The sequence below is a fragment of the Streptomyces sp. NPDC029044 genome, from assembly GCF_040637495.1.
GTDB lineage: Bacteria > Actinomycetota > Actinomycetes > Streptomycetales > Streptomycetaceae > Streptomyces.
Window position 1 is genome coordinate 1 of the sequence record NZ_JBEZWN010000037.1, and the last position, 56417, is coordinate 56417.

Sequence of the window (56417 nt, forward strand, 5' to 3'; positions counted from 1 at the left end):
AAGTAAAGAAGTGCAGCCTGGACTTCCGCTTGCTCCGGGGCAGGAGTACAAAGGACTCAACGGCCCGCGAGACCAAGGACATCCGAGAGGATCACTGAGGTCGGAGGTGCGCAGCTGCTGGAACTCGTACTCGTGCATGGTGTGTCCTTCGAGGAGACGCCGGTCACGGAGTGTTTCTCCGTGATGACCTCACTCTCGTCCCCCAGGCGGGGGCACCACATCGGGAGAGTTCCGCATCTTCGGCGACCTGAGGGGCCTTAGACACGGCTGAGGGGCCTCAGGGGCTCCGTAAGGTGCTTACGGAACCGCCTGAGACCCCTCAGGACACGCGGGCTCTCAGCTCGCGGACGGCAGTCCGAGCAGGACGCCGGTGTACTTGAGGACGGCCAGGAACAGGCCGATGACGCCGAGGGCGACTCCCGCCCAGGCGACGGACTTGATCCAGGGGGCCTGGATCCGGCCCGGCGTGCCGAACGCGGGCCGGGCGAGCGTCACGACGCCGGTGACCAGCGCGATCAGCGCGAACAGGCCGCCCCACAGGGCGGTGGTCTGCCAGGCGTCGCCGTAGACCGCCTGGATCTGCTGGGCCACGCCCGCGTTCTGCGCGGTCTCCAGCTGGCCGACGAGGTTCTGGCGCGCGGAGGCGACGGTGCCGATCCAGCTGCCGGTGAGCGAGACGACGCCCAGAGCGGCGGAGACCACGGCGGCGGCGCCCTGTCCGACGCCGGAGGGGGTGCCCTCCTTGGTCTGCGCGTCGTCGGCCGCGGCCGGGGCCTCGGTCTCGGGCACCTCGTCGGACTTGGTGGTGTCCACCGCCTTCTCGTCGGTCGTGGCCTGGGTGGCCTCGGTCTCGTCCACTGCGTTCGTAGCCATGTCTCGCACCGTAGGGTCGCTGTCTGAGAAGTCTCTTAATGATCGTTGTGAGCGGCACGCGCGCGTGCGGCGCGCCACTCGGGTGCCAGCACCGACCAGACTTCGAGATCGTGCCGTAGGCCACCATAGGGGTGGGCCTCGCGCCGCACACCGTCCCGGGTCATGCCGAGTCGCCGCGCCACGTTCAGGCTCGGCCGGTTGCCGGAGGCGGCCACCCATTCGACGCGGTGGATGCCGCGCTGCTCGACGGCCCAGTCGATGAGGACCCGCATCGCGCGCGTGACCAGGCCGCGGCCCGTCGCGGCCGGCTCCAGCCAGCAGCCGACCTCGCAGTTGCCGGTCGCCGCGTCGAAGTTCAGGAACAGCACCCCGCCCACCAGCGTCCCCTCCAGCCACAGGCCGTGCAGGGAGCCGGTGTCGGCGGCGCGCAGGTCGGCGTAGCGCTGGAGCCTGGCCCGGGCCGAGGGCAGGTCCGTCTCGGTCGTGCCGAACGGGATGTACTGCCCGATGAACTCCCGCCCCCGTTCCAGGTGCGCCAGGAACTCCCCGGCGTGCCAGGGTTCCAGGGGCCTCAGCTCGGCGTCGTCACCCAGGGATATCGCGTACATCCCGCTGTCGCTCCTCCTCCGCCAGGACGTCCGCCACCTCGGCGTCCGTCGCGGCGGCCAGCCTCTCATGGGCGGCTCGGCTCTCGGGCGGCTCGATGCTGATGCGCGGCATGCGCTTGTCCAGCCAGCGGGGCAGCCACCAGTTGGCGCCGCCGAGCAGGTGCATCAGGGCCGGGACGAGGAGGGTGCGCAGGACGAAGGCGTCCAGGGCGACGGCGGCGGCCAGGGCGATGCCGAACATGGCGATCACCCGGTCACCGCTGAGGACGAAGGCCAGGAAGACGGAGATCATGATGACCGCCGCCGAGTTGATCACCCGGCTGGTCTCGGCGAGGCCGACGCGCACGGCCCGCCGGTTGTCGCCGGTCTCCAGCCACTCCTCGTACATCCGGCTGACCAGGAAGACCTGGTAGTCCATGGAGAGGCCGAAGAGCACCGACACCATGATCACGGGCAGGAAGGGCTCGATGGGCCCGGCGCTGCCGAGGCCGAGCAGTTCGCTGCCCCAGCCCCACTGGAAGATCGCGACCACCACTCCGAAGGCCGAGGCCACGGCGGCGACGTTCATCGCGGCGGCCTTCAGCGGGATGCCGACGGAGCGGAAGGCGAGCAGGAGCAGCAGACAGCCCAGGCCTATGACGACCCCCACGAACACCGGCAGTTTGGAGACGATGACGTCGGCGAAGTCGTCGTAGCCGGCCGTCATGCCGCCCACCTGCACGTCGAGGGAGGTGCCCGCCTCGGCGCGCGGCAGTACCTCGCCGCGCAGCCGGTCGACGAGGTCGCTGGTGTCCTTGGACTGCGGGGAGGACTCCGGGACGACGGTGAGGTAGGCGGTGTGGCCGCCGGAGTCGAAGGTCACCGGGGTGACCGAGGCGACGCCGTCGGTGCTGCGGAGGGTGCCGTCGAGGTTGTCCAGGGCGAGCTTGTCGTCGGCTCCGTCGACCTTGGTGACGAGGGTGAGCGGGCCGTTCACGCCGGGGCCGAAGCCGTCGGCCAAGAGGTCGTAGGCCTGGCGGGTGGTGGCCGTCTTCGGGCCGTTGCCCTGGTCGGAGGTGCCCAGGTGCAGGGAGAAGGTGGGCAGCGCGAGGACGGCCATGACGACCAGGGCGACCGCGCCGAGCACCTTGGGGTGGCGTTCCACGAAGGCCGACCAGCGGGCGGCGAAGCCGGTCGGCACCTCGGGCTCCGGCCCGTGCTCGGCGAGGCGGCGGCGCTCGCGGCGGCTGAGCGCGCGCATGCCGATGAAGGACAGCAGGGCGGGCAGCAGGGTCACGGAGGCGGCGACGGTGAGGATCACGGTGAGGCTGGCCGCGACGGCGACGCCGTTGAGGAAGCTCAGCCGGAGGATCAGCATGCCGAGCAGCGCGATGCAAACGGTCGCGCCCGCGAAGACGACCGCCCGTCCCGTGGTCGCGACGGCGTTGGTGGCGGCCTCGGTGACGGACAGGCCGCGTTTCAGCCCCCGCCGGTGCCGGGTGACGATGAACAGCGCGTAGTCGATGCCGACGCCGAGTCCGACGAGCATGCCCAGCATCGGTGCGAAGTCCGCGACGGTCATGGCGTGGCCGAGCAGCACGATCCCGGCGTAGGCGGTGCCGACGCCGACCAGGGCGGTGGCGATGGGCAGCAGGGAGGCGGCGAGCGAGCCGAAGGCGAGGAACAGCACCACCGCGGCGACCAGCACGCCGACGATCTCGGCGAGGTGCCCGCCGGAGGACTCGGTGAGCGCGACGGCGCTGCCGCCCAGCTCCACCTGGAGTCCGTCGGTCTCGGCGCTCTTGGCGGTGTCGACGACGGCCCGGGCCTCGCTCTCGGCGATGTCCTCGGCCTGGTCGTCGAAGGTGACCGAGGCGTACGCCGTGCGGCCGTCCGCGCTGATGCGGCCCGTGCCCGGCCCGTCGTAGGGACTGGTGACGGAGGCCACCCCGGGGAGGTCCTCGATCCGGTCCAGGGTGCGGGTCATCGTCTGCTCGACGTCGGCGGCGCGGACGCTGCCGGAGGCGGTGTGCCAGACGACGGTGTCGCTGTCCCCGCCGAGCTGCGGGAAGCCCTCGTGCAGCAGCTCGGTGGCCCGGCCCGACTCGGTGCCGGGAACCTGGTAGTCGTTCGAGTACGTGGTGCCGGCGACGGCGGCACCGGCGGCGACCCCCGCGAACGCGAGGAGCCACAGCAGGACACTGAGCAGGCGGCGCTGGACACACCAGCGTGCGAGGGCTGCCACGAAACGTGCTCCCGGAGTTGCCTTGTGTGGATCTTTGGCCGGGAACAGTCGTACATGAACTGAACAGCCAGCAAAGAACGCATGAGCAATGCGCTGCCACTCTTACAAACGAACGAGATCATTTGTCGGTTTCGTGGGCTTATTCACAGCGGCCGCGCTCAGTCGAACTGGTCCCCCAGCGCCATCACCATCACACCCGCGATCAGCAGCCACAGCGCCCGCCGGGTACGGCCGCGCGAGCCCAGCACCGCGGCGGCAGCGCACACGGCGGCCCCGCCGGCGTAGGCGGCCGGGACGAGGGCCGGAGCTGAGCGGGTGAGGCGCAGCAGCGCAGCGGCGAGGCCCGCCAGGGTCAGTGCGGCGCCGGTGCCGGCCGCGGTCCAGCGGGCCCGCCGCGCGTCGTGCCCGCCCTCCGCCGGGTCGTCGGCCTGGTCCTGATCGTCGGCCGCCTCCGCATCCGCTGTCTCCGGACCGGTGTCGGAATCAGGACGTCCACTCATGGTCGAGACGGTAGCGCGCCGGGTGGCGAAAACCGGGTGCGGGGCCGGAGGGCCGGCTGCTAGCGTCCGCTGGTCCGAGGAATGCCCGCGGCCTCCCGCCGCCCGGCCGAAGCAGGTGCGTTGTTTGACGGTCCGACCGAGCTCCTCCGCATCCCCTTTCTTCCTCAAGGACTCAAGGAGCCCGTCCACCGATGTCGGACATCACTTCCCGGACCTCGAACGACCCCCTCACTGACCGTGTGAGCCACCCCGGCTACCCGCGCAGCAACGGCTACGACGCCCGCTGGACCATCGACAACCAGATGGGCCCGCACGCGCTGTGGCTGCTGGAGTGGCTGGCCCCCGCCCTGGGGCTCGACACCCTGCGCCCCGGTTCCCGCGTGCTCGACCTGGGCTGCGGCCGTGCCATGACGTCGATCTTCCTCGCCAAGGAGTACGACGTGTCGGTCACCGCTGCCGACCTGTGGATCAAGCCCGACGAGAACGCCGGGCGCATCGCCGAGGCGGGCGTCGCCGACCGCGTCCTGCCCGTGCTCGCCGAGGCGCACGACCTGCCGTTCGGCGAGAACGGCTTCGACACGATCGTCTCGGTCGACGCCTACCAGTACTTCGGCACCGACGACCTGTACCTGCCTCATCTGACGCGGCTGCTGAAGCCCGGCGGGCGGATCGGCGTCGTCGTACCGGCGCTGCGCGAGGAGATCGACGGCGTCGAGCCGCCGGAGCACCTCAAGCCGTACTGGGAGCCCGACTTCTGGTGCTTCCACACCGCGGCGTGGTGGCGACGCCACTGGACGCGCAGCGGGGCCGTGGAGGTCGAGACCGCGGACTGGCTGGAGGACGGCTGGCGCGACTGGCTGCGCTGGTGCGAGGTCGTGGCCGAGGAGCACACGGACGAGTGGCACGTCCGGATGGCCGGCCGGTGCGCCGAGATGCTGCGCCTCGACCGGGGCCGGACGCTGGGCTTCGTCCGGGTCGTCGGCCGCCGCCCGTGAGTGCATGCGGCCTCTGAGCGCATGACGCCTCTGAGCGCATGACGAGGGGGGACGCACCGGGTCCGGTGCGTCCCCCCTCGTCGGGGTCCCCGGGCGGTCAGCCCTCGCTGACGCCCAGCTTCTGAAGGATCAGCTCCTTCACGCGGGCCGCGTCGGCCTGACCCCGGGTCGCCTTCATGACCGCGCCGACCAGCGCGCCGGCCGCGGCCACCTTGCCGCCACGGATCTTGTCCGCGACGCCCGGGTTGCCGGCGATGGCCTCCTCGACGGCGGTGGTGAGGGCGCCCTCGTCGGAGACGACCTTCAGACCGCGCTTGTCGACGACCTCGTCAGGGGTGCCCTCGCCCGCGAGGACGCCCTCGATGACCTGCCGGGCCAGCTTGTCGTTCAGGTCGCCCTTCGCGACGAGCTCGGTGACCCGGGCCACCTGCGCCGGCGTGATCGCCAGCTCGTCGAGCGCCTTGCCCGACTCGTTGGCGCTGCGGGCCAGCTCACCCATCCACCACTTGCGGGCGGAGGCGGCGTCGGCCCCGGCCTCGATCGTGGCGACGATCGGCTCCAGCGCACCGGCGTTGAGGATCGCCTGCATGTCGGTGGCCGAGACGCCCCACTCCTCACGGAGCCGGTTGCGGCGGACCAGCGGCAGCTCGGGCAGCCCGGCCCGGATCTCCTCGACCCACTCGCGGGACGGGGCGACCGGGACGAGGTCGGGCTCCGGGAAGTACCGGTAGTCCTCGGCCTCCTCCTTCACACGGCCCGAGGTCGTCGACCCGGTGTCCTCGTGGAAGTGGCGGGTCTCCTGGATGATCGTGCCGCCCGAGGACAGCACGGCCGCGTGCCGCTGGATCTCGAAGCGGGCCGCGCGCTCCACGGACCTGAGCGAGTTGACGTTCTTCGTCTCGGAGCGCGTGCCGAACTTCTCGGTGCCGTTCGGGCGCAGCGACAGGTTCACGTCGCAGCGCATCTGGCCCATCTCCATCCGGGCCTCGGAGACGCCGAGCGCCTTGATGAGCTCGCGCAGCTCACGGACGTAGGCCCGCGCGACCTCGGGGGCGCGCTCGCCGGCGCCCTCGATCGGCTTGGTGACGATCTCGATGAGCGGGATGCCGGCGCGGTTGTAGTCGAGCAGGGAGTGGGACGCGCCGTGGATGCGGCCGGTGGCGCCGCCGACGTGCGTCGACTTGCCGGTGTCCTCCTCCATGTGGGCGCGCTCGATCTCCACGCGGAAGGTCTCGCCGTCCTCCAGCTGCACGTCGAGGTAGCCGTTGAAGGCGATCGGCTCGTCGTACTGGGAGGTCTGGAAGTTCTTCGGCATGTCCGGATAGAAGTAGTTCTTCCGGGCGAAGCGGCACCACTCGGCGATCTCGCAGTTCAGCGCGAGGCCGATCTTGATGGCGGACTCGACGCCGGTCGCGTTGACGACCGGGAGCGCGCCGGGCAGGCCGAGGCAGACCGGGCAGGTCTGCGTGTTGGCGTCCTGGCCGAGGGCGGTCGAGCAGCCGCAGAACATCTTGGTCTTGGTGCCGAGTTCGACATGGACCTCAAGGCCCATGACGGGGTCGTACGACGCGAGTGCGTCCTCGTACGACACCAGGTCGGTCGTGGTGGTCACGGTGAGTACTTCCCTCTCAGCCCAGCAGGACGTCGTCGTCGCCCAGCCGCTTCAGCTCGCGGTAGAGAATGGCGAGGTTGGTGACGACCGCGGCGCCGGTCACGACGGCGTCGAGCAGCCGCAGCGTGTCGTTGTCTCCGCGGGCCTTCTTGATCTGCTTGTAGACACCGACGGCGCCGAACGCCGACGTGGCCATCGACACGTACAGACCGGACTTGGACTTCTTGAAGCCCTTGGCCTTGGACAGTGCGCTCACAGCGACGGAGCCTCCTCGATCAGCGGGTGGCCCCACTTTTCCACGAAGGCGGCCTCGACGGCTGCTCCCACCTTGTACAGGCGGTCGTCCTTCATGACGGGGGCGATGATCTGCAGGCCGACCGGGAGGTTGTCCTCCGGGGCGAGACCGCACGGCAGCGACATGGCCGCGTTGCCCGCCAGGTTGGTCGGGATGGTGCACAGGTCGGCGAGGTACATCGCCATCGGGTCGTCGGCGCGCTCGCCGATCGCGAAGGCGGTGGTCGGGGTCGTCGGGGAGACGATCACGTCGACCTGCTCGAACGCCTTGTCGAAGTCCTGCTTGATGAGCGTGCGGACCTTCTGGGCGCTGCCGTAGTAGGCGTCGTAGTAGCCGCTCGACAGGGCGTACGTGCCGAGCATGATGCGGCGCTTGACCTCGGGTCCGAAGCCGGCCTCGCGGGTGAGCGAGGTGACCGCCTCGGCGGAGTTCGTGCCGTCGTCGCCGGTCCGCAGGCCGTAGCGCAGGCCGTCGAAGCGGGCGAGGTTCGAGGAGCACTCCGAGGGTGCGATCAGGTAGTACGCCGACAGCGCCAGGTCGAAGGACGGGCAGTCCAGCTCGACGATCTCGGCGCCCAGCTCCTTCAGCAGCGCGACCGACTCGTCGAACCGCTGGATGACGCCGGCCTGGTAGCCCTCGCCGCGGAACTGCTTGACGACGCCGACCCGCATGCCCGCGACGCTGCCGTTGCGGGCGGCCTCGACGACCGCCGGGACGGGCTCGTCGATGGACGTGGAGTCGAGCGGGTCGTGCCCGGCGATGACCTCGTGCAGCAGCGCCGCGTCCAGGACCGTACGGGCGCAGGGCCCGCCCTGGTCGAGGGAGCTGGAGAAGGCGACCATGCCGTAGCGGGAGACCGCGCCGTAGGTCGGCTTGACGCCGACCGTGCCGGTGACGGCGGCCGGCTGGCGGATGGAACCGCCGGTGTCGGTGCCGATGGCGAGGGGGGCCATGTGCGCGGCCAGCGCGGCGGAGGAACCGCCGCCGGAGCCGCCGGGGATCTTGGTCAGGTCCCAGGGGTTGCCGGTCGGGCCGTAGGCGCTGTTCTCGGTGGAGGACCCCATGGCGAACTCGTCCATGTTGGTCTTGCCGAGGATGACGACGTCGGCGGCCTTGAGCCGCTGGGTGACCGTCGCGTCGTACGGCGGGATCCAGCCTTCGAGGATCTTCGAACCGACGGTCGTGGGCACGCCCTCGGTGGTGAAGATGTCCTTCAGCGCCAGGGGCACGCCGGCCAGCGGGCCGAGCTTCTCGCCGCGCTCGCGCTTGGCGTCCACGGCACGGGCCTGGGCGAGGGCGCCCTCGCGGTCGACGTGCAGGAAGGCGTGCACCTTCTCGTCGACGGCCTCGATGCGGGCCAGGTGGGCCTCGGTGACCTGCACCGCGGTGAGCTCGCCGGAGGCGATCTTCGCGGCGGTCTCGGCGGCGGTGAGCTTGATGATGTCCGTCATGACTTCTTAGTCCTCCCCCAGGATCTGCGGCACCTTGAAACGCTGCTGCTCCTGGGCCGGGGCGCCGGAGAGCGCCTGCTCGGGGGTGAGCGACGGACGGACCTCGTCCGCGCGCATGACGTTCGTCAGCGGGAGCGGGTGCGAGGTCGGCGGTACGTCTTGGTCGGCGACCTCACTGACGCGGGCGACCGCGCCGATGATGTCGTCCAGCTGTCCCGCGAAGTGGTCGAGCTCTTCGGGCTTCAGCTCCAGACGCGCCAGCCGGGCGAGGTGGGCGACCTCCTCGCGCGTGATGCCAGGCATGCAGCGATCCTCAGGGGTGAGTGAATGTGGTTTGGCCTAATCCTATGGGGCGGGAGGGCGTGCCCGTGAAACGGTTTGCCGGACCTTCGCGCCCCGGCTCCGCCAGGGCGCGTCGGGTCACCGTGACTAGCCGACCCGGCCCGAGTCGTCCGCCGCGGCCGCCGGCAGGGCGGCGCGGGGGCGCTGCCAGCCCCGGGAGCCCCGGGCGCGGAGCCAGGCCGTGGTCTCGTCCGGGGGCATCGCGGCGGCGACCAGCCAGCCCTGGACCGCGTCGCAGCCGAGGTCGCGCAGGCGTTCCCAGGTCTCGTCGTCCTCGACGCCCTCGGCGACGACGAGCAGGCCGAGGGAGTGGGCCAGGTCGACCGTGCAGCGCACGATCTCGGCATCCTCGGTGTCGACTGCGAGGCGCGCCACGAACGAACGGTCGATCTTCAGCTCGCTGACCGGCAGCCGGCGCAGGTGCACGAGCGAGGAGTAGCCCGTGCCGAAGTCGTCGAGGGACATCTTCACGCCGTGCGCGGTCAGCTGGTTGAGGGTGTCCGCGGCGCGCTGCGGGTCCTCCAGGAGGACGTGTTCCGTGATCTCCAGTTGGAGCGCTCCCGCCGGGACGCCGTGCCGGGCCAGCCGGGCGGCGACGGATCCGGCGAAGCCGGGGGTGTGCACGTCGCGCGGGGAGACGTTCACGGCGACCGGGACGAACAGGCCCTGCTCCCGCCAGCGGGCGACTTGGCCGAGCGCGGTCTCCAGCACGTACTCGGTGAGGTGGGGCATCAGGCCCGAGGACTCGGCGATCGCTATGAACTCGTCCGGCGGCACCTTGCCCCGCTCGGGGTGCACCCAGCGGACCAGGGCCTCCAGACCCGCGACCTGCCCGTCGAAGCGGACCTTGGGCTGGTAGTGCAGATGCACCTCGTGCGCGTCGAGGGCGCGGCGCAGATCGCCCAGCAGGCCGAGGCGGTCGGGGGTGTTGGAGTCGCGCTTGGACTCGTAGACCTCCACGCCGGTGCGGTCCCGCTTGGCCTGGTACATCGCCACGTCCGCCCGCCGCAGCAGTCCTTCGGCGTCCAGGGCGTGGTCGGGGAAGACGGCGACCCCGGCGCTGGCCTCCAGGACGAGGGTGAGGCCGTCGAGGTCGAGGGGGGAGCTGAGGGCGGCGACGAGGGTGCGGGCGATCCGGGTCGCGGACGTGGTGGAGTCGGCGACCGGCAGTAAGACGGCGAATTCGTCCCCGCCGAGCCGGGCGGCCTCCGCCCCGCGCGGCAGCGCCACCCGCAGGCGGTCGGCGATCTGGAGCAGCAGCCGGTCACCGGCGAGATGACCGAGCGTGTCGTTGACCGACCGGAACCGGTCGAGGTCGATCAGCATGAGGGCGGCGCGGGCGTCGATCCGCTCCGCGTCGTCCAGCGCGGTCCAGATGCGCTCCAGCAGCCACTGGCGGTTGGGCAGCCCGGTCAGCGGGTCGCGCAGCTGTTCCTCCGCGCGGGCCCGGGCTATCCACAGGGTGGAGTCCAGGGCGATCAGGGGGATGGAGAACAGCGGCAGCAGGATCGGCTTGGCCACGGCGACCACGCAGACCAGCGGCGCGATGCCGAGCAGTGCGACGGCGACCAGACCCTGCCTGACCAGGGCGGTGCGGGCGACCGTGGGCAGACCGGGGCGCGGGGCGTGCAGGTACCAGAGCAGGACGCGGGTGACCATCAGGTAGGCGACGGCGACCAGGGCCACCTGGGGTGCGGTGGCGAGCGTCCAGGCGGCGGGATCCGCCGGCGACTCGACGGACGGAACGGTGCCGAAGACGGCCAGCACGAGCGCGCCGGCGCCGATGCCGAGGAGGTCGACGGCGCCGTGCAGGACGCCCTGGCGCCAGCGGTTGCGGCGGGCTATGCCCACCAGCACGACGACCGTGAGGCTGACCATGCCGGCCGGCACCCAGCCGTAGAGCAGCAGCACGGCGAGGGTGAGGGCGGCGCCCGAGCCGGTGCCGCCCCACCAGCGGGAGCGGCCCAGCATGACGAGGTGGCCGACGATGATGCCGGTCAGCACGGCCAGCGCCCAGCCGGCCGTGCCCGACGGGAAGAGCGCGTGGCCGCCGGTGAAGGCGCGGTAGAAGCCGGCGCCCAGGACGAATCCGGCCGCCGCGACGACGGCCGCGGGCAGCGCGGGCCAGGACTGGTGCCGTTCGCCGTCGGGGTCGTCCGCGCCGGCGGGGAGGGGCGTGCGTTCGGTGATCGGCTGTGCGCCGGGGCCGTCCACGGCGCGCCCCCCGTCACCCCGCCCGTCCGGGGTGTACTGTCCGACGGCGCGCACCTCCGCTCCCGGACGCCCCGCCGGCCGCACGGCCCCACGGACTGCACGCCATGCGACCGCCACACGGCGCAGCCGTGAGCCCGGCACGGCGCTCTCGGTCGGTTCCATTCCCGTCCCTCTCACAGCCGGCGGTGCCCACGCCCCGCGGCCCGGTGCCCGACATCCCTCGACGGCCCGCGCCCGAAAACCCTTCCCCGCGCTCTTGCGAGCACGAAGATGCCCCGACCGCAGCTGGGCACGGCAGGCGCACATCTCAACAGTAGGCCGCAGAAGGCTTCCACGGGCAGCGGTCGCCGACGGTTGCCCGAATGCGCCCCGGCCACCCGTATGCATCTGGTATGCGCCGAACGGGTGGCCTTCAACCGCTACTCCTCGGCCGAAAGGGCGACTTCGGCCGCGGCCTGCGGTCCCTGCTCCAGCAGGACGCCGAAACCGTCCTCGTTCAGGACCGGGACCTTCAGCTGCATCGCCTTGTCGTACTTCGATCCGGGGCTGTCCCCGACGACGACGAACGACGTCTTCTTCGAAACGGAGCCGGTCACCTTCGCCCCGCGGCTTTGCAGCGCCTCCTTGGCGCCGTCCCGGGTGAAGTGTTCGAGGGTGCCGGTGACGACGACGGTGAGACCTTCGAGCGGGCGCGGCCCCTCGTCCTCGCCGCTGCTCTCGGCCTCCATGCGGACGCCCGCGGCCTTCCACTTACGGATGATGTCGCGGTGCCAGTCCTCGGCGAACCACTGCTTGAGGGAGGCGGCGATGGTCGGTCCGACGCCCTCGGTGACCGCCAGTTCCTCCTCCGTGGCCTGGTCGATCCGCTCGATCGAGCGGAACTCGCGGGCCAGCGCCTCCGCGGCGACGGGCCCGACGTGACGGATCGACAGGCTGGTGATGACGCGCGCCAAGGGGCGCTCCTTGGCAGCGGCGATGTTCTCCAGCATGGCGACCGCGTTCTTGCGGGGCTCGCCCTGCTGGTTGGCGAAGATCGTGGCGACCTTCTCCTCGCCGGTCTTCGGGTCGCGCTTGGGCAGCCCGCTGTCCGGGTCGAGGACGTACGCCTTGATGGGCAGCAGCTGCTCGATGGTGAGGTCGAACAGGTCGCCCTCGTCGACCAGCGGCGGGTCCTCCGGCTCCAGCGGGGCGGTGAGGGCGGCGGCGGCGACATAGCCGAAGTGCTCGATGTCCAGCGCCTTGCGGCCCGCGAGGTAGAACAGGCGCTCGCGCAACTGGGCCGGGCAGGTGCGGGCGTTGGGGCAGCGCAGGTCGACGTCGCCCTCCTTCATCGGCCGCAGCGCCGTCCCGCACTCGGGGCACTCGCTCGGCATCACGAACTCGCGCTCGGTGCCGTCGCGCTTGTCGACGACCGGGCTGAGGATCTCGGGGATGACGTCACCGGCCTTGCGCAGCACCACCGTGTCCCCGATGAGGACGCCCTTGGCCTTGACCACGTCCTGGTTGTGCAGCGTGGCGAACTCGACCTCGGAGCCCGCGACCGTGACCGGCTCGACCTGGGCGTAGGGGGTGACGCGGCCGGTGCGGCCCACGCCCACGCGGATGTTGACGAGCTTGGTGTTGACCTCCTCCGGCGCGTACTTGTACGCGATCGCCCAGCGTGGGGCGCGCGAGGTGGAGCCGAGGCGGCCCTGGAGGGGGATCTGGTCGAGCTTGACGACGACGCCGTCGATCTCGTGCTCGACGGAGTGGCGGTTCTCGCCGAAGTGGGCGATGAACTCCCGGACGCCTTCCAGGCCGTCGACCACCTTGTTGTGCCGGGAGGTGGGCAGGCCCCACGTCTTGAGCAGGTCGTAGGCCTGGGAGAGACGGGTCAGGCCCGTGAAGCCCTCCAGGGCGCCGATGCCGTGGACCACCATGTGCAGGGGGCGGGTGGCGGTGACGCGCGGGTCCTTCTGGCGCAGGGAACCGGCCGCCGCGTTGCGCGGGTTGGCGAAGGGCTTGTCACCGGCCTCGACGAGGCGGGCGTTGAGCTCCTGGAACTTCTCCATCGGGAAGTAGACCTCGCCGCGGATCTCCACGAGGTCGGGGACGGAGTCACCCTTGAGGCGGTCGGGGATCTCGGCGATCGTGCGGACGTTGGGCGTGATGTCCTCGCCGGTGCGGCCGTCACCGCGGGTGGCGGCGCGGGTCAGGCGGCCGCGCTCGTAGGTGAGGTTCACCGCGAGGCCGTCGACCTTGAGCTCGCACAGGAAGTGGTACTCCTGCTCGCCCAGTTCCCTGGCGATGCGCTCCGTCCAGGCGGCCATCTCCTCGTCGTTGAACGTGTTGTCGAGGGAGAGCATGCGCCGGCGGTGCTCGACCGCCGTGAACTCCGTCTCGTAGGACCCGGAGACCTTCTGGGTCGGCGAGTCCGGTGTGCGCAGCTCGGGGTGCTCCTCCTCCAGCGCCTCCAGGGAACGCAGCAGCTGGTCGAACTCCGCGTCGCTGACGACGGGAGCGTCCTTCACGTAGTAGCGGAAGCGGTGCTCCTCGATCTGCTCCGCGAGGCGCGCGTGCTTCTCCCGTGCCTCGGCGGGCACCGTCGTCGTCTCCGCTTGCTTGTCGCCGGCCACCGTGTCGTCCTCCCGTTACTCTGGGTTGTCCGCGAGGGATCTCGCCGCCCGGGCGCAGTGCGCGAGGGCCGTGCGCGCGTACCCCGGGGAGGCCCCCGCGAGTCCGCACGCCGGGGTGACCGTGACCGCCTCCGCGAGAAGCCCCGGAGACAGCCCCAGCCTGCGCCACAGCGTCCTGACACCCATGACGCTACCGGCAGGGTCTGACAATGGGCCCTCGGTGCCCGGGACGACACCGGTGAAGAGCCGGGTGCCGCCCTCCACGGCCTCTCCGATCGCCTCGTCGTCACGCTCGGTGAGCAGGGAGAAGTCGAAGGAGACGGCGGCCGCTCCGGCCCGGCGGAGCAGGGCGAACGGCACGTCCGGGGCGCAGGAGTGGACCACGACCGGGCCGGACGTGTGCACCCCGACGAGGTCGCGCAGCGTCTGCTCGACGACCTGCCGGTCGACGGCCCGGTGGGTGCGGTAGCCGCTGGCGCTCTTCACCTGCCCGCGCAGGACGGCCGTGAGGGACGGCTCGTCGAGCTGGAGGACGAGCTGCGCGCCGGGGATCCGCCGCCGCAGTTCGGCCAGGTGCTGGCGCAGCCCTTCGGCGAGGGAGGCGGCGAGGTCGCGGCAGGCGCCGGCGTCGGAGAGGGCCGCCTCGCCGTTCCTGAGCTCCAGGTTGGCGGCGAGGGTCCAGGGGCCGACGGCCTGGACCTTCAGCGGCCCCTCGTACTCCTGCGTGAACTCCTCCAGGGCGTCGAGGTCCTCGCCGAGCCAGGAGCGGGCCCGTCTGGTGTCCCGCCCCGGCCGGTCCCCGAGCCGCCACCCGCTGGGCTCCACGCGCGCGTACAGCTCGACGAGCAGGCCGGCGGTCCGCCCGATCATGTCCGCGCCGGGGCCGCGGGCGGGCAGTTCGGGCAGGAAGGGGAAGTCCTCGAAGGTGCCGGTGACGGTCTTGGCGGCCTCACGGGCGTCGCCGCCCGGCATGGATCCCACGCCGGTGGCCGCGCCGAACCTGAACTGGCTGTTTTCGCTCACCGGAGAAGCCTACGCAGCCCCTTGACCGGGGTCAGCCGCCCGGGCGCACCGTGAGGTCGTTGACCTCCGCGTCGCGCGGCAGGTCCAGGGCCATCACGATCGTCGTGGCGACCGACTCGGGGTCGATCCACTTCGAGGCGTCGTACTCCTTGCCCTCCTGCTGGTGGACCTTGGCCTGCATGGGGCTGGCCGTGCGGCCGGGGTAGACCGAGGTGACGCGGACCCCGTGGCCGTGCTCCTCGTGGCGCAGGGAGTCGGCGAGGGCCTTCAGGCCGTGCTTGGAGGCGGCGTACGCGGACCAGTCGGCGTGGGCGTTGAGGCCCGCGCCGGAGTTGACGAAGAGCACGTGGCCGCGGGCGGCGCGCAGTTGGGGCAGGAAGTGGCGGGTCAGCTCGGCGGGAGCGATCAGGTTGACGTTGAGCTGGTGGCGCCAGGCCTTCGGGGTGAGCTCGCCGACCGGGCCGAGGTCGACCACGCCGGCGATGTGCAGCAGCGAGTCCACGCGGTCCGGGAGCGACTGGTGGGAGAAGGCCCAGGAGAGCCGGTCGGGCTCGGCGAGGTCCCCGACCAGGGTCCGCGACCCGGGGAACTCGGCGGCCAGTTCCTTCGCGCGGCCCGCGTCGCGCGCGTGCAGCACGAGCTCGTCCCCGCGCGCGTGCAGGCGGCGGGCCACGGCCGCGCCGATGCCGGAGCCGGCTCCGGTGATCACATGAGTAGCCATGCCCGCCATGCTCGCATCAGCGCCGGGGCCCGGGTCACCCGATGCCCCGGCTCTCCTCCAGGTACGCCAGTGCCCCCACCGGCTCCTCGGCGAAGAACACGAGGTCGGTGAGGGGGCGGGGCAGGAAGCCCTCGGCGTCCATGCGGCGGAACTGCTCCTTCAGGCCGTCGTAGAAGCCCGCGGTGTTGAGCAGGACCACCGGCTTGTCGGTGTGCCCGTGCTTCTTCAGCTCCAGGATCTCGGTCGCCTCGTCGAGCGTGCCCGTGCCGCCGACCATGATCACCACGGCGTCGGCCCGCTCCAGGAGCAGCTTCTTGCGCTCGGCGAGGTCCTTGGCGACGACCATCTCGTCGACGCCCGGGCGGGCTTTGGACGCGAGGAACTGCACGGAGACGCCGGCCAGCCGGCCGCCCGCCTCCTGCACCCCGTCGGCGACCACCTTCATCAGGCCGACGTCGGAGCCGCCCCACACGAGCGTGTGACCGCCCTTGCCCAGCAGCGTGGCGAACTCCCGCGCGGGGCGGGTGTAGCGCTCGTCGAGGTCGGCGGCGGACAGGAAGACGCAGATGTTCATGAACCCACCGTACGGGCCCGGTCCGGCGCGGCGGTGAGCCGCATTTTGGACTGCCGGTGCGGCAGGCGCTCCCAGTCGTCCATGAACCGGGCGTCCAGGCCGTGCTGGGCGGCGAGGTCGGTCAGGGTCCGCGTCCGGTAGTAGAAGTCTTCGTGCAGGACCTGGTGCTCCTCGCCCTCGGTGCGGTCGAAGGTGAAGTCGAAGAACCCGCCGGGCGCGAGGATCCGGCCGACGTTCGCGAAGCACTCCTCGATGACGTGCAGCGGCGAGTGCGAGAACACGCTGTGCGCGTGCACGACGTCGAAGTGCGCGTCCGGCAGGAAGGCGAAGGTGAGGTCGTCGGCGAGCGCCAGGTAGGGCAGTTTGGGCTGGAGCTTCTCGGCCACGAGGGTGTCCTGGGCGGCGAGCAGGATGTGCGGCGAGATGTCGATGCCGTAGTAGTGCCCGGTGTCGAGGTGGCCGATGAACAGCCGTCCGGCACGCAGGTTGCCGCAGCCGATCTCCAGCATCCGGTGGTGCGGCCGCAGGCCGTGGCCCACCAGGTAGTCGAACTGCATGCGGCCGATCCGCGCCCACTGCTCGCGCGAGGGGTTGTGCCCCACCGCCGCCTCCGCGCTGCGGGCCGCGTCCGAGGCCATCACGGCCCGGTAGTAGGCGATGTGGTCGGGGTGGCGCAGCCGCAGCCAGGCGTCGCGCACCGCACGCCGGGCGTGCGCGGGCACGCGCTCCGGGTGGCGCAGGGCGTACCGGACCTGGTGGAGCAGGCGGGAGCGGTTTCCGGCAGCCGGTTCCTTGGCGCGCATGGGGGCCTCCTGCGGCGAGGGAAGAACTCCGCTTCAGCCTGCGCTGTACCGGAGGAGTCGGCTACCCAAGGAGGGGCGATCGTGACGACAGGGCATCGCATCACCATCGAGCGCAGCGACCGGCACGTGCGCGTGGTGCACGGCGGGCAGGTGCTGGCGGAGAGCGACCGGTCGCTGGTGCTGCGCGAGACGGGGTGTCCCGACCGGTACTACATCCCGCCAAAGGACGTGGCGCTGGACCTGCTGACGGCGTCCGACGCGCAGACCTACTGCCCCTTCAAGGGCACCGCCTCCTACTGGTCCCGGCCGGACGCGGAGAACCTCGTCTGGGCGTATCCGGACCCCAAGCCGGACGTCGCCGAGATCAAGGACCACCTGTGCTTCTACGCGGTGGAAGTGTTCTGATCGGCTGACGCGCCGCCCGCCTCACCGATGAAGACCGCGCCGTGCGGCAGTCTGCATGAGCATGGACAAGAAGATCCTTTCGCGCGACGGCACCCGCATCGCCTACGAGAGCACCGGCCGCGGTCCCGCGGTCGTCCTGGTGAGCGGCGCGATGTCGACGGGCGGCACCCTGGCGCCGCTCGCCGTGTCGCTCTCGGAGCGTTTCCAGGCCGTGGTGTACGACCGCCGGGGCCGCGGCGCCAGCGCGGACACCGCGCCGTACGCCGTGGAGCGTGAGGTCGAGGACCTGGCCGCGGTGATCGAGGCGGTGGGGGGCGAGGCACTCCTGTACGGCATCTCCTCGGGCGGCGCTCTGGCGCTGGAGGCGGCGGCGAGCGGGCTGCCGGTGCGGCGCGTGGCCGTCTACGAGACGCCGTTCGCGATGTCCGAGGAGGGCGCCAGAGAGCGCGCGCAGTACACCGAGCGGCTGACGGAGGCACTCGGCGAGGGGCGGCGCGGGGACGCGGTCGAGCTGTTCCTGCGCCTGACCGGTCTGGCCGAGGGGATGATCCAGGGCGCCCGCCAGTCCCCCATGTGGGCCGGGATGGAGGCGATGGCCACGAGCCTCGCCTACGACGACGCCGTGATGGGTGACGGCACCGTCCCCCGTTCCCGGCTGGGCTCGGTCGGCGTCCCCGTCCTGGCGGTGGCGGGCGACGCGAGCCCGGAGTGGCTGCGCGAGGCCGCCCGGGCGATCGCGGACTCCGTCCCGGAGGGCACGTACCGCACGCTCCAGGGGCAGACGCACATGGTCGAGCCGAACGTGCTGGCGCCGGTGCTGACGGAGTTCTTCAGCCGGGACTGAGACGACGGGCGGTGCGGGGGCACGCGCGCGTGGAGTCCGCGCCCGGGTGCCGCGGCGGGATCAGGCCACGCCCGCCGGCGCCCGGGTCGTCGCAGCGATCGTCGCCGAGCCCACCACGCGCGTGCCGTCGTACAGCACGATCGCCTGGCCGGGGGCGACGCCGCGGACGGGCTCGGCGAACGTGACCTCCAGGGAGCCGTCGACGAGTTCGGCGGTCACCTCGGTCTCGCCGCCGTGGGCGCGCAGCTGGGCCGTGTAGGTGCCGGGGCCGGTGGGGGCGGCGCCGCACCAGCGCGGCTTGACGGCCGTGAGGGCGCTGACGTCCAGGGCGGAGGCCGGGCCGACGGTCACGGTGTTGTCCACGGGTGAGATGTCGAGGACGTAGCGCGGCTTGCCGTCGGGGGCGGGGGTGCCGATGCGCAGGCCCTTGCGCTGGCCGATGGTGAAACCGTACGCGCCCTCGTGCGTGCCTAGCTTGGCGCCGGACTCGTCGACGATGTCGCCCTCGGCCTTGCCCAGCCGCTTCGCCAGGAAGCCCTGGGTGTCGCCGTCGGCGATGAAGCAGATGTCGTGCGAGTCGGGCTTCTTGGCCACGGCCAGGCCCCTGCGCTCGGCCTCGGCGCGGATCTCGTCCTTGGTGGTGACGGTGTCGCCGAGCGGGAACAGGGCGTGGGCGAGCTGCCGGTCGTCGAGCACGCCGAGGACGTACGACTGGTCCTTGGCCATGTCGGAGGCGCGGTGCAGCTCGCGGGTGCCGTCCTCGCGCACGATCACCTGGGCGTAGTGGCCCGTGCAGACCGCGTCGAAGCCCAGCGCGAGCGCCTTGTCGAGCAGGGCGGCGAACTTGATCTTCTCGTTGCAGCGCAGGCAGGGGTTGGGGGTGCGGCCGGCCTCGTACTCGGCGACGAAGTCCTCGACGACGTCCTCACGGAAGCGGTCGGCGAGGTCCCACACGTAGAACGGGATGCCGATGACGTCCGCGGCGCGGCGGGCGTCGCGTGAGTCCTCGATGGTGCAGCAGCCGCGCGCGCCGGTCCGGAAGGATTGGGGGTTGGCGGAGAGGGCGAGGTGGACGCCGGTCACGTCGTGGCCCGCTTCGGCCGCGCGGGCGGCGGCGACGGCGGAGTCGACACCGCCGGACATGGCGGCCAGGACGCGGAGGGGGCGGGGGCGCTGCGGGGTCTCAGTCATAACCCTTCCAGGGTACGGGGGCGCGGGAACCAGGACCGCCGGGTATCCGTTGACGATCACATGGGACAGCGGAAGGCTTCGAGGGACGGCGACCGGAAGGTCGGCCGCCGCGCGCTGCTGATCGGTGGCACGGTGGCCGCGGCGGGCTCCGCCGTGCTGGCCCGGGACGAACTGGCGCGGCTGTGGTGGCGCACTCCGGGTGTCGAGAAGCCGCGCGAGGCGGGCGCGGTCGACTACACGGGCGCGCGCTGGGTGGCGGCGTCGGACGCGAACTGGCGGCGCGCGGACCGCCCCGACGACTTCGGCATAGACATGGTGATCGTCCATGTCACGCAGGGCAGCTTCGACAGCGCGGTGAAGGCCTTCCGGGACCCGGGGCACAAGGCGGCCACGCACTACATCGTCCGCCAGGACGGGCACGTCACGCAGATGATCCGCGAGCTGGACGTGGCCTACCACGCGGGCAACCGCGACTACAACGAACGCAGTGTCGGCATCGAGCACGAGGGCTTCGTGGACCGCCCGCAGGACCTCACGGACGAGATGTACGAGGCCTCGGCCCGTCTCACGGCCCGGATCTGCGCCCGCTACGACATACCCGTCGACCGCGAGCACATCATCGGCCACGTGGAGGTCCCGGGCACGGACCACACGGACCCCGGCCCGCACTGGGACTGGGACAAGTACATGCGCCTGGTGCGCCGGGCGCGCACGACGCCGACCTGACCGCTCGGCACGGGGAGGCGACGAGCGCGGAGGCCGGCGGGCCCTGGCCCACGGCACCGGGCCACGCCCGGTGGGGGAACGACAGGGCGAAGGCGGCTGCCGGCATCACCAGGAATCCGCAGACCAGGGCACGCGCCGACACACCGGGCGCCCCTCCCCTGCCGGGCGCTACGTCAGCCCCGCCGCCCGGGCCCGTTCCACCGCCGGGCCGATGGCCTTCGCCAGGGCCTCGACGTCGGCCTCGGTGGAGGTGTGGCCGAGGGAGAAGCGCAGGGTGCCGCGGGCCAGGTCGGGGTCGGTGCCGGTGGCGAGGAGGACATGACTGGGCTGGGCGACGCCCGCGGTACAGGCGGAGCCGGTTGAGCACTCGATGCCCTGGGCGTCGAGGAGGAGCAGCAGGGAGTCGCCCTCGCAGCCGGGGAAGGTGAAGTGCGCGTTGGCGGGGAGGCGCCCCTCCGGGTCCGGGTCGCCGCCGAGGATCGCATCCGGCACGGCGGAACGGACCGCGCTGACGAGGGAGTCGCGCAGGGCGCCGATCTCGCGGGCGAACCACTCGCGCTGCTCGGCGGCGAGCCGCCCGGCGACGGCGAAGGAGGCGATGGCCGGGACGTCGAGCGTTCCGGAGCGCACATGGCGTTCCTGACCTCCGCCGTGCAGGACCGGTACGGGGGTGTGCTCACGGCCGAGGAGCAGCGCGCCGATGCCGTAGGGGCCGCCGATCTTGTGGCCGGAGACGGTCATCGCGGCGAGGCCGGAGGCGGCGAAGTCGACGGGGATCTGACCGAAGGCCTGGACGGCGTCGGAGTGCAGCGGGACTCCGAACTCGGCTGCCACCTCGGCGAGTTCACGGACGGGCAGAATCGTCCCGATCTCGTTGTTCGCCCACATGACGGTGGCGAGGGCCACGTCGTCGGGGTTGCGGGCGATCGCCTCGCGCAGGGCGTCCGGGTGGACGCGGCCGTGGGAGTCGACGGGCAGGTACTCGACGGTGGCGCCCTCGTGTTCGCCGAGCCAGTGCACGGCGTCGAGGACCGCGTGGTGCTCGACGGGGCTGGCGAGGACGCGGGTGCGGGCCGGGTCGGCGTCACGGCGTGACCAGTAGAGGCCCTTGACGGCGAGATTGTCGGCCTCCGTGCCGCCCGAGGTGAGGACGACCTCGCTGGGGCGGGCGCCGAGGGCTTCGGCGAGGGTCTCGCGGGCCTCCTCGACGGTGCGGCGGGCCTGCCTGCCGGATGCGTGGAGGGAGGACGCGTTGCCGGTGGCACCCAGCTGCGCGGTGAGCGCCTCTGCCGCCTCCGGGAGCATCGGGGTGGTCGCGGCGTGGTCGAGGTAAGCCATGGTGAGCCCGATTCTACGGCTCCCCTTCGACGCGCCTCAGAGCAAGGCTGGCCGAACGTGGACCGCCTTACGGCGCTGCGACGGCCCGTCGTCCCCGGGCCCGGCCGCGGCGTACCGGCTCACGGTTGTCCGACGGCGGCTCAGAAGCTCCACGAGATGGTGCTGTCGAACTCCATGAAGGCGGCGAGGACCAGCAGGTCGGCGACGCCCAGGCCCAGACCCAGCAGTGCGCGGCCGCGGCGCTCGGTGCCACGCCACAGGGCGACGCTCGCCAGCACGATGGCGATCGGGCCGAGGAAGAGGTTGAGCACGAGCAGACCGAGCAGGCCGAGGATGAAGGACGCGACGGCCATGCCGTCGGTGTCACGGAAACCGGTGCGGCGCGAGGCCGGAGCGGTGAGCTGCATGGTGATCGACTCCCGAAGACGGATCGAAGGGGTGGCGGACGGTGTCGGTGTCAGTGGGCCTGCGTGTGGCGGCGGCGACCGCGCTCGCGGAGCGCGAAGATGCCGAGCCAGACGGCGATGACGGCGCCTGCGGCCAGGGAGAAGGTGAGCGGCGCGTGGGCCACGGTGCCCAGGACGACACCCAGCAGCAGGAGCGCGGCGACGATGAACAGCATGGGAAACAGCCCCCAGGGTTTCGGTGAACGGTTGTGGTTACAGTTGTTCACTGACTTCCCAGTCTAGCGCTTCTCATGACTTTCCAATTCCAGAGAACAGTTGTTAACTGCATGGTATGAGTCACACCCTCGGCATCCGGCAGGCCCAGAAGCAGAAGACCCGGCAGGCGCTCCTGGACGCGGCCCTGGCGCTGCTGGAGGAGCAGAGCCTGAGCAGCCTGGGACTGCGCGAGGTCACCCGCGCCGTCGGCGTCGCCCCAACCGCCTTCTACCGCCACTTCCGCTCCACGGCGGATCTGGGCGTGGCCCTGGTCGAGGAGGCGCTGGGCAGCCTGCACCCGATGATCCGGACGACGGTGTCCACGACGGGCGATCCCGAGGAACGCGTCGCGCGCGCCATCGACCTGATCGCCCGTCACGTCGACGGGTACCCCGCCCATGTCCGGTTCATCGCCCGTGAGCGGCATGGCGGAGTCCAGCCGGTCCGGGAGGCGATACGGGGCCAACTGGCCCGCTTCGCCCAGGAGGTCAAGGCCGAGCTGGCCAAGGACCCGGTGTCGCACGGCTGGAGCGAGGACGACCTGCTGATGCTCGCGCACCTCTACGTCGACCAGATGCTGAGCACGGCGTCGCTGTTCCTGGAGGCCCTGGAGGGGCCGGAAGAGGAGCGCGCGGACCGGACCCGGCACGTCACGCAGCTGGCGACCCGCCAGATGCGACTGATCGGCCTCGGCCGGCAGCACTGGCTGGATTGAGCCCCTCGTACAACGCACGAGGGCGGCGCGCCCGTTCGCCGGACGCGCCGCCCCCGCCCTGCGTCTACCCCTGAGCCCGACCACCCGCGGCCTGTCCGCCGCCCGGGGCGCCGCAGCCGCCTCCCTGCCCGCCACCGGGACCATCAGGGCCGCCCTGCCCGCCTCCCGGCGCACCGCCGGGCATCCCCGAAGGAGCCGCGGACGGCGTACCCGTCACCTTCGCACCCGCGGAGGGAGCACCCGACGGGCCCTCCGAGGGCACACCGGAAGGAGCACCGCTCGGAGCACCCGAGGGAGCACCCGAAGGGACACCCGAAGGAGCACCGCCCGGAGCACCCGAAGCCGCCCCCGAAGGTGCCTGGCAGACCTGCCCCCGCCCGGAGCCACCGCCGCCGTCCGAGGACGACGAGGAGCCGCCCGAGCCGCAGGCCACCAGGGCCAGGGGCGAGAGCGCCGGCAGGGTCACGGCGGGAAGGAGACGCACACGCTTCATGGGACAGCTCCAGGGAGGTCGGGGGAGTCCTGAGGCGAGCACTCGAACAGCGCCGCCTCGGCTTCCCTGGGGACCGGCCTGTGAACCGCCTGCCAGCGGGGCGAAGTTCAGCCCAGCCGGACCCGCGCCAGCTGCCGGGACTGGGCGACCAGCCGGTCCGCGCTGTCCCACACCTCGGCGTCCTCCTCCAGGAAGCCGCCGGCGAGGTTGCGTGTGGTGATCGCGACCCGCAGCGGACCCGGCGCCGGACGGCAGCGCACGTGCACGGTCAGCTCGACGGTCGGCACCCACCCCTTGAGTCCGAGCTCGAAGGCGGTCGGGGGCAGGGCGTCGACCGCCAGCAGCAGGGAGAGCGGGTCGGGGTCGCGACCGTCCTTCAGGCCGAACCAGGCCCGCATCTCGCCCTTGCCGGACGGCTGCCCGAGGGCCCAGCCGAGGGTGGCGGGGTCGAGCTTGAGCATCAGGCGCTCGGTGATCGCCGAGCTGCCGTCCACGGGGGCGGGTCCGTCCTCCGGGCCGAAGCAGTGCTCCATCGGCGGGATCGCGGGGGGCCGGGCCGTCGTGCGGACGTCGTCGGGCAGGGTGCCCAGGTCGCCGTAGGAGGCCAGCACGCGGATGCGTTCCACCTCGCGGCCCTCGTCGTCGTACTGGAAGAGGGAGGCCTGGCCGGTCGACAGGGTGCGGCCGGTGCGGACGACGTCCGTGCGGACGACCGCCGGGCCGGGCTGCGAGGCGGTCAGGTAGTGCGCCGAGATCGTGAAGGGGTCGGCGTGCGGCAGGGCGTCCGCCAGCGCGCGGCCCAGAACGGCCAGCAAGTAGCCGCCGTTGACGGCGCTGATGATCGTCCAGCCGGCGGAGAGGTCGATGTCGTAGACGCCGGGCGCGCGGCGGGTGAGCGCGGTGTCGCGGTCGAACTCGCTGTCGCCGATCGTGGCCCGGGCGGCCGGGGCGGTGGCTGCTTCTGGCATGGCTGAACAGTACAAGATGTTGCTACTAAGCGGTAGCTTTGCGAACCGGGCAGGCATGGGTCATACCTTGGTGAGACAGGGGCAACTTCTCGGTAAGTGTCCGACCGGCCCGTGAACCCCCGCACCGGCCCCGCCCTCTGTAGGGGCATGAGCCTCACCGGAACACCGTTCCTCTGCACGCTGGTCGTGCTCTCCGTCGCCGCCGTCGTCACTCCGCTGGTCCTCTGGTCGCGCATCCGCGGGCCCAGGGCCCTGCGCACCGCGGCCCGGGCGCTGATGCTGCTGTTCGCGCAGGGGACGGCCGTGGCCCTGGTCTTCACGCTGGTCAACAACGCCAACGACCTGTACGACAACTGGGCCGACCTGCTCGGCACCGGCGACCACGTGCAGCAGGCGGCGAATCTGGGCGCCGACGGCACCGGCGGCATCGCGCTCACGAAGCTGCCCGAGGTACGGCAGACCTTCAAGCCGGCCACCGGCCCCGGGATGAGCGCGGCCGGCGGGGTGCGGGTGACCCAGCTCAGGGGACGGGTGTCGGGGGTGAACGCCGAGGTCTACGTCTGGCTGCCGCCCCAGTACCGCGAACCGGCCTACCGGCACTACCGGTTCCCGGTCGTGGAACTGCTGCCCGGCTATCCCGGTTCGGCGAAGGCGTGGTTCGGGTCGCTGCACGCGCACGAGCAGCTGGAGCCGCTGATGCGCGACGGCCGGGTGGCGCCGTTCATCCTCGTCGCGCCCCGCACCAACCTGCTGGCCGGGGTGGACACCGGCTGCGCCAACATCCCGGGCACGGTCGACGCCGACACCTGGCTCAGTGTCGACGTGCCGAGGATGGTCATGGACAACTTCCGCGCCCAGTCCGCCCCGCGGGGCTGGGCCGTCGCCGGCTACTCGGCCGGGGCGCACTGCGCGGCCCGGCTCGCCATCGCCCACCCCGGCCGCTACCGGGCGGCCGTGAGCCTGTCCGGTTACAACGACCCGATCGGCGAACGCGACTCGCTCACCGCGCAGAGCCCCGCCCTGCGCTCGGAGAACAACCCGTACCTGATGCTGCGCAGGTCGCCCGTCCCGCCGCGCGTCGCGCTGTACCTGTCCGGCCAGCCGCACGACGGCTACGAGGCCGCCGTGGCCCTGGAACAGGCCGCGAAGGCGCCGACGACCGTGCACGTGGTGTACATCCCGAAGAGCGCGGGCGGTCACAACATGGCGCTGTGGCGGCCACAGGTGGTCCCGGTGTTCCGCTGGCTGACCCAGCAGATGGGTGCCCGGCCCGTCACGGCAGGACGGGCTGCTCCTCCTCGCTCACCGTCGAGCGCCGGTGCCACGCCCGCGGAGCTCGCCAGTGGTACCGCATCGCGAGCAGGCGCAGTACGAAGGCGGTGATCACCGCGAGAGAGCTGGTGAGCGGGTTCAGGGCGTCGTACTGAATGCACAGGGCGACCAGGGCGGAGCCGACGATGGCCGGGACGGCGTAGAGGTCGCGGTCCCAGCGCAGCAGTGAGGGGACCTCGTTGGCGAGCACGTCCCGCAGCACACCGCCGCCCACGGCGGTGGTCAGTCCCAGACCGGCGGAGGCGGTCAGGCCGAGCCCGTACTCGTACGCCTTGATCGTGCCGGCGACGCAGAACAGGCCGAGGCCGGCCGCGTCGAAGATGTTCACCGCGACCTGGATGCGCTCCACCTGGGGGTGCAGGAAGAAGACGAGGAGGGTGGCGAGCAGCGGGGTGAGGAAGTACCCCAGGTCCGTGAAGGCGGCGGGCGGTACGGCCCCGATGACCAGGTCCCGGAAGAGCCCGCCGCCCAGCGCGGTGACCTCGGCGAGGACGGCCATGCCGAACACGTCGAAGTTCTTGCGCACGGCCAGCAGGGCGCCGGAGATCGCGAAGACGAAGATGCCGATCAGGTCGAGCGTGTGCTGGACGGACGGGCTGAAGAGTTGCTGGAGCACCCGAACATTTTTACCTGCCAGAGCGCCGCTGCCTTGATTCTCAAGGCAGCGGCGCTCTGGCATTGCAGGGTCACCTGCCTTCGGGCTCCTCAGAGCCAGACTCCGCCACCTTCTTCACGGGCGTTTCCGCCTCTGTCCCGGCGGCCTCCGGCTCCCTGTGCGCCGCCGCTGCCGCCGACGTCTGCGCCGACTCGGCCGGCGCCTCGTCGGCGACCAGTGCCGCCGCCTCCTTTGCCACGGACAGCAGCACCGTGTCCTGCGGCTGCTGGTCCTCGAAGTTCTCCGGGTGGTGGCACGCCACCCGCTGGCCGGGCCGCAGCTCCGCCAGCGGCGGCTCGGTCGTCTTGCAGATCTGCGTCGCCTTCCAGCACCGGGTGTGGAATCGGCAGCCGCTCGGCGGGGCGATCGGTGAAGGCACGTCACCGCGGAGCAGGATGCGCTCGCTCCTCGCTGTACGTCGCTTGGGGTCCGGGATCGGCACCGCCGACATCAGCGCCTTGGTGTACGGGTGCATGGGCGACGTGTAGAGCGCGTCCCGGTCAGCGAGCTCGACGATCTTGCCGAGGTACATCACCGCGACGCGGTCGGACACGTGGCGCACGACGGAGAGGTCGTGGGCAATGATCACGTAGGTCAGGCCGAGCTCGTCCTGAAGGTCGTCCATCAGGTTCACGACCTGCGCCTGGATCGACACGTCGAGCGCGGACACGGGCTCGTCCGCCACGACCATACGCGGCTTCAGCGCGAGCGCCCGGGCGATGCCGATGCGCTGGCGCTGACCGCCGGAGAACTCGTGCGGATAGCGGTTGTAGTGCTCCGGGCTCAGACCCACCAGTTCCAGGAGGCGCTGGACCTCCTTCTTGATCCCGCCTTCGGGCTCGACGCCCTGGAGCCTGAACGGCGCGGAGACGATCGTGCCGATGGTGTGCCGGGGATTCAGCGAGCCGTACGGGTCCTGGAAGATCATCTGCACGTCGCGGCGCAACGGGCGCATCCCGCTCGTGCCGAGGTGCGTGATGTCCGTACCGTCGAACTCGATCTTCCCGCCGCTGGGTTCGAGCAGCCGGGTGATGAGACGGCCCATGGTCGACTTGCCGCAGCCGGACTCGCCGACGACGCCGAGGGTCTCGCCGCGGCGGACCTCGAAGTCGATGCCGTCCACGGCCTTGACCGCCCCGACCTGCCGTTGCAGCAGGCCCTTCTTGACGGGGAAGTGCTTGACCAGCCCCTCGACCTTGAGCAGCGGTTTCTCGTCTGCGGCCGGCTTCTCGGTCCGCGCGGCCGACGTCCCGGCCCGGGTCTCAGTCTCGCTCACAGCTTCGGCGCAATCTCTTCGGTCCAGATCCGGCTGCGGTCCTCCTGCGACAGGTGACAGGCGACATGGTGCCTGCCACCGACCTCGCGCAGCTCCGGGCGCTCGGTGCGGGTGACCCCGCCCTTGGGGACGTCGGCGTACGGGCAGCGCGGGTGGAACGCGCACCCCGACGGAACGTTGATGAGGCTGGGCGGCTGGCCCTTGACCGGGATGAGCCGGTCTGCCTGCGCCCGGTCGATGCGCGGCATGGAACCGAGCAGACCCCAGGTGTAGGGGTGTTGCGGCTCATAGAAGATCTTGTCGACGGGGCCGCGCTCCACGCATCGCCCGCCGTACATCACGAGGATGTCGTCCGCGATCTCGGCGACCACGCCGAGATCGTGCGTGATGATGATGACCGCGGAGCCGAACTCCTTCTGCAGGTCCCGGATGAGGTCCAGGATCTGTGCCTGCACGGTGACGTCGAGGGCCGTGGTCGGCTCGTCCGCGATCAGCAGTTCCGGGTTGTTGACCAGGGCCATGGCGATCATGGCACGCTGGCGCATACCGCCGGAGAACTCGTGCGGGTAGTTGTCGACGCGCTTGGCGGGCTCGGGAATGCCGACCCGGTCGAGCAGTTCGACCGCGCGCTTGCGGGCGGTCTTCTTGTCGACCTTGTTGTGGACGCGGTACGCCTCGACGATCTGGTTGCCGACCGTGTAGTACGGATGCATCGCGGACAGCGGGTCCTGGAAGATCATCGCCATCTCGCGGCCGCGCAGCCTGCGCACCTCGTCGGGGCTCGCCGAGACGAGCTCCTTGCCGTCGAGCCAGATCTCCCCGGACACCTGCACGTTCTTGCCCCGGTTGCCCAGGCGGTGCAGACCGAGGACGGCCAACGAGGTCACGGACTTGCCGGAGCCGGATTCGCCCACGATGCCGAGGGTCTCGCCCTTCTCCAGTTGGAAGGAGAGGCCGTCGACGGACTTCACCAGGCCGTCGTCGGTGGGAAAGTGCACCCTGAGGTCGCGCACATCCAGGAAGGACCGGGGAGTCCCGCCTGCCGGCGTGGGCTCGCCGACGGCGGCCTCGGTCTTGGACAGTTCGGTCACGAGAGCCTCACCCGCGGGTCGATCGTGGCGTACAGCAGGTCCACCACAAGGTTCATGAAGACGACGAAGAACGCCGCGAGCAGGGTCACCCCCAGGATCGGGGGCAGGTCGTTGGCAGTGATCGCCTGAACCGCGTACTCGCCGATGCCGTGCAGGGAGAACACCGTCTCGGTGATGACGGCACCGCCGAGCAGCAGGCCGATGTCCATGCCGAAGACCGTCACCAGCGGCGTCAACGCGGCCCGCAGACCGTGCCGGACGACCACCTTGCGCTCACGCAGGCCCTTGGCCCGGGCGGTGCGGATGAAGTCCTCGCTCATGGTTTCCAGCATGCCGGAGCGGGTCAGGCGGGCGTAGATGGCCGAGTAGAGCAGTGCCAGCGAACACCACGGCAGGAAAAGGGTGTTGGCCCACTGGGACGGGTTCTCGGTGAACGGGACGTACGTTCTGCCGAAGATACCCAGCTGGTAACTGAACACCAGCAGCGCCAGCTGCCCGGTGAAGAACATGGGCAGGGAGACGCCCGCCAGCGCCACGCCCATGGCGGAGCGGTCGAAGAACGAGCCCGGCTTGAGAGCGGAGATGACACCGGCGGTGATGCCGCCGACCAGCCACAGCACGGCGGCGCCGATGGCCAGCGAGAGGGTGACCGGCAGCCGTTCGGTCAGCTGGGGCCATACCTCGATGTGGTCCTTGAAGGAGTAACCGAAGCAGGGTGCGTCGCAGCGGACGGTGGTGGGGCCGAGGTCGTATGTGGCGCCGGAGACGATCCCCTTGATGAAGTCCCAGTACTGGACGTAGACCGGCTGGTCGAGACCGAGGTTCGCCTTGACCGCCGCGATGTCCTCCGGCGAGGGGTTCTTGCCGATGTACTGCTGTGCCAGCTGGTCGGCGGTCTGCCCGGCGAGCTTCGGCAGGATGAAGAAGATGCCGAAGGTGACCGCGGTGACGACGAGCAGCAGGATGAGCGCCGCGATCGTCCGGCGGATGATGTACGAGATCACGAGGACCGGCGCCGGCGCCCGCGGAGCACGAGGTCCGCGGGCGCCAATGCCTTCACCTGCCTTCCGGGGCTACTTCTCGGCGGTGCCGACGTTGAGGTAGTCGTACTGGCCGCTCCAGGCGGACGACGACACCAGGTTGGTGGCGTGCGGCGAGCGGTACAGCAGGACCTTGAAGTAGGTCAGCGGCACGATGGCGGCCTGCTCCATCATCTTCTGGTCGACCTCCGTGTACGCCTTGGTACGGGCGGCCTCGTCGGTGTTGCCGATCGCCTCGTCCAGCAGCTTGTTGATCTGCGGGTCGTCCAGCTCGGACAGGTTGGTGTTGCCGGACTGGCTGACGGCCTTGCCGTGCGCGATCTGCTGAAGGAAGCCATAGCCGGTGGGCCAGTCGGCGCCCCACTGCATCATCATCAGGCCGATGTTGTTCTTCTCGTTGAACTTGGGCACGCCCGCGTAGTCGGAGAAGTACTTGCCGGACGGGTACTGCTTGATGTCCGCGTCGATGCCGACCTTCTTCAGCGCGCCGACGATGGCGGTGGCCGCGTCGACCTCGCCCTGCCGGTCGGTGCGGGCGGAGATGGAGGTCTTGAAGCCGCCCTCCTTGCCGCAGGCCTTCAGGTGCTCCTTGGCCTTGGTGACGTCACCCTTGTTGCCCTTGGTGGCGTACAGGTCGGCCTTCTGGTAGCCCGTGACGTCGGTGGGCAGGACGGTGGTGGCGATGTCACCGCGGATCGGGCCGCCCATCGCGGTCTGCACGGCGGTCTTGTCGATCGCGTACTCGACCGCCTTGCGGCACTCGACGTTGTCGAACGGCGCCAGCTTGGTGTTGATCGCCGTGTAGATGAGGCGACCGCCCAGCGCGTTGTCCGTGTTGGCCATCTGGGCCTTGTCGTTCAGGATCTGCGCCTGGGTCTGCGCGTCGACACCCGTGCCCTGGATGTCGATCATCGTGTCCCCGGACATCACGTCCTTGTCGATGGTGGCCTTGTTGACCTTGAGGTTCACCACGATCTTGTCCGGGTACTGCTTGCGCAGCGGGTCCGTCTTGGCGTCCCACTCGGGGTTGCGGACCAGGACGACCTGCTTGCCCTCCTCGTACTTCTCGAACTTGTACGAGCCGGAGGAGACGACCTTCTTGGTGTAGTCGACACCCGTGTCCTTGGCCCGCGGCACGGGGGCCGTCTGCGGGGCGCTGACGAGGTAGTCGAACTCCGCGAAGGCCTTGTTCAGGCGGAAGACGATGGTGTTGTCGTCCGGGGTCTCGATGGACGAGATGCCCTTTTCGCTCTTGTCCTTGTACGGGCCCTTGTAGTCGTCCGGGTTGTCCAGCAGGTTCTGGAAGTAGTTGGGGCCGAGCGAGAGCACGTCACGCGCGAAGTTCGAACGCTCCACGGCGTACTTGACGTCCTTGGAGGTGACCGCGGTCCCGTCCTCGAACTTGACGCCCTGACGGATCTTGTACGTCCAGGTCTTGCCGCCGTCGCTGGGCGTGCCCGCGCTCTCGGCGAGGTCCGGGACGAGCTCGTTGCCCTTCTCACCGGGGCCGGGCTTGAAGGTCATCAGGGGACGCGCGTAGAGGCGGCTGAAGTTGTAGCCGTACGCGTAGTACATGTTGCCCGGGTCCAGGGACTCGGGGGCGTCGGCGCTCGCGTAGGTGACCGTTCCGCCCTTGTGGGTGGAGGCGTTCACCACTCCCTTGGTCGCGGCGTTCGCACCGGCGCCCTTGGGCGTGTCGGCGCCGTCGTCGGCCTTGCTGCAGCCCGCAAGAAGCAGGCCGGCGCTACTGGCGACCGCAATCGCGGCCATTGCTGACCTTCGCATGATGGTCGGATTCCCCTTCGTAGGTGGACACTTGGGTGGGACGTCGGGTCGCGCTCGGGTGTGGCGACCGCGGACGTCAGCGGCTGCGGGGGTCGAGTGCGTCCCTGAGGCCGTCGCCGAGGAGGTTGAAGGCCAGCACCGTGATGAAGATTGCGAGGCCGGGAACGATCATGTACTGCGGGTCGACCTCGAAGAAGTCGACGGCTTGGTTGAGCATTCCTCCCCAGGACGCCTGCGGAGGCTGGATGCCCACACCCAGGAAGCTCAGCGAGGCTTCGAAGAGGATGTTCGTCGGGATGAGCAGCGTCGAGTAGACGACGATCGGCGCGACGAGGTTGGGGAGCAGTTCCTTGAAGAGGATGTACGGGCCGCCGGCCCCCATCCCCCGGGAGGCGTCGACGAATTCCCGCTCACGCAGGGCCAGGGTCTGACCGCGCACGATGCGCCCCATGTACGGCCAGTTGAAGAAGCCGATGACGAAGATCAGCACGGAGATGTGCAGAGGCAGCCCTTCGAGGCCGAAGGCACCGCCCTGGAGCGTCGCGGAGATGGCGATGGCGAAGAGGAGGAGCGGGAAGGCGAGGAAGGTGTCCATGAGCCGGCTGACGACGGTGTCGACCCGTCCGCCGTAGTAGCCGGCGACCAGTCCCATAACGGTGCCGATGACGACGGACAGCAGCGTCGCGCCGAAGGCGACGACCAGCGAGACCCAGGAGCCCTCCAGGATGCGGGCGAGGATGTCCCGGCCGAACTTCGGCTCCACACCCAGCGGATGGTCCCAGCTCATCCCTCCGAAGTCACCCTTCGGCAGAGAGGTGTTCGGGTCGACGAGGTCCTGGTGGAAGGCGTTCGGGTCGAGGCCCAGCAGCGCCTGGATCGGACGTGACAGCGCCGCCACGAGGATGAGCAGCACGACAACGATGCCACCCACCACGGCCACCTTGTCGCGCTTGAAGCGGGTCCAGGCGATTTGCCCGAGCGACCGTCCCTCGATGTGCTGGGGCTTGGCACCCGCCAGCACGGCCTCCGGCTGGGCCTCGGCCTGCGATCCGGTGGTCTCGATCGGTGCCGTCACAAGTGCCCTGCCCCTTCTCGCCGGTGGTCACCGGCCCCCTTGCCCACCGTTGGTCGGCGGTTGATCCACTGTGGCTGTGGCGTGGCGTGGCGTCCGCAGGTGGTACGGCCACCGACAGACCGATCCTCAGCTTGGTATCGCTCACAGGATCGACGGCCTCGCGCCTGAGAGGCGAGTCTTCAACGCGCTCACGATCACACGCCAGGCCTGATGGAGAAAGTATGCGCAACCGTGATGCCGACTGGGAGATTCCGTTATCCGGACACGCGGGCACGCGGTCCGGACGATATGGCGTCGAAACCTGTGCAGTGGGCGCAAAGCACCTGGCGCCCGCCGGCTGGACGGCCGACGCGGCAACCGCCGATGCGCGACGGCCGATTCGGACCGGGTTCAGTACCGGCCCTGGGCCGGCGGGTATCCGTACCCGGAGGCAGGGGCCTGGACGGGTGCGGTGGCGTGGGCCTCGCGGTCGTAGAAGGGGCGCGCCTTCGCGCGCAGCCACAGGGCGACCGGGTCGTGCTCGTCGGACATGGCGACCGTCGACACGGGGAGCCCGTCCGGCACGGCGCCGAGGGACTGCTGCATCATCGCGCGCACGGAGTCCACGGCCGGCGGCGAGGTGTCGTACACGTCCAGTCCGATGGCGAGGTACGGCGCCCCGAGCGCGGGCTGCACCCAGGCGCGGCGCAGCGAGCGGACGGCCGGGGTACGGTGGGCGTTCTGCGCGAGCAGGGCGTAGAACTGCGGGATCTCGATGGCGGGTTCGGACAGCCGCAGCGGGCCGGCGGGCTGGCGGTCCAGGCCGGTGGCGATCCGGCGCAGGTCCAGCCAGGGGATGCCGACGCCGCCGCCGGGGGCGTGCGGGTTGAGCCAGAGGCCGTAGTGGTCGGGGTAGAGCGCACGGGCGACGTCGACGCCGTCGATCACCTCGTAGGAGCGGTTCCAGCCGCTGGCGGAGAGCTCCTGGGCGGAGGTCACGCAGGGGGCGTAGCCGAAGCCGTCGACGTCCATGTTTCCGTACTGGGCGTCCGGGGATCCGGCCTGGCCCCGCCACAGGAGCATCCAGATCTGGCCGGTGTGCGGGGTCGCGAGCGCGCGCAGGAGAGCCTCGTAGGCGTCGTAACGCCCGGGCGTGACCTGGCGCAGCATGTGCTCGACCTGTCCGGCCGCGGCCGTGCCGCTCGCGCTCACCTTTACCGCCCCTTCGTACAACGCCTCGACGGTGTCCTAGCTTAAGCCCGCAGGGGAGCCCGGGGATGATGCCGTCGGGCGGGTGCGGGTCGCGTGGGGTTGATCGCGCTCACGCGGCGGAGCCGCATGACGATACAGCCGCGCGCCCCCGGCCCTGCCGCCCTACCGCTGGTAGAAGGGCCGGACCCGCTCCCGCATCCAAGCTCCCACCGGGTCCTCCGCCACGTCCAGGAGGACGAGGTTGACCGGCCAGGGGGCCGGGACGGCGCTGACGGCACGGGTGAGGGCGTCCAGGGGGAGGGCGCGCAGGTCGCCTTCCCACTGGGAGAGTTCGACGCCGACGAACATCACGGGGTCGGCCGTCTCGATGGCCGCGAGGCAGCGGCGGGCCGAGACGACGACACCGGTCGCCTCGAACTCCGCGGAGGCGGCGGCGAGGAAGTCCACCGGGTCCTCCTTCCAGTCCGGCTCGAAGAGGCGGACCCGGCCGCCGCTCGCGGGGCCGTCCAGCGGGGTCCGGCCGGCCCGGCACAGCTCGGCCACCGCGGGCGGCGGGAGCGGGATGCCGACCACGCCGCCCGGGTTGACGGCGATGCCCGCGTGCGGGGGCAGGCCGCGGGCGAACTCCACGGCGGGCGCGATGGTGTACGCCATGTGGGAGCCGACGACCTGGCGGAACTGCTCCTCGGAGCTGAACACCGGCACGAACGCCTGGCCGTCCATCTCGATGCCGGGCAGGTCGAGGGGGCCGCTGTGCGGGCCGCCGCCGTTGGGCAGCGGAATCCACACGAAGCTCCGGCCGAGCACCTCGACGATCCGCCCGCCCGCCGCCGGCCCGGCGCCGAGGGAGGCCGAGAGCACCTCCTCCAGCTCGTTGCCGGGCCAACCGCCGTGCGGGTGGGTCTGCGTCTGCGCCGGGAAGTCCGCGGAGAAGCCCGCCGGGATGTCCATCTGCCTACCGCCTGCCTGGAACCACTGCTGTGGCTCAAAGGCTAACGGCTGCGGGACGCGGGGAGGCAGGGCTGTGGAGGGACGGGGCGCGACGGGGAGGCCGGGCGGATACGGACGCGGGTTCGCGCCCCTGCACCCTGCCCCGGTCCTCGCCCCACGTCCGTCAGCCCGTGAAGCCGATTCTCCGCAGTGCGTTCGCCGCGTCGCGGTCGGCGAGGACGGCCGAGCCGCAGCCGGCGGGGAGGTCGCCGCGCTCCACCGCGCGCAGGAGGCGAGTGCCGGCCGTGCGGTGGCGCAGGAACGCGTAGCGCGACACGCCGCGGCCCCGGTCGCGCTGGCCGGCCAGGGCCTGCTCGGGGGTGACGTCGAGGAGGAGCAGGTGGAGCGTGCCGCCCCGGCGGCGGGCCTCGCGGGCGAGCCAGCGGCGGACCCAGGCCTGGGTGCCGCAGTCGTGCACGACGACGCCCTCGCCGGTACGCAGGGCGCGGCGCAGCCCGGCGTAGTGGGCGAGGCGGACGAGCGGGCGGTAGAACGCGTACGGCAGGGCGCGCGGCATGCGGCGGGCCCAGCGGTCACGGGTGTCCTGGGAGTCGATGCGCCGGCCCGGCACGGTGCGCCGCATCAGCGTGGACTTGCCGCTGCCGGGCAGGCCCGTGACCACGACGAGGTCGCGGGGGCCGAACAGCAGCGCGTGCGGGCCGCGGCTGGCGCGGTCGCGCAGATCACGGACGACCGGTGCCGGCGCCGGGGCGCGGACCGCCCGGGCCGGAGCGGCCGGCTGCTCGGGCAGCGCGATGCCCGTCGTCGCGTACGCGGTGGTCCTGTTCACCGTGATCGTCCTCCCCTGGGGCCAGGTACGGAGTCCCATCCCCGCCGAGTGTAAAGAGAAGGTAATGCCGCAGGCCTCTCATTTACGTTCTCGTCCTGCAACAGGGCTGCTACAGGTCGCCGTGTCCGGTGGGCGGGACTCGTGCACTCTCTGGGAAAGGTCCCCCTGCCACGCCGGAAGGATGCGTGCAATGATGTGCGCGCCAACTGCATACCGGCCGTTTGAATCCGCGCGGGAGAGTCCCCAGTACCGCAAGAGCTGGGGCGCCGAAGGAGCAAGTCCCTCCCTTGAATCTCTCAGGCCCCGTTACCGCGCGGGCGAGGCACATCTGAAAAGCGGGCCACCGGTCACCGGCGGCTCCACCCAAGGTGCAAGCCAGGGCCCCTGCGGTCATGGCGAACCTCTCAGGTTCCGATGACAGATGGGGAGGAACGACCTCGCCCTCCCTCACGCTCGGCTTCGCTCGCGCGGGAGGGGCCCCCATTTGCCTTGGGAGACGACCGACCGTGAGCAGTACAGGAGAACTCCGTCACACCGCGCTCGATGCCCTGCATCGCTCGCTCGGCGCGACGATGACCGACTTCGCCGGCTGGGACATGCCCCTGCGCTACGGCTCCGAGCGCGACGAGCACATCGCCGTGCGCACGAAGGCCGGCCTCTTCGACCTCTCCCACATGGGTGAGATCACCGTCAGCGGCCCGCAGGCCGCCGCCCTGCTGGACTTCGCCCTGGTGGGCAACATCGGCGGCGTGAAGCCGGGCCGGGCCCGCTACACCATGATCTGCCGGGCCGACGGCGGCATCCTGGACGACCTGATCGTCTACCGCCTGGGCGAGACCGAGTACATGGTGGTCGCCAACGCCTCCAACGCCCAGGTCGTCCTGGACGCCCTGGCCGAGCGCGCCGCCGGTTTCGACGCCGAGGTGCGCGACGACCGGGACGCCTACGCGCTGATCGCCGTCCAGGGCCCGGAGTCGCCCGGGATCCTGGCGTCCCTGACCGATGCCGACCTCGACGGGCTGAAGTACTACGCCGGGCTGCCCGGCACGGTCGCGGGCGTCCCGGCGCTGATCGCCCGGACCGGCTACACCGGCGAGGACGGCTTCGAGCTGTTCGTGCAGCCCGGGCACGCCGTCGAGCTGTGGCAGGCCCTGACCAAGGCCGGCGAGGGCGTCGGCCTGATCCCCTGCGGTCTTTCCTGCCGCGACACGCTGCGCCTGGAGGCGGGCATGCCGCTGTACGGGCACGAGCTGTCGACCTCCCTCACCCCCTTCGACGCCGGGCTCGGCCGGGTGGTGAAGTTCGAGAAGGAGGGCGACTTCGTGGGGCGCGAGGCCCTGCGCGAGGCCGCGGAGCACGCGAACCACGAGCCGCCGCGCGTCCTGGTCGGCCTGATCGCCGAAGGCCGCCGGGTCCCCCGCGCCGGGTACGCCGTCGTCGCCGAGGGCAAGGTGATCGGCGAGGTCACCTCCGGGGCCCCCTCCCCCACGCTGGGCAAGCCGATCGCGATGGCCTACGTCGACGCCATGTACTCCACGCCGGGCACGGCCGGTGTCGGTGTGGACATCCGGGGCAGTCACGAGCCGTACGAGGTCGTGGCGCTGCCGTTCTACAAGCGCCAGAAGTAGACACTGGCCGAAGGGCCGCGGCAGCTACCCCGCGCCCGTCGTCCCAGCTCACCAGCAGTCCCCCCTTCCACAGCACTCCCGCGCGTACAGGAGAATCCAGGCCATGAGCAACCCCAAAGAGCTGCGCTACAGCAAGGAGCACGAGTGGCTGTCGGCCGCCGAGGACGGCGTGTCGACGGTCGGCATCACGGAGCACGCGGCCAACGCGCTCGGCGATGTCGTGTTCGTCCAGCTTCCCGAGGTCGGTGACTCCGTGTCCGCCGGCGAGACCTGCGGCGAGCTGGAGTCGACCAAGTCGGTGTCCGACCTGTACTCCCCCGTGTCCGGTGAGGTCACCGAGGTCAACGAGGACGTCGTGAACGACCCGTCGCTGGTGAACTCGGCCCCCTTCGAGGGCGGCTGGCTGTTCAAGGTGCGGATCACGGACGAGCCGGCCGACCTGCTCTCCGCCGACGAGTACACCGCGTTCTCCGCGGGCTGAGGGAGTCGTATGTCCGTCCTGAACACACCCCTGCACGAGCTCGACCCGGCGGTCGCCGCCGCGGTCGACGCCGAGCTGCACCGCCAGCAGTCCACGCTGGAGATGATCGCCTCGGAGAACTTCGCTCCGGTCGCGGTCATGGAGGCGCAGGGCTCGGTCCTCACCAACAAGTACGCCGAGGGCTACCCGGGCCGCCGCTACTACGGCGGCTGCGAGCACGTCGACGTGGTCGAGCAGATCGCGATCGACCGCATCAAGGAGCTGTTCGGCGCCGAGCACGCCAACGTCCAGCCGCACTCGGGCGCCCAGGCCAACGCGGCAGCGATGTTCGCGCTGCTCAAGCCGGGCGACACCATCATGGGTCTGAACCTCGCGCACGGCGGGCACCTGACCCACGGCATGAAGATCAACTTCTCCGGCAAGCTCTACGACGTCGTCGCCTACCACGTGGGCGAGGACGGCCGGGTCGACATGGCCGAGGTCGAGCGGCTGGCGAAGGAGTCCCGGCCGAAGCTGATCGTCGCCGGCTGGTCGGCGTACCCGCGGCAGCTGGACTTCGCGGAGTTCCGCCGGATCGCGGACGAGGTCGGCGCGTACCTGATGGTCGACATGGCCCACTTCGCGGGGCTGGTGGCGGCCGGGCTGCACCCGAACCCGGTGCCGCACGCCCACGTGGTCACCACCACGACCCACAAGACCCTCGGCGGCCCGCGCGGTGGTGTGATCCTCTCCACGGCCGAACTGGCCAAGAAGATCAACTCCGCCGTCTTCCCCGGTCAGCAGGGCGGCCCGCTGGAGCACGTGATCGCCGCGAAGGCCGTCGCCTTCAAGGTCGCCGCCTCGGAGGACTTCAAGGAGCGCCAGCGCCGTACGCTGGACGGTGCCCGCATCCTGGCCGAGCGTCTGGTGAAGGACGACGTCCGGGCCGTGGGCGTGGACGTCCTGTCCGGCGGCACGGACGTACACCTGGTCCTGGTCGACCTGCGCCACTCGGAGCTGGACGGACAGCAGGCCGAGGACCGCCTCCACGAGGTGGGCATCACCGTCAACCGGAACGCGATCCCGAACGACCCGCGTCCGCCGATGGTGACGTCCGGTCTGCGGATCGGTACACCGGCCCTGGCGACCCGGGGCTTCGCCGCCGAGGACTTCGCGGAGGTCGCGGACGTCATCGCCGAGGCGCTGAAGCCCGCCTACGACGCGCAGGCCCTCAAGGCCCGGGTGAAGGCCCTGGCCGACAAGCACCCGCTGTACCCGGGTCTGAACAAGTAACGAAGAAACCTTTCGGGTGCCGCGTCCGCCACAAGCGGGCGCGGCACCCACCCCCTCTGCACCACCCCCGTAGTCAGGAGTTCCCCCGTGGCCATCTCGGTCTTCGACCTGTTCTCGATCGGCATCGGCCCGTCCAGCTCCCACACCGTCGGCCCCATGCGGGCGGCCGGCCTGTTCGTCCGGCGGCTGCGCAACGAGGAGCTCCTCGGGTCCGTCGCCTCGGTCCGCGCGGAGCTGTACGGCTCGCTCGGCGCGACCGGACACGGCCACGGCACGCCCAAGGCGGTGCTGCTCGGCCTGGAGGGCGACTCACCCCGCACCGTGGACGTCACGAGCGCCGACGAACGGGTGGAGGCGATCAAGTCCGGCGGTCGGCTCAACCTGCTCGGCGAGCACGAGATCGCGTTCTCCTTCGACGACGACATGGTCCTGCACCGCCGCAAGGCCCTGCCGTACCACGCGAACGGCATGACGCTGTGGGCGTACGACGCCTCGGGCGCGGAGCTGCTGACGAAGACGTACTACTCGGTCGGCGGCGGCTTCGTCGTCGACGAGGACGCGGTCGGGGCGGACCGCATCAAGCTCGACGACACCGTGCTGAAGTACCCCTTCCGCACCGGCGACGAACTGCTGCGCCTGACCGAGGAGACGGGCCTGTCCATCTCCGCGCTGATGCTGGAGAACGAGCGGGCCTGGCGCACCGAGGAGGAGATCCGCGAAGGCCTGCTGGAGATCTGGCAGGTGATGCGGGACTGCGTGGCACGTGGACTGTCCCAGGAGGGCATCCTGCCGGGCGGCCTCAAGGTGCGCCGCCGGGCCGCGAACACCGCGCGCAAGCTGCGCTCCGAGGGCGACCCGCTGGCCCTCTCCATGGAGTGGATCACCCTCTACGCGATGGCGGTCAACGAGGAGAACGCCGCCGGCGGCCGGGTCGTCACCGCGCCCACCAACGGCGCCGCCGGCATCATCCCGGCGGTCCTGCACTACTACGTGAACTTCGTGCCGGGCGCCGACGAGGAGGGCGTGGTCCGCTTCCTGCTCGCCGCGGGCGCGATCGGCATGCTCTTCAAGGAGAACGCCTCCATCTCCGGCGCCGAGGTCGGCTGCCAGGGCGAGGTCGGCTCCGCCTGCTCCATGGCCGCGGGTGCCCTGGCCGAGGTCCTCGGCGGCTCGCCGGAGCAGGTCGAGAACGCCGCCGAGATCGGTATGGAGCACAACCTCGGGCTCACCTGCGACCCGGTCGGCGGCCTCGTCCAGATCCCCTGCATCGAGCGCAACGGCATGGCCGCGGTCAAGGCCGTCACGGCCGCCCGCATGGCGATGCGCGGCGACGGCTCCCACAAGGTGTCCCTGGACAAGGTCATCAAGACGATGAAGGACACCGGCGCGGACATGTCGGTGAAGTACAAGGAGACGGCCCGGGGCGGGCTCGCGGTGAACATCATCGAGTGCTAGGAGCAGGACGTGCCGGACATGGTGGTGTCCTCGGACTCCGCGAAGAAGCAGACGGTGGTGGCCAGCCGGGCTTGCGCGCGGGCGTAGGCGGTAAGCCTGCCGTCATGCCGCCACGAGGCATCCCGGGGCCGGCGCCGTGACGTGGTGCTGCCGCATCACGGCGCCGGATGCAGACATGCCCGTCCCTCACAGCCCTGACGCCTACCTCTCCGGCACCTTCAAACAGGTGTGTGGGCGCGAGGCGACGTCGCTCCGTCGGTCACATCTCGATGTAGTCGACCTTGTCGTTGAAGGAGCCACCGGTCGGGTAGTCGGCAGTGGAGAAGTTGTAGCAGTAGCCGGCTCCCAAGGCCATGTACGGATCGGGCAGGCCCGTTCGGGCGTCGTACGCCAGCACACCGCCCTGAACGCGGGCCACGCAACCCGAGCTGGCCTTGTCCCGGAAGTCCCAGTCCCCAAGCTGCTTGGTCCCCTTGGCGGACCACTGGAGCCGACGTCCCTTGTAGTTCGCGTGCTCCCACAGGCAGACCCAACCGGCGACGCAGTCCGTGGAAGCCATGGGACCGAACTCACCACTCGGTGACGCCATGCCGCTGCTGGTCCCTCTCGCGGCTGCCGGGGCGAGTTCAGCCAGTGCCTGATCCGCTTCCCCGACGGTGTCGTAGCAGTAGACCTCACCGCTCGGCACTTCGGAGCAGGCCTGCGCCCCTTGCCAGCCGTCGGCCAGGTTGATCTTCTCGCCCTTGTAGGTGGCGATCACCGGCCTGGACTCGGCGAGTTGCCGCTGGAGCGCAGCCTCCTCCGCCGGCGTGGCGAGCCCGACCTCGGGTATTGCGGTGGGCTCCGGTGCCGCGGTTGCGGTCGTCGCGCTCGTTGCGAAGGCGCAGAGGGCAGCAACGACCGGGACGAGGACGCGTGCAGGGCGCATGCTGTTACTCCTGTGAGTTTTGTGTGTCAGTGCGTCACAGGGATCCCACAGCAGGCTCTGGAGTTTGAGTGCGGTTGTGATCGAGAATGTCGAATTCTCGATCACAACCGTCTTGATGTTCGACCTTGCATGCTCACTGTCATCCGTGTACTGCGCTGCGTCGCGGAGTCCTTCGGCGCTCTAGAGGCTTTGTCCGGCCTCGTCGACGATGCCGCTGCTGATGACGGCGACGGAGGTGACGACGGTGCCGGCCTTGCCCCAGGCGTTGTCCTCCACGAGGACCGTGCGCTCACCCAGCAGTCGGGCCGTGCTCTTGTCGAAGATCCACTCAGTGCGTTCGCCGTCGTGTGTTCGGGCGACGGCGACCCCCTTTCGGCCTGCCGCGTCGACGGCGACGGGGACGACATCGACTCCGGGGATGAGGGCAGCGGCGCGGTAGAGAGCCGCAGTGGTCTCGGGCGGACTCACCCCGTCGCGCAGCAAGTCGCCGATGGTGACGAAGGCTTCCTGGTCCGGTCCCGTGGTGGAGTCGGAACCGGCTCCGTGATTCTTCTCGGCGTCGTCGCGGATCCGCTCCAGCAGAGCGCCGGGGTCGGCCGGCAGGGCAGCCAGGAAGTTGTAGGTCGGTGAGTTCAGATTGCCCCGGCCCGGAGTGCCCGGCAGCAGTTCGTCGTTGCCTTCTTTGCGCTGAAGGGTCTGCTCACTGCCGTCCACCGAGGTCCACTGCTCCATGGCCTCGCTTTCGCGCAGGAGTTGCATCTCGCCCGACTTGGTCTCGGACAGCACCGACGTGTGACCGACCGTCTTCACGTACGAGTACTGGCCGGTGCGCACCTTCGTCTGAGGCGTCGTAGCGGCGGCCAGAGCCGCTCTCTCCAGCAGTTCGACCGATGCTGCGGAAGCCGGTGGCACGTCGGGCCGAGCGCCGGGGGAGCCGAAGTCGACAGTGAGAACGACGACGGCCGCTCCAGCGGCCACTGCCGCGCCCAGCGCCAGCCCCCAGCGCCCTCTCGACCGCGGCGCCGGGCGGGACGAGCGGGATCGCGCCTGCCGGTCGATCTCGGTCAAGAAGTGCTCACGGCGTGCTTCCACGCGTCCAAGTGACGGCTCCGGACAGGGAGCCGGAGGCAGCGTCCGCCTCGCCTCATCAAGCTCGGACTGTTCCCGCTGTTCCAGACTCATCGTGAACTCCTCCTGTGGGAAGGGCGGGCTGCGGCCTCCCCGCTCTGCGATATGTGTCCGCTGCCGGTCCGCAGTTCCACACGATGCGGATCGGAGACAAGCTCCTCCTCGACGAGCCGGCGCAGCTTCTCTCTCGCCCGTGAAAGCCGGGAACGTACGGTGCCCACAGGAATCCCCAATGCCTCAGCGGCCGCCGCATACCCCAGATCGGACCAGACGACCAGGGTGAAGACCTCGCGCTCGGTCCGCTTCAGACGTTGCACCGCTCGGGCTGCGGCGGCCAGCCGCTGACCGTCGGTCATCTGGCCGACCACCTCGTCCGAAAAGTCCGGCAACGCCTCCGGCGGTGGCAGACGGGACATCGCCTCCCGATGCCGACGTGCCGCCCGGGCGATGTTGCGCATCACGTTGGTCGCGATGCCCAGAAGCCATGCCCGGACGCTTCTGACTTCCTCGCGAAGCTTGTCGCGCAGCCGCCAGGCCTCCAGAAAAGTGAGGGACATGACGTCCTCGGCGAGGGCCCAGTCGCCCGTCGTCCTGATCGCATGGGCATAGACGACACGCGCATGCTCGTCGAAGATCTCGGCGAACGCCGCCCGGTCGCCGGACCGGACCCGTTCATGCAGTAGGAAGTCCACAACAACAAGTGTCCGCACCGCTGCATCGGTTCCGCTTTCGGTTCCACTTCTTCTCCGCCGCAGACGGAACCCGCTCCCGCCGCTTGCCGGGGACGTCGCCCAGGGCGTCCGGGTGCGCACTGCCTGCCGGCAGCGGCGGTCAACACGATGAGGGCACCGGCCGGCTCTCGTCGCGGGTCACCGCCAGGTCAGCACGAGGACGTGGGAACCGCGGTGGTGGGACCCCGGCCGGCGCCGTCGGTGACAGGCCGGGTGAAGCGGTAGCACTGGTCGATCCCCGGGTGTGAGCTGGAGACGAGGACGAAGACAGTCATCGTGTCCTCTCCCGGCACCACCTTCTTCACGTCGAAGGAACGCCGTCGCGTGGGGTCGAGGGCGTTCTGGATGCCGTCGGGCGTCAGGTCGTCGGCGTACATGCCGGAGATACGCGTCAGTGCCAGGCGGACCCTGTGACCGATCTGGGTGCTCGGACGGCATGTGGCATCGCCGCGCTCGGATACCTGCGAAGTCCACCCCTGGCCGGGGCGCCGGGTGAACGTGAAGACGAAGCAGCCGGTCACCCGGCCGGATCCGCCACCGGGGACGATGGCCTGTGCATCGTAGTGAGCGGATGATGCGGCCGTGGCCGTGAACTCGCGGCGTGCCGCGTCGTAGGTGATGACCGGGGCTTTGGAGTGCCGCCAGACGACGCCGGTCACGGCGCCGACGTCGGTGACACCGCTCGCGTCGAGCGCGCGGTCCGTGTCGCCCGCCCTGGCACGGGCCTGCTTCTGGATCGCTGCGAGTGCCTGTTCCCTGCGTTCGCTGTTGACGTTCCCGTCGTGCCAGTGCCGGTACCACAACCAGGAAACCGGGACGCCGAGAACGGTGATCAGCACGATCAGGACGGTCAGGCAGCCGGTGGTCACGAGGCGGTTCGCCCGCCCCGTGACCACCGCACCGCCGGTTGTGTCAGATCCCAATAGCCGCCCTTGTATCCGATACCGGTCAGTGCCTGTTCCATGACCCGGGCGTAGCCCGCGGTACCGGCGTTCTTCGGGTGGAACGACTCCAGGCTGGCACAGACGTTCTCCCCGGGCCAGGGCAGGCACGGGGCCTGGTTGGCCGGGTCACCGGCGTGGAAGTCGCCGTCACCGTTCGGGCCGGCGACGCACATTCGGACGCCCTACCTGTGCGATTCCTGTGAACTGTGTGATGCAGGTCGACCGAAAGTCGCCCCTGGAAGCGAGAGGTCCGTTGGTGAACAACCACGAGCCGGACCGGACACGCAGGCCCGCACCGCACGGATCGCTCCTGAGCCGGGCCAATCGAGCACAAACCGCGCCGGCAGTTCGACGGCGCCCCGGACGCGACCGTCGTGCTCTGCCGCCGAACTGCTGTTCGCTGTCGGCCGTCGCGGACCTCGCGGACCGGATCACCGCCACGGCGGCCGACACCCGCCCTACGGCGCACGGCGGTTGACGTCCCTCTTCGGGCCATGACGGCCCACTTTCTCCAAGGCACGCCGAGGGGCCCGGTCCGAGGTGCGCGGACCGGGCCCCTTCGACGGGCGGTGCCTGGGCGGGCTACTTGTTCAGGTAGGCCCAGAACTCGTCGAAGCTCAGCCGCTTGTCGCCGTCGAGGTCGCGGGTCTTGATGACGACCTCGGCGACCGACTCGGTGACGTTCCAGTCACCCGATCCGGCCAGGGCGGCCTTGAACTCGGCAGCGGTGATGAATCCGTCACCGTCCGTATCGATCCGCTCGAACTGCTTGCGTGCTTCCTCGACGTCCGCCACCGGTCCGCCCCTCATCTCGTGCTGTACGTCCTGCTGGCGCAGGTTTGACGCAGGTCAGATTAACCGGCCGTGCGCGCCTCCAGCGCGGCGACCACCCAGGCGAACTCCGCCCGGTACGCGGCCTCGGGCCCGCCACCCTTCACGACGGCGAGCAACTCGCGGTATCGGGCGACCCGGTGGGTGGCGTGCGACCGCAGCCGCGTGAGCACGGTCGCCGGATCGGCGTCGCCCAGCAGCCTGCTCAGCACCTCGGCCGCGTCCGGCGAGCCGGGGTCGATGCCCCGCTCGACGGCGTCGGCGCCCAGTTGCACGAGCCGCCGGGAGAACCACACGGACGCCCCGGCGGCCGCGTCGGGCCCGCGGTCGGCCGCGTTGAACTCGGCCACCTTGCGCATCTCGGCCCGGAAGTCCAGGTCCCGGAGCATCTCCGCCAGTTCCAGCCAGGCGTCGACCTGCTCGGGGGTGGGCTCCTCGGGCAGGTCGGCGGCGGTGCTCCGCATACGTTCCCGGACCACCGGGTCAGCGGTGTCCAGACCATGGAATACCTCGTCCACGAAGTCCTCCACGATCCGCCGCCGTTCGGCCGCAGACAGGCGTGCCAGTCTGTTCACGAGGGTCATCTCCTCGGCGTCCGAGCCCCGCTTCGCCACCGTCGACAGCACCGCGCGGGTCACCTTGAGCGACCGGATCTGCGCGTCCAGCGCGACCACGTGCGCCGCCGCGACCTGCGCGACGGTGGTCTCACCGGACAGGACCCGGTGTACGTCCGCCAGGCCGAGGCCCAGCTCGCGCAGGGTGCGGATCAGCTCCAGCCGGGCCACCGAGGCCGCGTCGTACAGCCGGTAGCCGCCCGCGGACCGGGCCACCGGCGGCAGGGCGCCCTGGTCGGACCAGTAGCGGATGGTGCGCACGGTGAGTCCGGTGACCCGGGCCAGTTCCCCGATGGTGCGCAGTCCGGTGCCGTCATCGATCATGTCTGCGAGTCTGGACCCTCCAGCGGGTGCAGACTCAAGGAGCGCGACGGTGGCGGAGACCCTGGGGGACATACTCGGCGCGGCGGCGCACGGCGTCTTCCCGCCCGCGGACGGCGGGACGACGATCGTGCCCCAGCCCTCGCCCCGGGACGCGGGGGTCCTCGCCTTCACGGCCCATTCGGTCGTCTTCACCGACGAGGACCCTGACTGGGTGCGCGGCGCCCTCGCCCGGACCGGCTGCGACGCCCTCGCGGCCACGATGAACGCCCGCTTCCTGACGGCCCTGATGGACCGGACGGGGCGGGTCCACGACACCGTCGACGTGCTTCTGAGCGGAGCCGCGCTGCCCGGGGAGCCGTCGGTCGCGCTGACGGAGATCGACGACCCGGGGCATCCGCGCGTGGCGTCGGCCCGCCGGCGGCGGGACGGTGTGCGGGTGTGGGCGGCGGACGGCGGGGTGCTCGTGCTGGGCCGCGGGGTGGCAGGACGGTGGGAGGTCGCCGTCGAGGTGGACGAGGGAGCGCGGCACCGCGGCGTCGGGAGGCGACTGGTCACGGCAGCGCGGCAACTGGCCGGGGGCGCTCCGGTGTGGGCACAGGTGGCGGCGGGGAACGCCCGCAGTCTGCGGGCGTTCCAGGCGGCCGGATACCGGCCGGTGGGCTCGGAGGCGCTGCTCGTCCCCGGAGGCGGGCGTCAGCGGAAGACGCCCGTGTGGCCGAGCGAGTAGCGGCCGGGCTGCGGGTAGACGGCGAGGCCGTGCGGTCCGCTGCCGACCGGGATACGGGCGAGCTGGGTGCCGGTGCGGGTGTCGATGGCGTACACCTCGGCGTCGTAGCGGCCGGACAGCCACAGCACCTTCCCGTCGGCGGAGACGCCGCCCATGTCGGGGCTGCCGCCGTCGGGCAGGTCCCACTTCTTGGTCAGCTTGTTCTGTGTGAAGTCGAAGACGGAGACGGTGCCCTCGCCGCGGTTGGACACGTACATCTCGCGGGAGTCGCGGCTGACGTAGAGGCCGTGGCAGCCCTTGCCCGTGGGCATCAGGGTGGGCTCGGTGAACTTGTCGCCGTCCAGGACCCACATGCCGTGGGCCATCATGTCGGCGATGTAGAACGTCTTGCCGTCGGGCGAGATCTTCACGTCCTGCGGCATGGCGCCCTCGAACGGCAGCCGCTGCTGCCCGACGACCTCCATCTTCTCGGTGTCGACCTTGAGGAGTTCGCCGCTGAACTCGCAGGACACGATGAAGTAGCGGCCGTCGAGGGAGAAGTCCGCGTGGTTGACGCCATAACAGGAGACCGGGACGGTCTTTTTGACCGCCATGGTGTGCGGGTCGCGGAAGACCAGCTCGCGGTCGAGGGAGGCCATGACGACGGCGTACCGGCCGTTGGGCGTGAAGTAGAGGTTGTAGGGGTCGTGGACGTCGACCGGCTTGCCCGCCTTGCCGGTCTTCGGGTCGATCGGGGTGAGGGTGTGGCCGCGGTTGTTGTTGACCCAGAGCGTCTTCAGGTCCCAGGACGGCACGACGTGCTGGGGCTGCCGGCCGACGGGGATCGTCTCGATGATCTCGTACGTCTTCGGATCGATGACGGAGACGGTGTCGGACTCGGTGTTGGGGACGTAGACCCGGGACGGGAAGTCCTTGACCACCGGGGACAGCTTGTTCGGGCGGTCGGCCGCGTACACGTCCTCGGGGTCGAGGACGGGCGGCATGCCGGGCAGGCCCTTCACGGGCTTCTTCTCGGGCGGGGCGGGCACGGCGGCCTTGGTGCCGCGGGCTTCGGCCGTCCGTTCCCCGCCGCCGGTGCCGCAGGCGGAGAGGACGGCGAGGGCGGCGCCCGCGACCAGGGCGCTCTTGACGAGATGGCGGTGCATTGCACCATTTAATGGGCGCCTCGTGGGGAATGGCGTGATTCGTCCGTCCGGCGACCGGGTGAGGCATCGCCCGGTTCAGCGGTCGGCGACCCGCATCTCGAACCAGGTGGTCTTGCCCCGGGGCAGCAGATCGACCCCCCAGCGGTCGGCCAGCTTGTCGACGAGGAACAGGCCCCGGCCGCTGATATCCATCTCCTGGACGGGCATCAGGCACGGCAGTCCCCGGGAGGGGTCGCGCACCTCGACGCGGATCCAGCCGCGGCGCCGGTGCAGGCGCAGTCCGAAGACACGGGCACCCGTGTGGCGGACGGCGTTGCCGACCAGTTCGGAGACGAGCAGGACCGCGTCCTCGGTGGTTTTGGGGGTCAGTCCCCAGTGACGCAGGACCACGACCTGGGTGAGCCGCCTGGCGGTGGCGGCGGACTCGGGACGGGACGGCAGTGGAACCTCTGCCTCCGTCGGGTTGCCGTACAACTCCAGCGCCTTGAGCGCATGTTCGTCCTCGACGGTCGGCGACCAGCGCGCCGCGGCCGCATGAGCGTGTCCCCGCGGCTGTTCCATACCCTCCAGCCCCGCCATGCCCCCATCATGGCCGTCCGGAGCGCCGCACGGGGCCGTTCCCGGGGAATACACCCCGGTGAAAGGGCGGCGAAACGGTGGTCCTCTGTCATATGCCGGAGACACTTCGAAGCCGCCGGACACCCCTCCGGCCTGCTGGAACGCCCCGTTCCGGAGTGAACCGGCGGACTCCCCCGACCAGGCGGGCTCAAGGCTGCCTCAAGGCTGCCGTAAACCGCCCCATCGAGGGACTCCGGGTCAGACACCGTGTCAATTGCAAGCCCCTGGCGGGGTGTTCAGAGGAACTTCGCCTTGCCCGGGCCCTCCGCCACGAAGCTGCGCATCCCGCGCTCGCGGTCCTCGGTGGCGAACAGACCCGCGAACCAGTTCCGTTCGATCGCGAGGCCCGTGTCGAGGTCCGTCTCCAGGCCCGTGTCGATCGACTCCTTCGCGGCGCGCAGCGCGAGCGCCGGGCCCTGCGCCAGCCTGGCGGCCCAGGCGTGCGCCTGCGTGTACACCTCGTCGGCGGGGACGACCCGGTCCACCAGGCCGATCTCGCGGGCCTCCTCGGCCTTCACCATGCGGCCCGTGAAGATGAGGTCCTTGGCTTTGGAGGGGCCGACCAGGCGGGCCAGGCGCTGGGTGCCGCCGGCGCCGGGGATCAGGCCGAGCAGGATCTCCGGCTGGCCGAGCTTGGCGTTCTCGCCGGCGATGCGGAAGTCGGCGCACAGGGCGAGCTCGCAGCCGCCGCCCAGCGCGTAGCCCGTCACGGCCGCGACGACCGGCTTGGGGATCCGGGCCACCGCCGTGAACGAGTCCTGGAGGGCGCGGGCGCGCAGGACCATCGCGGTGTGGTCCATCTCCTGCATCTCCTTGATGTCCGCGCCGGCCGCGAACACCTTCTCGCCGCCGTAGACCACCACGGCCCGGACGTCCTCGCGCCGCGTGGCCTCCTCGGCGAGTTCCTTCAGCCGGTCCTGCGTGGCGATGTCCAGCGCGTTCATGGGCGGGCGGTCGAGACGGAGCGTGCCGACGCCTTCAGCGACTTCGAGAGAGACGGTCATAGGCAGCAGGTTAACCACGACTAACGGCTGCGGCCCCGGTGCGGTCCGTCACACCGGGGCCCTCTTGTCAGCGGCGGAAAACTACTTCTTCCACTTCTCCCACGACATGTTCCAGCCGTTGAGCCCGTTGTCCGGGTCGACGATCCGGTCCTCGGAGTTCTTGACGACGACCACGTCGCCGACCATCGAGTGGTTGAAGAACCACGCGGCGGCCACCTTCTTGTCCCAGCCGCCGCGCACGTCGCGCAGGCCGATGCAGCCGTGGCTCGCGTTGTAGTTGCCGAAGGCGCCGCTCGCCCAGTAGTTGCCGTGCAGGAAGGTGCCGGAGGTGGTCAGGCGGACGGCGTGCGGGACGTCCTTGATGTCGTACTCGCCGCCGTAGCCGACGGTCTCGCCGTTCATCCGGGTCACCGTGAGCATCTCGCTGATGACCATCTGGCCGTTCCAGGTCTCCATGCCGGGCTTGCCGGTGGTGACCGGGATGGTCTTGATGACCTTGCCGTCGCGCATCACCTTCATGGTGAGCTTCTTGGCGTCGACGACCGAGACCTGGTTGCGGCCGATGGTGAACTCGACCTTCTTGTCCTGCTCGCCGTAGACGCCGGAGCGGCCTTCGACGCCGTCGAGGTTCAGGTCGACGGTCACCTTGGTGCCGGGCTTCCAGTACTTCTCCGGGCGGAAGTCGAGGCGGTCGTTGCCGAACCAGTGGCCCTCGACGTCGACGGCCGGCTCCGTCTTGATGCGGATGGCCTTCTCGACGTCCTCCGGGTTGGTGATGCCCCGGTCGAAGCGGATGGAGAACGGCATCCCGACGCCGACCTTGGAGCCGTCCTCGGGGGTGAAGGTGCCGATGAAGGTGTTCTTCGGGGTCAGCGTGGTGAAGCCGGCGTCCTCCGCGGCCGTGCGGCCCTCGGAGTCCTTGGCGACCGCGTGGACCGTGTACTTCGTGGCACCGGCCAGGTGGGTGGACGGCGTCCAGCTGGCGCCGTCCTCGGATATCGCGCCGTCGACCTTGTTGCCCTTGGCGTCCTTGACCTCGACCTCGGTCAGCTTCCCCTTCTCGGCGGTCACCTTCAGCGCACCGCTCGTGTCGACGGACTTGGCGCCGTCCTTGGGGGTGATGCCGACGACCGCCTCGGACTGCTTGCTCTGTGCGGCGTCCGAGTCCTTGCCCTTGCTGTCGCTCCCGCCGGAACCGGAGCCGCTGCCCCCGCCGCCGCACGCCGTGACGGCGAACAGCAGCGCGCCGAGTATCAGCGCGAGCACTCCGTTCCTGCGCCCAACCGACGCCCCCGATATCGGTCGCCCGTTCAAGTGGTTCTCCCCTCCCCGGGCCTGGTCAGGCCCGCACGCGCACCCGCGCGTCCCCCGCGCGTCGGCGAATAGTAACCACAGGCCGGACGGCATCGGAGGCCCGCGATTGTCACCGTTCGGTCCCAACAGATCGCCGGGTCAACCCGCCCCCCTGTCCGGTTACTTCACCGCACTGCCCGCCTTCCATGCGTTCCAGTCCATATTCCATCCTCCGAGCCCATTGTCGGGAGAGACCTTTTTGTCATTGCTGTTCACGACTTCGACGACGTCCCCGATGAGGCTGCGGTCGAAGAACCAGCCGGCCGGGGTGTCGGAGCCGCCGCCCTTCACATCCCGCAGTCCGATGCATCCGTGGCTGACGTTGGTCCGGCCGAAGACGGTGTGGTGCGCCCAGTAGTTGCCGTGCAGGAAGGTGCCGGAGTCGGTCAGGCGCATCGCGTGCGGAACGTCCGGAATGTCGTACTCGCCCTTGCCGTCGCGCTTCTTGAAGCCGACCGTGGCACCGTTCATCCGGGTGACGTCGAGCATCTCGGTCACCACCATCTTGCCGTTGTAGGTGGTCGTCTTCGGGGCGCCGGCCGTGACCGGGACGGTGGCCAGGGGCTCGCCGTCGCGCCGGACCTCCATGGAGTGCGCGGCGGCGTCGACCACGGAGACCTGGCTGCGGCCGACGGTGAAGGAGAACGTCTTGTGCTGGAGGCCGTAGACGCCGGGCGCCCCCTCGACGTCGCGCAGCCGCAGGGCGACGGTGACCCGGGTGCCGGGTTTCCAGTAGTCCTCGGGGCGGAAGTCGAGGCGGGTCCTGCCGAACCAGTGCGGACGGATCTCGACGGCCGGGCGGGCGGTGACGCGCACCGCGCGTTCGACGGCGGCGCGGTGCGCGATCTGCCGGTTGAACTCCAGGGAGACGATCATGCCGGTGCCGACCGTGGCGCGGTTCTCCGGGGCGACGTAGCCGATGAAGCGCTCCTCGGGGACGTAGGTGGTGAAGGTGGTGCGCCGGGCCGAGCGGCGGCCGTCGCCGCCCACGGCCACCGCGTCGACGGTGTACTTGGCGGCCAGCGCGAGCCGCTGGTCGTCGGGTTCCCAGGTCAGGCCGTCCGCGGAGAGGTGCCCGGGCACCGGGAACTCCTGCGCGTCCTGCGACCTGACGACCCTCACCTTCTCCAGCCGGCCGTCGGGCACGCGCACCCGCAGCCGCTTGCCCGGGCGCACTCCCCTGCTGCCGTCGCCGGGCGAGACCTTGATGACGTCCTCGGGCGCCGGGGGCGCGCCGAACGCCCCGGCGATCCCGCCCGCGTCGTCCGAGGTACAGCCGGTGGCCCCGGCGAGGAGCCCTGCCCATGTCACTACGGCGGCCAGCGCGGCCCTCGCGCGCCGCGCGCGCCCTTGTACGTGCCTCACGAGGTGCCCAACGACCGGCTGTGTCCCCGGAAACGACCATGCCCGCCCCCGGGGAAACGTGAGTGCGAGCCACGCTCTGGGCAGAACAGTGGGGAGGACGACGCGCAGGGGAGCCGCGGCCCGGGCCGCAGACAGGGCCGCACCCCTCTGTCCCCCGTCGTCCCACGAGCCGCGGGAGGCTGACAGGTGTCCAGCGCAGCCGAGCAGGAGGCGGTGGCCGGTCGTCAGGCCACCGGGAACGGGCGCCAGGCCGCCGCCGTGAACGGGGCGCGGCGGGCCGCGCCACCGCCCACCGTGCCCGCGTGGCCGGGCGCGCCGACACCACTGGGGGCCCGGTTCCGGGTCGGCCCGGACGGAGTGGCGGGCACCAACTTCGCGTTGTGGGCGGGCGGGGCCGAGGGGGTCGAGCTGTGCCTCTTCGACGAGTCGGGCAAGGAGTCGCGGGTGCGGCTCGCCGAGCTGACCCACGAGATCTGGCACGGCTTCGTCCCCGGCGTGCTGCCGGGGCAGCGCTACGGCTACCGGGTGCACGGCCGCTGGGACCCGTGGACGGGCGCCCGCTGGAACCCGGCGAAGCTGCTGCTCGACCCCTACGCCCGTGCCGTGGACGGGGACTTCGGTCTGCCGCCGGAGGTCTACGGGCACGTCCGCGACTGGCCGCAGCAGCATGTCGCCGACACCGTGCGCGACGACCGGGACTCCGCGCCGCACGTCCCGAAGGGCGTCGTCGTCCACGATGACGACGACTGGGCCGACGACCGCCGCCCGAAGACCCCGTGGGCGGACTCCGTGATCTACGAGCTGCACGTCAAGGGCTTCACGCAGCTCCACCCGGGCATCCCCGAGGAGCTGCGCGGCACCTACGCCGGCCTCGCGCACCCGGCGGCCATAGAGCACCTCGTGAAGCTGGGGGTGACGGCGGTGGAGCTGCTGCCGGTGCACCAGTTCGCGCACGAGGACCATCTGCTGCGCCGGGGCCTGAGGAACTACTGGGGCTACAACTCCATCGGCTACTTCGCCCCGCACGCGGCCTACGCGGCCTCCGGGACGAGGGGCCAGCAGGTCGGCGAGTTCAAGCGGATGGTGCGTGCGCTGCACGCGGCCGGGATCGAGGTCGTCCTCGACGTGGTCTACAACCACACCGCCGAGGCGGGCGAACTGGGCCCGGCCCTGTCCCTCAAGGGCATCGACAACCGCGGCTACTACCGCCTCCAGGACGACGCCCGCCGCTACGCCGACTACACCGGCTGCGGCAACACCCTGCACGTGGTCCAGCCGCAGGTGCTGCGCCTGATCACGGACTCGCTGCGCTACTGGGTCACGGAGATGGGCGTGGACGGCTTCCGCTTCGACCTGGCGGCGGCGCTGGCACGTTCCATGCACGACGTCGACATGCTCTCCCCCTTCCTCGCGGTCATCGCCCAGGACCCGGTGCTGCGCCGGGTGAAGCTGATCGCCGAGCCGTGGGACGTGGGGTCGGGCGGCTACCAGGTGGGAGCGTTCCCGCCGCTGTGGACGGAGTGGAACGACCGGTACCGCAACGCCGTCCGGGACTTCTGGCGGCACGCCCTGCCGGACGTGCGCGAGATGGGCTACCGGCTGTCGGGCTCCAGCGACCTGTACGCCTGGGGCGGGCGCAGGCCGTACGCGTCCGTCAACTTCATCACCGCGCACGACGGGTTCACGCTGCGGGACCTGGTGAGTTACGAGCGCAAGCACAACGAGGCCAACGGCGAGGGCAACCGCGACGGCACGGACGACAACCGGGCATGGAACGGCGGCACCGAGGGCGAGACGGACGACGGGGACGTGCGGGCGCTCCGGCGCCGGCAGCTGCGGAACCTGCTGACCACCCTGCTGCTGTCGACGGGCGTGCCCATGCTGGTCGCGGGCGACGAACTGGGCCGGACCCAGCGCGGCAACAACAACGCCTACTGCCAGGACAACGAGATCAGCTGGCTGGACTGGGGGCTGCTGGAGGATCCGGGCTGGCAGGCCCTGTTCGCGCTGACCTCCCGGCTGATCGCGCTGCGCCACCGCCACCCGGTGCTCAGGCGCCGGGCATTCTTCTCGGGCCGGGCCCAGACGGCGGACGGGCTGCGCGACCTGGCCTGGTTCACGTCCCGGGGCACGGAGATGACGGAGCAGGACTGGTACGCGCCCGCCGCCACCTTGGGCATGTACCTGTCCGGCCGGGACATTCCGGGGCGCGACGAGCGCGGGGAGCAGATCCTCGACGACAGCTTCCTGGCCGTCCTGCACGCGGGCGAGGGGCCGGTGGACTTCACCCTGCCGGGGCCGCCGTGGGCCGAGCGGTACGAGGTCGTCGTCGACACGAGCCGGGAGGAGCAGGGGGAGGCACCCGGCGTGGAGCACCGGGCGGGGACGGAGATCACGATGCCGGCGCGGGCGGTGCTGCTGCTGCGGGTGGCGGGATGACGCCGGCCCGGCGCGGCCGGCGGGCGCGGACGGGCAGCACGCAGCAGGCGGGTGAAGCCTGAGCCACTGTCACCTTCCCGGGGCATGCATGAGGATCTCCGCCGCATCCGGCCGGGTCGGCGGTATCGATGCGCTGGAGGCGACAGTGACGAACGAACGAGGCGGACAGTCGGGTCCGCACACCATCAGCGTCCCGGTCCTCATCGTCGGCGGCTCCCTGGTCGGCCTGTCGACCTCGCTGTTCCTGGGACGGCTGGGCGTGCCGCACGTGCTGGTGGAGCGCCACGCGGGCACCTCCATCCATCCGCGGGGCCGTGGCAACAACGTCCGCACGATGGAACTGTTCCGGGTGGCGGGCGTCGAGAAGGCGATCCAGGACGCGGCCGCCACCCTGGCCGTCAATCAGGGCATCCTCCAGACGCCCACGCTGGTCGGTGACGCGGGCGAGTGGCTGTTCAGGGACATCGACCCGGGGGGCGGCCTGGCCCGCTTCAGCCCCAGCGCCTGGTGCCTGTGCAGCCAGAACGACCTCGAACCGGTCCTGCTCGACCACGCCCGCGGGCACGGCGGGGACCTGCGCTTCTCCACCGAGCTGTTGTCGTTCGAGGCCGGCACGACCGGTGTGACCGCCGTGGTCAAGAGCCGCGAGACGGGTGAGCACACCACCATCCGCGCGGACTACCTCGTCGCCGCGGACGGCCCGCGCAGCCCCGTGCGCGAGCAGCTCGGTATCGGTCAGAGCGGGCCCGGCGACCTGTTCCACAACGTCAGCCTCACCTTCCGCTCCCGCCGCCTCGCCGAAGTCGTGGGTGAGCGCCACTTCATCGTCTGCTACCTGACGAACCCGGAGGCCGACGGCGCCCTGCTGCCGGTGGACAACCGAGAGAACTGGGTCTTCCACGCCCCCTGGCACCCCGAACACGGCCAGACCCTCGAGGAATTCACGGACGAGTGGTGCGTCGAGCACATCCGCCGGGCGGTCGGGGTCGCCGACCTCGACGTGGAGATCACCGGCAAGGCGCCGTGGCACGCCGCTCAGCGGGTCGCCCGCAGCTACCGGTCCGGCCGCGTGTTCCTGGCCGGTGACTCGGCGCACGAGATGTCCCCCACCGGGGCCTTCGGTTCCAACACCGGTATCCAGGACGCGCACAACCTCGCCTGGAAGCTGGCCGCGGTGCTCGACGGCTGGGCCGGGGAGCGCCTGCTGGACACCTACGACGCCGAGCGCCGACCTGTGGCCGAGGCCACCAGCGCGCGTGCCGCGGCCCGGTCGGCCGAGCACAGCCACCCCGGATTCGCCGCGCCGGCCGGCGGAGCGGGCGGCGGCGGCCCCCAGCGCGGCATCCTCAACGTCGCTCTCGGGTACCGCTACCCGCAGGGCGCCGTCGTCGGCGCCGATCCCGCCGCCCCCGTGGTACCGGAGGGGCTCGACCTGACCGGCGCCCCCGGCAGCAGGGCCCCGCACCTGTGGGTGCGTCACGGGGATGCACGGATGTCGACGCTCGACCTCTACGAAAAGTCCCTGGTGCTGCTCAGTGACGCCGCCGAGCCGAACGGATGGCACGAGGCCGCGCTCCGCCTCGCCGACGAGCTGGCCCTGCCGCTCCGGTCGTACCGCGTGGGCACCGGACCTCGGGCCGACCTGGTGCCGGAGGACGCCGCCGACTGGGCGGAGCGGCACGGCACGGGGCCCGGGGGCGCCGTGCTCGTCCGGCCCGACGGGTTCGTCGCATGGCGGTCGCCGGGTCCGGATGCGGATGCCGAGAACGCGCTGCGCCAGGTCCTGAGGACCGGGCTGGCCGTCGGCTGAATTCCGCTTCGGACTCCGGACCGGCGAGTGCCCCGACGGGTGGTGAGGGTGCGGGCGGCCCCACCCTCATCACCCGGACGGGGGACCGCGACCAGCAGACCGCGGACCACGCGGACGGCCCGGTTGTCCTGACCCGTCCCGTCCGGCGGCCACCCGTCCCGGTCACTCGCGGACGCCGTCCGAGTCGCGCGATGTGCGGGGAC

Annotated in this window: 53 protein-coding genes and 1 riboswitch; of the genes, 13 read left to right on the plus strand and 40 right to left on the minus strand. The window is 71.0% G+C overall.

The window, feature by feature from the left end; genetic code table 11:
• Window positions 1–336: 336 nt before the first annotated feature.
• The 4 genes from AB0E85_RS25775 to AB0E85_RS25790 all read right to left on the minus strand — a co-directional run bounded on the left by AB0E85_RS25775 (window position 337) and on the right by AB0E85_RS25790 (window position 4205).
• Window positions 337–873: a hypothetical protein gene (locus tag AB0E85_RS25775; protein WP_361931521.1), complete on the minus strand. Its 537-nt coding sequence runs from the start codon at window positions 871–873 to the stop codon at window positions 337–339.
• Between the two features lie 35 nt (window positions 874–908).
• Window positions 909–1481 carry a GNAT family protein gene (locus tag AB0E85_RS25780; RefSeq protein WP_361931523.1) on the minus strand — a complete coding sequence of 191 codons (573 nt, stop codon included), beginning with the start codon at window positions 1479–1481 and terminating at the stop codon, window positions 909–911.
• Window positions 1459–3705, minus strand: coding sequence for an MMPL family transporter (locus AB0E85_RS25785; RefSeq protein ID WP_361931526.1), 2247 nt, complete (start codon window positions 3703–3705; stop codon window positions 1459–1461). Before AB0E85_RS25785 ends, AB0E85_RS25780 begins: the two co-directional genes overlap by 23 nt.
• Before the next feature lie 158 nt (window positions 3706–3863).
• Window positions 3864–4205 carry a hypothetical protein gene (locus tag AB0E85_RS25790; protein ID WP_361931528.1) on the minus strand — a complete coding sequence of 114 codons (342 nt, stop codon included), beginning with the start codon at window positions 4203–4205 and terminating at the stop codon, window positions 3864–3866.
• Between the two features lie 191 nt (window positions 4206–4396).
• Here AB0E85_RS25790 and AB0E85_RS25795 point away from each other — a divergent pair, with 191 nt between their 5' ends.
• Window positions 4397–5200, plus strand: a complete 804-nt coding sequence (locus AB0E85_RS25795; protein WP_361931531.1) for a methyltransferase domain-containing protein — start codon at window positions 4397–4399, stop codon at window positions 5198–5200.
• Between the two features lie 97 nt (window positions 5201–5297).
• Here AB0E85_RS25795 and gatB read toward each other — a convergent pair whose 3' ends face one another.
• The 10 genes from gatB to AB0E85_RS25845 all read right to left on the minus strand — a co-directional run bounded on the left by gatB (window position 5298) and on the right by AB0E85_RS25845 (window position 16850).
• On the minus strand, window positions 5298–6812 hold the full coding sequence (gene gatB / locus AB0E85_RS25800) for an Asp-tRNA(Asn)/Glu-tRNA(Gln) amidotransferase subunit GatB (RefSeq protein WP_184564596.1): 1515 nt from the start codon (window positions 6810–6812) through the stop codon (window positions 5298–5300).
• Window positions 6813–6828: 16 nt separating this feature from the next.
• Window positions 6829–7068, minus strand: coding sequence for a hypothetical protein (locus tag AB0E85_RS25805; RefSeq protein WP_019329755.1), 240 nt, complete (start codon window positions 7066–7068; stop codon window positions 6829–6831).
• On the minus strand, window positions 7065–8558 hold the full coding sequence (gene gatA, locus AB0E85_RS25810; RefSeq protein WP_361931535.1) for an Asp-tRNA(Asn)/Glu-tRNA(Gln) amidotransferase subunit GatA: 1494 nt from the start codon (window positions 8556–8558) through the stop codon (window positions 7065–7067). Before gatA ends, AB0E85_RS25805 begins: the two co-directional genes overlap by 4 nt.
• A gap of 6 nt (window positions 8559–8564) precedes the next feature.
• Window positions 8565–8861 carry an Asp-tRNA(Asn)/Glu-tRNA(Gln) amidotransferase subunit GatC gene (gene gatC, locus AB0E85_RS25815; RefSeq protein ID WP_018531282.1) on the minus strand — a complete coding sequence of 99 codons (297 nt, stop codon included), beginning with the start codon at window positions 8859–8861 and terminating at the stop codon, window positions 8565–8567.
• Between the two features lie 126 nt (window positions 8862–8987).
• A complete protein-coding gene (locus tag AB0E85_RS25820) occupies window positions 8988–11276 on the minus strand; it encodes a bifunctional diguanylate cyclase/phosphodiesterase (RefSeq protein WP_361931538.1) in 2289 nt (762 codons plus the stop codon).
• Between the two features lie 257 nt (window positions 11277–11533).
• Window positions 11534–13729, minus strand: coding sequence for an NAD-dependent DNA ligase LigA (ligA, locus tag AB0E85_RS25825; RefSeq protein ID WP_361931541.1), 2196 nt, complete (start codon window positions 13727–13729; stop codon window positions 11534–11536).
• Between the two features lie 15 nt (window positions 13730–13744).
• Window positions 13745–14752 (minus strand): methionine synthase, encoded by a 1008-nt coding sequence (locus AB0E85_RS25830; protein WP_361931543.1) that lies wholly within the window; start codon window positions 14750–14752, stop codon window positions 13745–13747.
• 31 nt (window positions 14753–14783) lie between these two features.
• A complete protein-coding gene (locus AB0E85_RS25835; RefSeq protein WP_361931546.1) occupies window positions 14784–15482 on the minus strand; it encodes an SDR family oxidoreductase in 699 nt (232 codons plus the stop codon).
• A 25-nt stretch (window positions 15483–15507) separates the two neighbouring features.
• Window positions 15508–16047, minus strand: coding sequence for a TIGR00730 family Rossman fold protein (locus tag AB0E85_RS25840; protein ID WP_361931549.1), 540 nt, complete (start codon window positions 16045–16047; stop codon window positions 15508–15510).
• Window positions 16044–16850, minus strand: coding sequence for a class I SAM-dependent methyltransferase (locus tag AB0E85_RS25845; protein ID WP_361931552.1), 807 nt, complete (start codon window positions 16848–16850; stop codon window positions 16044–16046). Before AB0E85_RS25845 ends, AB0E85_RS25840 begins: the two co-directional genes overlap by 4 nt.
• Window positions 16851–16931: 81 nt before the next feature.
• Here AB0E85_RS25845 and AB0E85_RS25850 point away from each other — a divergent pair, with 81 nt between their 5' ends.
• Window positions 16932–17255, plus strand: coding sequence for a DUF427 domain-containing protein (locus AB0E85_RS25850; protein ID WP_361931555.1), 324 nt, complete (start codon window positions 16932–16934; stop codon window positions 17253–17255).
• 61 nt (window positions 17256–17316) lie between these two features.
• Window positions 17317–18099, plus strand: a complete 783-nt coding sequence (locus AB0E85_RS25855) for an alpha/beta fold hydrolase (protein ID WP_361931558.1) — start codon at window positions 17317–17319, stop codon at window positions 18097–18099.
• A 60-nt stretch (window positions 18100–18159) separates the two neighbouring features.
• Here the strand turns inward: AB0E85_RS25855 and mnmA are convergent, their stop codons facing one another.
• Window positions 18160–19290: a tRNA 2-thiouridine(34) synthase MnmA gene (gene mnmA, locus AB0E85_RS25860; protein WP_361931561.1), complete on the minus strand. Its 1131-nt coding sequence runs from the start codon at window positions 19288–19290 to the stop codon at window positions 18160–18162.
• Between the two features lie 60 nt (window positions 19291–19350).
• Between mnmA and AB0E85_RS25865 the strand changes: the two genes are divergently transcribed.
• Entirely contained in the window at window positions 19351–20016 is a 666-nt protein-coding gene (locus AB0E85_RS25865; protein ID WP_361931564.1) for a peptidoglycan recognition family protein, read from the plus strand.
• Between the two features lie 168 nt (window positions 20017–20184).
• Here AB0E85_RS25865 and AB0E85_RS25870 read toward each other — a convergent pair whose 3' ends face one another.
• The 3 genes from AB0E85_RS25870 to AB0E85_RS25880 form a co-directional block, all read right to left on the minus strand.
• Window positions 20185–21354, minus strand: a complete 1170-nt coding sequence (locus tag AB0E85_RS25870; RefSeq protein ID WP_361931566.1) for a cysteine desulfurase family protein — start codon at window positions 21352–21354, stop codon at window positions 20185–20187.
• A gap of 140 nt (window positions 21355–21494) precedes the next feature.
• A complete protein-coding gene (locus AB0E85_RS25875; protein ID WP_361931569.1) occupies window positions 21495–21761 on the minus strand; it encodes a DUF4190 domain-containing protein in 267 nt (88 codons plus the stop codon).
• A gap of 50 nt (window positions 21762–21811) precedes the next feature.
• Window positions 21812–21976: a hypothetical protein gene (locus AB0E85_RS25880; protein WP_361931572.1), complete on the minus strand. Its 165-nt coding sequence runs from the start codon at window positions 21974–21976 to the stop codon at window positions 21812–21814.
• Window positions 21977–22092: 116 nt separating this feature from the next.
• Between AB0E85_RS25880 and AB0E85_RS25885 the strand changes: the two genes are divergently transcribed.
• Window positions 22093–22731, plus strand: coding sequence for a TetR family transcriptional regulator (locus tag AB0E85_RS25885; RefSeq protein ID WP_361931575.1), 639 nt, complete (start codon window positions 22093–22095; stop codon window positions 22729–22731).
• A 600-nt stretch (window positions 22732–23331) separates the two neighbouring features.
• Here AB0E85_RS25885 and AB0E85_RS25890 read toward each other — a convergent pair.
• On the minus strand, window positions 23332–24192 hold the full coding sequence (locus AB0E85_RS25890) for a thioesterase family protein (RefSeq protein ID WP_361931578.1): 861 nt from the start codon (window positions 24190–24192) through the stop codon (window positions 23332–23334).
• Between the two features lie 147 nt (window positions 24193–24339).
• On the opposite strand from AB0E85_RS25890, the gene AB0E85_RS25895 reads away from it, so the two are divergent.
• Window positions 24340–25575, plus strand: coding sequence for an alpha/beta hydrolase-fold protein (locus AB0E85_RS25895; RefSeq protein WP_361931581.1), 1236 nt, complete (start codon window positions 24340–24342; stop codon window positions 25573–25575).
• Here AB0E85_RS25895 and AB0E85_RS25900 read toward each other — a convergent pair.
• From AB0E85_RS25900 to AB0E85_RS25940, 9 genes are all read right to left on the minus strand, one after another.
• The gene (locus tag AB0E85_RS25900; RefSeq protein ID WP_361931584.1) at window positions 25466–26140 is read right to left on the minus strand and encodes a trimeric intracellular cation channel family protein; all 675 of its coding nucleotides are present in this window, start codon (window positions 26138–26140) and stop codon (window positions 25466–25468) included. The two genes, AB0E85_RS25895 and AB0E85_RS25900, sit on opposite strands and share 110 nt — an antisense overlap.
• Window positions 26141–26210: 70 nt before the next feature.
• Window positions 26211–27455, minus strand: coding sequence for a dipeptide ABC transporter ATP-binding protein (locus AB0E85_RS25905; RefSeq protein ID WP_361931587.1), 1245 nt, complete (start codon window positions 27453–27455; stop codon window positions 26211–26213).
• The gene (locus tag AB0E85_RS25910; protein WP_361931590.1) at window positions 27452–28546 is read right to left on the minus strand and encodes an ABC transporter ATP-binding protein; all 1095 of its coding nucleotides are present in this window, start codon (window positions 28544–28546) and stop codon (window positions 27452–27454) included. Before AB0E85_RS25910 ends, AB0E85_RS25905 begins: the two co-directional genes overlap by 4 nt.
• Window positions 28543–29550, minus strand: coding sequence for an ABC transporter permease (locus tag AB0E85_RS25915; RefSeq protein WP_361931593.1), 1008 nt, complete (start codon window positions 29548–29550; stop codon window positions 28543–28545). Before AB0E85_RS25915 ends, AB0E85_RS25910 begins: the two co-directional genes overlap by 4 nt.
• Window positions 29551–29619: 69 nt before the next feature.
• A complete protein-coding gene (locus tag AB0E85_RS25920) occupies window positions 29620–31371 on the minus strand; it encodes an ABC transporter substrate-binding protein (protein ID WP_361931596.1) in 1752 nt (583 codons plus the stop codon).
• Window positions 31372–31447: 76 nt separating this feature from the next.
• Complete coding sequence (locus AB0E85_RS25925) at window positions 31448–32446, minus strand: ABC transporter permease (RefSeq protein WP_361931599.1); 999 nt, start codon at window positions 32444–32446, stop codon at window positions 31448–31450.
• A 390-nt stretch (window positions 32447–32836) separates the two neighbouring features.
• Window positions 32837–33637: an enhanced serine sensitivity protein SseB C-terminal domain-containing protein gene (locus AB0E85_RS25930; RefSeq protein ID WP_361931602.1), complete on the minus strand. Its 801-nt coding sequence runs from the start codon at window positions 33635–33637 to the stop codon at window positions 32837–32839.
• Window positions 33638–33799: 162 nt separating this feature from the next.
• On the minus strand, window positions 33800–34588 hold the full coding sequence (locus AB0E85_RS25935) for an enhanced serine sensitivity protein SseB (RefSeq protein WP_361931605.1): 789 nt from the start codon (window positions 34586–34588) through the stop codon (window positions 33800–33802).
• A gap of 163 nt (window positions 34589–34751) precedes the next feature.
• Window positions 34752–35417 (minus strand): AAA family ATPase, encoded by a 666-nt coding sequence (locus tag AB0E85_RS25940; RefSeq protein ID WP_361931608.1) that lies wholly within the window; start codon window positions 35415–35417, stop codon window positions 34752–34754.
• 222 nt (window positions 35418–35639) lie between these two features.
• A riboswitch (glycine riboswitch) is annotated at window positions 35640–35739 on the plus strand.
• Between the two features lie 184 nt (window positions 35740–35923).
• Here AB0E85_RS25940 and gcvT point away from each other — a divergent pair.
• The 4 genes from gcvT to AB0E85_RS25960 all read left to right on the plus strand — a co-directional run bounded on the left by gcvT (window position 35924) and on the right by AB0E85_RS25960 (window position 40253).
• Window positions 35924–37045 carry a glycine cleavage system aminomethyltransferase GcvT gene (gene gcvT, locus AB0E85_RS25945; RefSeq protein WP_361931611.1) on the plus strand — a complete coding sequence of 374 codons (1122 nt, stop codon included), beginning with the start codon at window positions 35924–35926 and terminating at the stop codon, window positions 37043–37045.
• Window positions 37046–37148: 103 nt separating this feature from the next.
• On the plus strand, window positions 37149–37526 hold the full coding sequence (gene gcvH / locus AB0E85_RS25950; RefSeq protein ID WP_107459465.1) for a glycine cleavage system protein GcvH: 378 nt from the start codon (window positions 37149–37151) through the stop codon (window positions 37524–37526).
• A 9-nt stretch (window positions 37527–37535) separates the two neighbouring features.
• Window positions 37536–38798 carry a serine hydroxymethyltransferase gene (gene glyA, locus AB0E85_RS25955; RefSeq protein ID WP_361931615.1) on the plus strand — a complete coding sequence of 421 codons (1263 nt, stop codon included), beginning with the start codon at window positions 37536–37538 and terminating at the stop codon, window positions 38796–38798.
• A gap of 87 nt (window positions 38799–38885) precedes the next feature.
• Complete coding sequence (locus tag AB0E85_RS25960) at window positions 38886–40253, plus strand: L-serine ammonia-lyase (protein WP_361931618.1); 1368 nt, start codon at window positions 38886–38888, stop codon at window positions 40251–40253.
• A 259-nt stretch (window positions 40254–40512) separates the two neighbouring features.
• On the opposite strand, the gene AB0E85_RS25965 is transcribed toward AB0E85_RS25960, so the two are convergent.
• The 7 genes from AB0E85_RS25965 to AB0E85_RS25995 all read right to left on the minus strand — a co-directional run bounded on the left by AB0E85_RS25965 (window position 40513) and on the right by AB0E85_RS25995 (window position 45753).
• Entirely contained in the window at window positions 40513–41181 is a 669-nt protein-coding gene (locus AB0E85_RS25965) for a peptidase inhibitor family I36 protein (protein ID WP_361931621.1), read from the minus strand.
• Window positions 41182–41361: 180 nt separating this feature from the next.
• Window positions 41362–42363 carry a CU044_5270 family protein gene (locus AB0E85_RS25970; protein ID WP_361931624.1) on the minus strand — a complete coding sequence of 334 codons (1002 nt, stop codon included), beginning with the start codon at window positions 42361–42363 and terminating at the stop codon, window positions 41362–41364.
• Entirely contained in the window at window positions 42360–43001 is a 642-nt protein-coding gene (locus AB0E85_RS25975) for an RNA polymerase sigma factor (protein WP_361931627.1), read from the minus strand. Before AB0E85_RS25975 ends, AB0E85_RS25970 begins: the two co-directional genes overlap by 4 nt.
• Window positions 43002–43189: 188 nt before the next feature.
• A complete protein-coding gene (locus AB0E85_RS25980) occupies window positions 43190–43909 on the minus strand; it encodes a hypothetical protein (RefSeq protein WP_361931630.1) in 720 nt (239 codons plus the stop codon).
• The gene (locus AB0E85_RS25985; RefSeq protein ID WP_361931633.1) at window positions 43906–44157 is read right to left on the minus strand and encodes a hypothetical protein; all 252 of its coding nucleotides are present in this window, start codon (window positions 44155–44157) and stop codon (window positions 43906–43908) included. The genes AB0E85_RS25980 and AB0E85_RS25985 overlap by 4 nt, the downstream gene beginning before the upstream one ends.
• Before the next feature lie 409 nt (window positions 44158–44566).
• Window positions 44567–44779, minus strand: a complete 213-nt coding sequence (locus tag AB0E85_RS25990; RefSeq protein WP_361931636.1) for an EF-hand domain-containing protein — start codon at window positions 44777–44779, stop codon at window positions 44567–44569.
• Between the two features lie 59 nt (window positions 44780–44838).
• On the minus strand, window positions 44839–45753 hold the full coding sequence (locus tag AB0E85_RS25995; protein WP_361931639.1) for a MerR family transcriptional regulator: 915 nt from the start codon (window positions 45751–45753) through the stop codon (window positions 44839–44841).
• A gap of 49 nt (window positions 45754–45802) precedes the next feature.
• On the opposite strand from AB0E85_RS25995, the gene AB0E85_RS26000 reads away from it, so the two are divergent.
• Window positions 45803–46480, plus strand: coding sequence for a GNAT family N-acetyltransferase (locus AB0E85_RS26000; protein WP_361931640.1), 678 nt, complete (start codon window positions 45803–45805; stop codon window positions 46478–46480).
• Here AB0E85_RS26000 and AB0E85_RS26005 read toward each other — a convergent pair.
• From AB0E85_RS26005 to AB0E85_RS26025, 5 genes are all read right to left on the minus strand, one after another.
• Window positions 46447–47625 carry a YncE family protein gene (locus AB0E85_RS26005; protein WP_361931643.1) on the minus strand — a complete coding sequence of 393 codons (1179 nt, stop codon included), beginning with the start codon at window positions 47623–47625 and terminating at the stop codon, window positions 46447–46449. The two genes, AB0E85_RS26000 and AB0E85_RS26005, sit on opposite strands and share 34 nt — an antisense overlap.
• Before the next feature lie 75 nt (window positions 47626–47700).
• A complete protein-coding gene (locus tag AB0E85_RS26010; protein WP_361931645.1) occupies window positions 47701–48309 on the minus strand; it encodes an ATP-binding protein in 609 nt (202 codons plus the stop codon).
• A 170-nt stretch (window positions 48310–48479) separates the two neighbouring features.
• Window positions 48480–49247 (minus strand): enoyl-CoA hydratase-related protein, encoded by a 768-nt coding sequence (locus tag AB0E85_RS26015; protein WP_107459490.1) that lies wholly within the window; start codon window positions 49245–49247, stop codon window positions 48480–48482.
• Between the two features lie 81 nt (window positions 49248–49328).
• Window positions 49329–50561 carry an Ig-like domain-containing protein gene (locus AB0E85_RS26020; RefSeq protein WP_361931647.1) on the minus strand — a complete coding sequence of 411 codons (1233 nt, stop codon included), beginning with the start codon at window positions 50559–50561 and terminating at the stop codon, window positions 49329–49331.
• 159 nt (window positions 50562–50720) lie between these two features.
• Window positions 50721–51965, minus strand: coding sequence for an Ig-like domain-containing protein (locus AB0E85_RS26025; protein WP_361931649.1), 1245 nt, complete (start codon window positions 51963–51965; stop codon window positions 50721–50723).
• Window positions 51966–52151: 186 nt separating this feature from the next.
• Between AB0E85_RS26025 and glgX the strand changes: the two genes are divergently transcribed.
• Together glgX and AB0E85_RS26035 are read left to right on the plus strand one after the other, a co-directional pair.
• Entirely contained in the window at window positions 52152–54404 is a 2253-nt protein-coding gene (glgX, locus tag AB0E85_RS26030) for a glycogen debranching protein GlgX (protein ID WP_361931651.1), read from the plus strand.
• A gap of 88 nt (window positions 54405–54492) precedes the next feature.
• Window positions 54493–56214 (plus strand): FAD-dependent monooxygenase, encoded by a 1722-nt coding sequence (locus AB0E85_RS26035; RefSeq protein ID WP_361931653.1) that lies wholly within the window; start codon window positions 54493–54495, stop codon window positions 56212–56214.
• The last annotated feature ends 203 nt before the right edge of the window (window positions 56215–56417 follow it).

Bases quoted from the DNA above. Each gene is read 5' to 3' on its own strand.
- gatC (WP_018531282.1), bottom strand. From the start codon at position 8,861: ATGCCTGGCATCACGCGCGAGGAGGTCGCCCACCTCGCCCGGCTGGCG.
- AB0E85_RS25985 (WP_361931633.1), bottom strand. From the start codon at position 44,157: ATGTGCGTCGCCGGCCCGAACGGTGACGGCGACTTCCACGCCGGTGAC.
- AB0E85_RS25920 (WP_361931596.1), bottom strand. From the start codon at position 31,371: ATGCGAAGGTCAGCAATGGCCGCGATTGCGGTCGCCAGTAGCGCCGGC.
- AB0E85_RS25795 (WP_361931531.1), top strand. From the start codon at position 4,397: ATGTCGGACATCACTTCCCGGACCTCGAACGACCCCCTCACTGACCGT.
- AB0E85_RS26015 (WP_107459490.1), bottom strand. From the start codon at position 49,247: ATGACCGTCTCTCTCGAAGTCGCTGAAGGCGTCGGCACGCTCCGTCTC.
- AB0E85_RS25820 (WP_361931538.1), bottom strand. From the start codon at position 11,276: ATGGAACCGACCGAGAGCGCCGTGCCGGGCTCACGGCTGCGCCGTGTG.
- AB0E85_RS25840 (WP_361931549.1), bottom strand. From the start codon at position 16,047: ATGAACATCTGCGTCTTCCTGTCCGCCGCCGACCTCGACGAGCGCTAC.
- AB0E85_RS25835 (WP_361931546.1), bottom strand. From the start codon at position 15,482: ATGGCGGGCATGGCTACTCATGTGATCACCGGAGCCGGCTCCGGCATC.
- glyA (WP_361931615.1), top strand. From the start codon at position 37,536: ATGTCCGTCCTGAACACACCCCTGCACGAGCTCGACCCGGCGGTCGCC.
- gatA (WP_361931535.1), bottom strand. From the start codon at position 8,558: ATGACGGACATCATCAAGCTCACCGCCGCCGAGACCGCCGCGAAGATC.
- AB0E85_RS26035 (WP_361931653.1), top strand. From the start codon at position 54,493: ATGAGGATCTCCGCCGCATCCGGCCGGGTCGGCGGTATCGATGCGCTG.
- AB0E85_RS25845 (WP_361931552.1), bottom strand. From the start codon at position 16,850: ATGCGCGCCAAGGAACCGGCTGCCGGAAACCGCTCCCGCCTGCTCCAC.
- AB0E85_RS25870 (WP_361931566.1), bottom strand. From the start codon at position 21,354: ATGGCTTACCTCGACCACGCCGCGACCACCCCGATGCTCCCGGAGGCG.
- gcvH (WP_107459465.1), top strand. From the start codon at position 37,149: ATGAGCAACCCCAAAGAGCTGCGCTACAGCAAGGAGCACGAGTGGCTG.
- AB0E85_RS25775 (WP_361931521.1), bottom strand. From the start codon at position 873: ATGGCTACGAACGCAGTGGACGAGACCGAGGCCACCCAGGCCACGACC.
- AB0E85_RS25880 (WP_361931572.1), bottom strand. From the start codon at position 21,976: ATGCTGTTCATCGTCGCCGCGCTCCTGCTGCTGGGTGTCGTCCTGGGC.
- AB0E85_RS26005 (WP_361931643.1), bottom strand. From the start codon at position 47,625: ATGCACCGCCATCTCGTCAAGAGCGCCCTGGTCGCGGGCGCCGCCCTC.
- AB0E85_RS25970 (WP_361931624.1), bottom strand. From the start codon at position 42,363: ATGAGTCTGGAACAGCGGGAACAGTCCGAGCTTGATGAGGCGAGGCGG.
- AB0E85_RS25885 (WP_361931575.1), top strand. From the start codon at position 22,093: ATGAGTCACACCCTCGGCATCCGGCAGGCCCAGAAGCAGAAGACCCGG.
- AB0E85_RS25935 (WP_361931605.1), bottom strand. From the start codon at position 34,588: ATGGACATCCCGGCGGGCTTCTCCGCGGACTTCCCGGCGCAGACGCAG.
- AB0E85_RS25895 (WP_361931581.1), top strand. From the start codon at position 24,340: ATGAGCCTCACCGGAACACCGTTCCTCTGCACGCTGGTCGTGCTCTCC.
- AB0E85_RS25780 (WP_361931523.1), bottom strand. From the start codon at position 1,481: ATGTACGCGATATCCCTGGGTGACGACGCCGAGCTGAGGCCCCTGGAA.
- AB0E85_RS25875 (WP_361931569.1), bottom strand. From the start codon at position 21,761: ATGCAGCTCACCGCTCCGGCCTCGCGCCGCACCGGTTTCCGTGACACC.
- AB0E85_RS25890 (WP_361931578.1), bottom strand. From the start codon at position 24,192: ATGCCAGAAGCAGCCACCGCCCCGGCCGCCCGGGCCACGATCGGCGAC.
- mnmA (WP_361931561.1), bottom strand. From the start codon at position 19,290: ATGACTGAGACCCCGCAGCGCCCCCGCCCCCTCCGCGTCCTGGCCGCC.
- AB0E85_RS25995 (WP_361931639.1), bottom strand. From the start codon at position 45,753: ATGATCGATGACGGCACCGGACTGCGCACCATCGGGGAACTGGCCCGG.
- AB0E85_RS25855 (WP_361931558.1), top strand. From the start codon at position 17,317: ATGGACAAGAAGATCCTTTCGCGCGACGGCACCCGCATCGCCTACGAG.
- AB0E85_RS25790 (WP_361931528.1), bottom strand. From the start codon at position 4,205: ATGAGTGGACGTCCTGATTCCGACACCGGTCCGGAGACAGCGGATGCG.
- AB0E85_RS25865 (WP_361931564.1), top strand. From the start codon at position 19,351: ATGGGACAGCGGAAGGCTTCGAGGGACGGCGACCGGAAGGTCGGCCGC.
- AB0E85_RS25965 (WP_361931621.1), bottom strand. From the start codon at position 41,181: ATGCGCCCTGCACGCGTCCTCGTCCCGGTCGTTGCTGCCCTCTGCGCC.